Origin of the sequence: Pseudomonas sp. BLCC-B112 (genome assembly GCF_028550695.1) — a bacterium.
GTDB lineage: Bacteria > Pseudomonadota > Gammaproteobacteria > Pseudomonadales > Pseudomonadaceae > Aquipseudomonas > Aquipseudomonas danubii.
Map to the genome: position 1 here is coordinate 279,898 of NZ_JAQQGK010000003.1, position 57,671 is coordinate 337,568.

Annotated in this window: 37 protein-coding genes and 2 pseudogenes (2 of these 39 only partly in view); 20 read left to right on the forward strand and 19 right to left on the reverse strand. The window is 63.5% G+C overall.

What is annotated here, in order from left to right; translation table 11 throughout:
* From PQT43_RS10265 to PQT43_RS10275, 3 genes are all read right to left on the reverse strand, one after another.
* Positions 1-2,700, reverse strand: partial view of an ATP-binding protein gene (locus PQT43_RS10265; protein WP_272753810.1) — the 5' portion only. It extends 936 nt beyond the left edge of the window; only the first 2,700 of its 3,636 coding nucleotides appear in the window; its start codon is at positions 2,698-2,700; its stop codon lies beyond the left edge, outside the window.
* Positions 2,701-2,732: 32 nt separating this feature from the next.
* A complete protein-coding gene (locus PQT43_RS10270; RefSeq protein WP_102881619.1) occupies positions 2,733-3,374 on the reverse strand; it encodes a response regulator transcription factor in 642 nt (213 codons plus the stop codon).
* 302 nt (positions 3,375-3,676) lie between these two features.
* Positions 3,677-4,114, reverse strand: coding sequence for an Lrp/AsnC family transcriptional regulator (locus tag PQT43_RS10275; protein WP_102881618.1), 438 nt, complete (start codon positions 4,112-4,114; stop codon positions 3,677-3,679).
* 132 nt (positions 4,115-4,246) lie between these two features.
* On the opposite strand from PQT43_RS10275, the gene PQT43_RS10280 reads away from it, so the two are divergent.
* Positions 4,247-5,140 (forward strand): DMT family transporter, encoded by an 894-nt coding sequence (locus PQT43_RS10280; RefSeq protein WP_110653238.1) that lies wholly within the window; start codon positions 4,247-4,249, stop codon positions 5,138-5,140.
* A gap of 33 nt (positions 5,141-5,173) precedes the next feature.
* Here the strand turns inward: PQT43_RS10280 and fdhD are convergent, their stop codons facing one another.
* The 3 genes from fdhD to mobA form a co-directional block, all read right to left on the reverse strand.
* On the reverse strand, positions 5,174-6,010 hold the full coding sequence (gene fdhD / locus PQT43_RS10285) for a formate dehydrogenase accessory sulfurtransferase FdhD (RefSeq protein ID WP_253085879.1): 837 nt from the start codon (positions 6,008-6,010) through the stop codon (positions 5,174-5,176).
* A 54-nt stretch (positions 6,011-6,064) separates the two neighbouring features.
* Positions 6,065-6,958 (reverse strand): LysR family transcriptional regulator, encoded by an 894-nt coding sequence (locus PQT43_RS10290; RefSeq protein WP_272753811.1) that lies wholly within the window; start codon positions 6,956-6,958, stop codon positions 6,065-6,067.
* Positions 6,959-7,066: 108 nt separating this feature from the next.
* On the reverse strand, positions 7,067-7,684 hold the full coding sequence (gene mobA / locus PQT43_RS10295) for a molybdenum cofactor guanylyltransferase MobA (protein ID WP_272753940.1): 618 nt from the start codon (positions 7,682-7,684) through the stop codon (positions 7,067-7,069).
* A gap of 226 nt (positions 7,685-7,910) precedes the next feature.
* Between mobA and moaB the strand changes: the two genes are divergently transcribed.
* Positions 7,911-8,450 carry a molybdenum cofactor biosynthesis protein B gene (moaB, locus tag PQT43_RS10300; protein ID WP_102881605.1) on the forward strand — a complete coding sequence of 180 codons (540 nt, stop codon included), beginning with the start codon at positions 7,911-7,913 and terminating at the stop codon, positions 8,448-8,450.
* A gap of 110 nt (positions 8,451-8,560) precedes the next feature.
* On the opposite strand, the gene PQT43_RS10305 is transcribed toward moaB, so the two are convergent.
* Complete coding sequence (locus PQT43_RS10305; RefSeq protein ID WP_170003171.1) at positions 8,561-9,601, reverse strand: FUSC family protein; 1,041 nt, start codon at positions 9,599-9,601, stop codon at positions 8,561-8,563.
* 122 nt (positions 9,602-9,723) lie between these two features.
* Positions 9,724-11,349: an NADP-dependent glyceraldehyde-3-phosphate dehydrogenase gene (locus PQT43_RS10310; protein WP_102881603.1), complete on the reverse strand. Its 1,626-nt coding sequence runs from the start codon at positions 11,347-11,349 to the stop codon at positions 9,724-9,726.
* 404 nt (positions 11,350-11,753) lie between these two features.
* Here PQT43_RS10310 and PQT43_RS10315 point away from each other — a divergent pair, with 404 nt between their 5' ends.
* The 3 genes from PQT43_RS10315 (at position 11,754) to PQT43_RS10325 (ending at position 14,890) form a co-directional block, all read left to right on the forward strand.
* Complete coding sequence (locus PQT43_RS10315) at positions 11,754-12,176, forward strand: c-type cytochrome (RefSeq protein ID WP_267268492.1); 423 nt, start codon at positions 11,754-11,756, stop codon at positions 12,174-12,176.
* 94 nt (positions 12,177-12,270) lie between these two features.
* Positions 12,271-13,599, forward strand: coding sequence for a D-arabinono-1,4-lactone oxidase (locus PQT43_RS10320; RefSeq protein WP_170003175.1), 1,329 nt, complete (start codon positions 12,271-12,273; stop codon positions 13,597-13,599).
* A gap of 85 nt (positions 13,600-13,684) precedes the next feature.
* Positions 13,685-14,890 carry a DSD1 family PLP-dependent enzyme gene (locus PQT43_RS10325; protein ID WP_253085895.1) on the forward strand — a complete coding sequence of 402 codons (1,206 nt, stop codon included), beginning with the start codon at positions 13,685-13,687 and terminating at the stop codon, positions 14,888-14,890.
* Positions 14,891-15,128: 238 nt separating this feature from the next.
* On the opposite strand, the gene PQT43_RS10330 is transcribed toward PQT43_RS10325, so the two are convergent.
* Entirely contained in the window at positions 15,129-16,079 is a 951-nt protein-coding gene (locus PQT43_RS10330; protein WP_110596665.1) for a SphA family protein, read from the reverse strand.
* A 260-nt stretch (positions 16,080-16,339) separates the two neighbouring features.
* Between PQT43_RS10330 and PQT43_RS10335 the strand changes: the two genes are divergently transcribed.
* From PQT43_RS10335 to PQT43_RS10345, 3 genes are all read left to right on the forward strand, one after another.
* The gene (locus PQT43_RS10335) at positions 16,340-17,377 is read left to right on the forward strand and encodes an AraC family transcriptional regulator (RefSeq protein ID WP_272753814.1); all 1,038 of its coding nucleotides are present in this window, start codon (positions 16,340-16,342) and stop codon (positions 17,375-17,377) included.
* Positions 17,378-17,639: 262 nt separating this feature from the next.
* Positions 17,640-18,527, forward strand: a complete 888-nt coding sequence (locus PQT43_RS10340; RefSeq protein ID WP_272753815.1) for a Dyp-type peroxidase — start codon at positions 17,640-17,642, stop codon at positions 18,525-18,527.
* Complete coding sequence (locus tag PQT43_RS10345; RefSeq protein WP_410897073.1) at positions 18,524-19,513, forward strand: Gfo/Idh/MocA family protein; 990 nt, start codon at positions 18,524-18,526, stop codon at positions 19,511-19,513. The genes PQT43_RS10340 and PQT43_RS10345 overlap by 4 nt, the downstream gene beginning before the upstream one ends.
* Positions 19,514-19,574: 61 nt before the next feature.
* Here the strand turns inward: PQT43_RS10345 and PQT43_RS10350 are convergent.
* Positions 19,575-19,915: pseudogene (locus PQT43_RS10350) on the reverse strand (type II toxin-antitoxin system RelE/ParE family toxin).
* Positions 19,916-19,931: 16 nt separating this feature from the next.
* The gene (locus PQT43_RS10355; RefSeq protein WP_253085883.1) at positions 19,932-20,222 is read right to left on the reverse strand and encodes a type II toxin-antitoxin system ParD family antitoxin; all 291 of its coding nucleotides are present in this window, start codon (positions 20,220-20,222) and stop codon (positions 19,932-19,934) included.
* Positions 20,223-20,389: 167 nt separating this feature from the next.
* On the opposite strand from PQT43_RS10355, the gene lexA reads away from it, so the two are divergent.
* The 10 genes from lexA (at position 20,390) to PQT43_RS10405 (ending at position 33,632) form a co-directional block, all read left to right on the forward strand.
* On the forward strand, positions 20,390-21,007 hold the full coding sequence (gene lexA, locus PQT43_RS10360) for a transcriptional repressor LexA (RefSeq protein WP_102881589.1): 618 nt from the start codon (positions 20,390-20,392) through the stop codon (positions 21,005-21,007).
* Entirely contained in the window at positions 21,007-21,624 is a 618-nt protein-coding gene (gene imuA, locus PQT43_RS10365; protein ID WP_253085884.1) for a translesion DNA synthesis-associated protein ImuA, read from the forward strand. Before lexA ends, imuA begins: the two co-directional genes overlap by 1 nt.
* A gap of 7 nt (positions 21,625-21,631) precedes the next feature.
* Positions 21,632-23,047 carry a Y-family DNA polymerase gene (locus PQT43_RS10370; protein ID WP_272753816.1) on the forward strand — a complete coding sequence of 472 codons (1,416 nt, stop codon included), beginning with the start codon at positions 21,632-21,634 and terminating at the stop codon, positions 23,045-23,047.
* Positions 23,044-26,148 carry an error-prone DNA polymerase gene (locus PQT43_RS10375; RefSeq protein ID WP_272753817.1) on the forward strand — a complete coding sequence of 1,035 codons (3,105 nt, stop codon included), beginning with the start codon at positions 23,044-23,046 and terminating at the stop codon, positions 26,146-26,148. Before PQT43_RS10370 ends, PQT43_RS10375 begins: the two co-directional genes overlap by 4 nt.
* Before the next feature lie 665 nt (positions 26,149-26,813).
* A complete protein-coding gene (locus tag PQT43_RS10380) occupies positions 26,814-27,473 on the forward strand; it encodes a CsgG/HfaB family protein (protein WP_110596672.1) in 660 nt (219 codons plus the stop codon).
* A gap of 28 nt (positions 27,474-27,501) precedes the next feature.
* Positions 27,502-27,873, forward strand: coding sequence for a DUF4810 domain-containing protein (locus tag PQT43_RS10385; RefSeq protein ID WP_272753818.1), 372 nt, complete (start codon positions 27,502-27,504; stop codon positions 27,871-27,873).
* The gene (locus PQT43_RS10390; RefSeq protein WP_102864846.1) at positions 27,870-28,529 is read left to right on the forward strand and encodes a DUF799 domain-containing protein; all 660 of its coding nucleotides are present in this window, start codon (positions 27,870-27,872) and stop codon (positions 28,527-28,529) included. The genes PQT43_RS10385 and PQT43_RS10390 overlap by 4 nt, the downstream gene beginning before the upstream one ends.
* A 238-nt stretch (positions 28,530-28,767) precedes the next feature.
* Complete coding sequence (locus PQT43_RS10395; protein ID WP_267268487.1) at positions 28,768-30,486, forward strand: ATP-binding protein; 1,719 nt, start codon at positions 28,768-28,770, stop codon at positions 30,484-30,486.
* 110 nt (positions 30,487-30,596) lie between these two features.
* The gene (locus tag PQT43_RS10400) at positions 30,597-33,263 is read left to right on the forward strand and encodes an excinuclease ABC subunit UvrA (protein ID WP_267268486.1); all 2,667 of its coding nucleotides are present in this window, start codon (positions 30,597-30,599) and stop codon (positions 33,261-33,263) included.
* Positions 33,264-33,398: 135 nt separating this feature from the next.
* Entirely contained in the window at positions 33,399-33,632 is a 234-nt protein-coding gene (locus PQT43_RS10405) for a DUF465 domain-containing protein (RefSeq protein ID WP_102881581.1), read from the forward strand.
* A 547-nt stretch (positions 33,633-34,179) separates the two neighbouring features.
* Here PQT43_RS10405 and PQT43_RS10415 read toward each other — a convergent pair.
* A complete protein-coding gene (locus PQT43_RS10415; RefSeq protein ID WP_272753820.1) occupies positions 34,180-34,443 on the reverse strand; it encodes a PAAR domain-containing protein in 264 nt (87 codons plus the stop codon).
* Between the two features lie 216 nt (positions 34,444-34,659).
* On the opposite strand from PQT43_RS10415, the pseudogene PQT43_RS10420 reads away from it, so the two are divergent.
* A pseudogene (locus tag PQT43_RS10420) lies at positions 34,660-34,966 on the forward strand (transposase); the annotation flags it as partial.
* Between the two features lie 41 nt (positions 34,967-35,007).
* Here the strand turns inward: PQT43_RS10420 and PQT43_RS10425 are convergent.
* The 7 genes from PQT43_RS10425 to PQT43_RS10455 form a co-directional block, all read right to left on the reverse strand.
* Entirely contained in the window at positions 35,008-35,358 is a 351-nt protein-coding gene (locus tag PQT43_RS10425; protein WP_102881579.1) for a hypothetical protein, read from the reverse strand.
* Position 35,359: 1 nt separating this feature from the next.
* Positions 35,360-40,015, reverse strand: a complete 4,656-nt coding sequence (locus PQT43_RS10430; RefSeq protein ID WP_267268485.1) for an RHS repeat-associated core domain-containing protein — start codon at positions 40,013-40,015, stop codon at positions 35,360-35,362.
* 88 nt (positions 40,016-40,103) lie between these two features.
* Positions 40,104-40,547 carry an arginine:ornithine antiporter gene (locus PQT43_RS10435; protein WP_123394515.1) on the reverse strand — a complete coding sequence of 148 codons (444 nt, stop codon included), beginning with the start codon at positions 40,545-40,547 and terminating at the stop codon, positions 40,104-40,106.
* Positions 40,544-43,516, reverse strand: a complete 2,973-nt coding sequence (locus PQT43_RS10440; protein WP_267268484.1) for a type VI secretion system Vgr family protein — start codon at positions 43,514-43,516, stop codon at positions 40,544-40,546. Before PQT43_RS10440 ends, PQT43_RS10435 begins: the two co-directional genes overlap by 4 nt.
* A 15-nt stretch (positions 43,517-43,531) precedes the next feature.
* Positions 43,532-45,292: a type VI secretion system baseplate subunit TssF gene (gene tssF / locus PQT43_RS10445; RefSeq protein WP_272753821.1), complete on the reverse strand. Its 1,761-nt coding sequence runs from the start codon at positions 45,290-45,292 to the stop codon at positions 43,532-43,534.
* Between the two features lie 450 nt (positions 45,293-45,742).
* A complete protein-coding gene (locus tag PQT43_RS10450) occupies positions 45,743-46,846 on the reverse strand; it encodes an SMP-30/gluconolactonase/LRE family protein (RefSeq protein ID WP_272753822.1) in 1,104 nt (367 codons plus the stop codon).
* Between the two features lie 25 nt (positions 46,847-46,871).
* Positions 46,872-48,047, reverse strand: coding sequence for an SRPBCC family protein (locus tag PQT43_RS10455; protein WP_272753823.1), 1,176 nt, complete (start codon positions 48,045-48,047; stop codon positions 46,872-46,874).
* Between the two features lie 368 nt (positions 48,048-48,415).
* Here PQT43_RS10455 and PQT43_RS10460 point away from each other — a divergent pair, with 368 nt between their 5' ends.
* A protein-coding gene (locus PQT43_RS10460; protein ID WP_272753824.1) for a two-partner secretion domain-containing protein crosses the window boundary here: on the forward strand, positions 48,416-57,671 show its 5' portion. Its footprint extends 1,853 nt past the window's final position; 9,256 of the gene's 11,109 nt are visible here — the first part of the coding sequence; the start codon lies at positions 48,416-48,418; its stop codon lies off the right edge, out of view.

Consider the following 57,671-nt stretch of genomic DNA (forward strand, 5'->3'; position numbering starts at 1 on the left):
GCTCAGGCCCAGTCCCGAGCCGCCGTACAGGTGTGCCGTGCGCGCGGTGGCCTGGCGGTAGGGTTCGAAAATCCCCGCCTGATTGGCCAGGGGAATGCCGATGCCGGTATCGCGCACACTCAGGGTCAGCAGGCTGTTGCTGTCCTGTACATGGGTTTCGCGCAGGGTGACCTGGATGTGGCCGCGGTCGGTGAACTTCAAGGCATTGCTCAAGAGGTTGTGCAGAATCTGCTGCAGGCGTAGCGAGTCGACCCAGTACAGCCGGTTGGGGCTGGCCTGATAGTCGAAGTTCAGTTGCAGGCGTTTCTCCCGGGCCTGCACGGCAAACAGCCCGAGACCGTTGGCCAAGAGGGGTTCCAGGGCGGTGGGGTGGGGCGCTAGTTGCATCAGGCCACTCTCTATTTTGTCCAGATCCAGGATGTTGCCGATCAGGTCGATCATCGAGGTCGCCGATTGCTGGGCAACCCGCAGATTGTGCGAGGGCGCCTGGCTGGCGCTGGTCTCCAGTTCCAGCAGACCGACCAGGGCATTGAGCGGGGTGCGCAGTTCGTGGCTCATGGAGGCGAGGAACTCGCTTTTGGCGGCACTGGCTTTTTGCGCAACCTGCTTGGCCTCGCGCAATTTGAGTTCCAGGTTCTTGCGCTCGGAGATGTCCAGCCAGCCCCCCAGCAAGCCTTGCAGGACTCCGCGCGCGTTGTAGAACGGCACCAGCCATTGGTACAGGCAGAATTGCTGCTCGTTGATCCACAGGCTGGTGTCGAGAAAGCGGGGCCGGTGATTGGCCAGCAGCAGTTGATGCTCCTCTTGCAGCACCTCGGCGAACTCGCGCGGCATGTTCGGCTGCTCGGTGGGCAGGCAGCCCTCGACCTGTTCCTGGGAGGTGGCGAAGAACTCTTCATAGGCGCGGTTGCAGGTGCTCAACCGACCGTCCAGGTCGCAGACATACAGCGGTGTCGGCAGGCCATTGAGCAGGGAGAACTGAAACGCCAGCTTGTCCTGCAGGCGGGTCTGCGCGCAGATGGTTTCCCGCACCTGGATCTTCAGGCGCCAGTTCCAGATCAGCGACAGCACGAAGATGATCAGGATCACCACGCCCACATGCCAGGCCTGCTCGACGACCCAGCTCCAGAGCGCGGTGCTGGAGTGTTGTTCGGCGATCAGTTGGATGTCGCTTTGCGGATTCCTGGCCATGGAATCGAGCAGCTTGTCGAGCACGCTCAGCAACTCTCTGGAACCTGGGGCCACGGCAAAGCGATGGGGGGCGGGCAGGGCGTCGAAGGCCAGGCCGAACTGCAGCCCGGAACCGGACAACGCCTCGGTGCCCACCGGGGTATCCAGGGTGGCGTCGACCTGACGTTGCAGCACCAGATTCAGGGCCTGTCGATGATCGTCGGTGAGCACCAGGTGGATGTCCGGGTAGCGCTGTTTCAGGTGTTCGAGCAGCGGGTGGTTGCGCGGCAGCGCCAGGTGCCGCCCCAGCATGGCGTCCAGGGAACTGGGGGAGCTGTCGCCATGGCGCACCACAAAGGCCCAGTTGCGAGTGCCGTAGCTCTGGCTCAGGCCGATGCCCCGGGCATTGTCGGGTAGACCCAGGTCGCGGGTGGTCAGGTCGGCGTTGCCGGCGGCCAGTTGTTCCAGGTCATCGGTCCTGGAGCGACTGGGCAGGATGTTGAGTTGCAGGCGAAACGAGTCGGCCAGGGTGCGCAGGATATCGATGCTCAGTCCGGCCCATTGGCCCTCGGCATTGCGGTAGATGTAGGGCGGCGCTTCTTCCACCAACAGATTGATCTGCCGGTGCGCGGTGAGCCAGCTCAGTTCGCTGGGGGTCAGGGAAAACGACTCGGTCGGCGCGAAGGGAAAGGGCTCCTGGCTCGACTGGTTCTGGATCTGGCGCTTGTGCTCCTCGGGAATGGCGTTGAGCACGTAGTCGATCAGTGCCCGCAGGGTGGCATCCTCGCGTCGCACGGCGAAGGCGAAGCCGGCGTCGGGCAATTGCGCAGAAAACTTGCTGTGCAGCCGCAGATCCGGGCGGGCCTGCATGTACAGGGTGGTGCGGAAGCGGTCGCTGATAAAGGCGTCGGCCTGTTTGCCCGCCAGTTGCTCAAGGGCCAGGGCGGTGGTGTGCACGCCGCTGACGTCGGCCCGTGGATAGGTCTTTCTGACGGTCTTGAGGTCCAGGTAGTTGTCCAGTACCAGCACCCGCTTGTCTTCCAGGTCCGGTGGCAGGCTCTTGTCGTTGATGCGCCCGACAATGATCGGCTGGTTGTTCAGGTACGCACGGCTGAGGGACAGGCCTGGGGTCCGTGCTTCAAGCGCGGTGGCCCGTGGCAGCAGGTCGATACGGTGTTCGAGCAGGGCTCGGATCGCGTCCTGGGGCGAGGCCAGTTCGATGTACTCAAAGCGCAGGTCAAGCTGCTTGCCGATGAGCTTGAGGTACTCGTCGGAGATCACTTTGAGCACCTGGTTGCCGGCGCTTTCCAGAGGCCGCTCAGGGGGCACGATGGTTGCTACCCGCAGCACCTTGTGGGGCAGGGCGCTGCGCATGTCCAGCAGTCGGGTCAACGACGGATTGCCAGGCTCTTGCGACGTGGCGCAGTGCGCGGGCAGGCTGAAAAACAGGCTGACCAGCACCATGAAGCTGAACAGCAGGCAGACACGTATCAGCCTCCAGAACTGGGGGGGGCGGGAAATCAGGGGCATAGGGGGGAAGCTCCAGAATTTTTCAGGACAGCTCAGCTCAGGCCGTGTTCCTGGATGTACAGAAACAGGCTGGCCGAGGTGTCCAGGCCTAGCTTGCGCATGGCGCTGCTCTTTTGCGTGCTGATGGTCTGTTTGCTGCGGCACAAGTGTTGGGCGATGGCGCCGATGCTCATGCCGGTGCCGTACAGACGCAGCACCTCGATCTCTCTGGCCGACAACTGCTCGGGCTGCAGCAGCGGCTTGCCATGCAAGGCGGTGCTGGTGTCCAGCAGATGCTGGATCGACGGTGACACGAAAGGTGCCCGCGGGTGGGCGGCAATCGCCTTGGGCAGGTCGTTGAGCAAACCGCGCTTGCTCACCAAGCCTTGGATTCCGAGCTTGAGCAGGCTGCTGATCAGCGCCGGGTTGTCGAGCATGGTGATCACCACGATGGCCAACTCCGGGTAGCGTGAACGCAGTCGCCTGATCAGACGAATCCCATCCACCTGATCGCCGCCGGGCATCATCAGGTCGGTCAGCAGCAGGTCGCAGGGCTGGCGCTGCAGGTTTTCCAACAAGGCTTCCACGCTGTGGGCCTGGGCAACGATTTCCAGTTCGGCGCGGTTTTCCAGCAGGGTATGAATCCCAATCAGGGTCAAGGGATGGTCATCGGCTATCTGGACGCGGATCGGCATGGGTTCTTGTACTCGGCTTTTCGACAGGCATGAGCCCACAACAATGCGCAGCTTCCGCAAAGGAGCAGGCATTTTGCTAGTGGGGTCGTCAGAGGATTCGCAGGGTATCACTGAAATTGACGCCAAAAAGACGTCTGGGGGATTTTAAGAATCGTCTTATGTCTGATGGGAAGCTTTCTGAAAAGCGGCCTAGAAGTCGGGTAAGTTTTTGTAAGAAACGCCTCTAGAACGGCCTCTCCAGAGGGAAATTTCTTGCTTGTTCCAGGGGCTTTTTCTGGGGTGAAGACGCCCAATTCACAGTCTTAATCCAGGGGTGGCAAACGCCGCTTGATCGGCGATTTCTTGATGATCGCGGTGTTGGTTTCGGCGAAATGGTTGAGGCGGTCCAGCAGGCTGTCCAGTTGTTCCATGGAGCGCACTTGAAGGCGGGCGATAAAGCAGTCGTCACCGGTGACCTTGTCGCACTCGGTGAACTCGGCAATCGCCAGGATCTGCCGTTCCACTTCCTGCAGTTTGCCCGGCAAGGGGCGAATGCGGACGATGGCCTGCAACTGGTAGCCCAGAAGTTTTGGATCGATCTCCAGGGTATAAGCGCTGATCACGCCGCGTTCTTCCAATCTTTTCAAGCGTTCGGCAACGCTGGGGGCGGACAGCCCACTGATCTGTGCCAGGGCCTTGAGGGAGCGGCGGGAGTCCTGCATCAGGGCACTGATCAGTGCCTGGTCGATGGCATCAAGCATGGCGATCTCGTTAGGTGGGATGGCTGTTTTGCCTTGATAAAAAAGGCCTTGATTGAGTCTAGCCTAGGTTTTGAACTGGCGAGGGGCAGGTTGCGCTGGGCATAATTTGGCCACTGTTAGAGGAGATTGATGATGGATGCACTGACGCGCCGCGGCTCGCTGGAAATGACCGCCGCCATGCTGATTTCCGGAACCATCGGCTGGTTCGTCCTGGTGTCCGGGCAACCGGTGCTGGACGTGGTGTTCTGGCGTTGCCTGTTCGGCGCCGGGACTTTGCTACTTATTTGTGGCGCTTTCGGTTTTCTTCGTAAGAACATTCTGACCAAGCGTGCGCTGATCCTGGCGGTGCTCAGCGGCGTGGCCATTGTCGGTAACTGGGTGCTGTTGTTCGGCTCCTATTCCCGAGCCTCGATCGCCATCGGCACCGCGGTGTACAACGTCCAGCCTTTTATCCTGGTGGCCCTGGGGGCGCTGTTCCTGGGGGAAAAGATCACCCCGCAGAAGCTGTTCTGGCTGTGCCTGTCCTTTGCCGGAATGCTGGCCATCGTCAGCGCCCACGGCACCCAGGGCGAAACCGGCAACGACTACCTGCTGGGCATCGCCCTGGCCCTGGGCGCGGCCTTGCTGTACGCCTTTGCCGCGCTGCTGATCAAGCGCCTGAGCGGCACGCCGCCACACCTGATCGCGCTGATCCAGGTGTGCACCGGGGTGCTGTTGCTGGCGCCCTGGGCCAACCTCGGCGCACCGCCCCAGCAGGCCACGGCCTGGGCCAGCCTGCTGACCCTGGGCATCGTGCATACCGGGGTGATGTACGTGCTGTTGTATGGGGCGATCCAGAAGTTGCCGACGGCGTTGACCGGGGCCTTGTCCTTCATCTATCCGATTGCGGCGATCTTCGTCGACTGGCTGGCCTTCGGGCATCGCCTGGGCCTGCTGCAATGGGTGGGCGTCGGCGCGATTCTGCTGGCCGCCGCCGGCATGCAGCAGGGCTGGACCCTCAAGCGCCGTGGCAGTGTTTTGCAGTAACTGCGGCAGGTTTCCGCACCACCAACCGCTCGGTCAGCCGGCTGACACCGGGCTGTAGATCCGTGGCGCATTGCGATGGGGCACATGGATCAGGTTCAGGTGGTGCTTGTTGGCCCATTGCACCGTCAGCGCGGTAGGCGCGGAAAGGCTGACCAGGGTGCCGAGGCGGGCGCGCACGGCCTTGTGGATCAGCTCCAGGCTGCAGCGGCTGGTGACCACGGTGAAGCCCTGGCGGCCATCGATCCCGGCGTTCAGCAGGGCGCCGATCAGCTTGTCCAGGGCGTTGTGGCGGCCGATGTCTTCCTGGCACAGGCGCACTTCACCCTGTTCATCGACGTACAGCGCCGCGTGCAGGGCGCCGCTGCTGCGGGCCATGTGCTGGGCCTGTTCGATGCGCTCGCGCAGGCCCTGCAGATGCTCGGCGGGGGGCAGCGATGAAGGTTCGAGGCTCTGCAGTTGCGGCAGCGCCTGTTCCAGGGCTTCCACGCCGCATAACCCGCAGCCGCTGGTTCCGGCCATTTGCCGGCGATGGTCCTTGAGGGCCCAGAAGGCCCGGCTGGAAATCTGCACATCGGCCTGGCAGGCCTGGGGAAAGTGGCTCAGGCGGATGTCGTAGATTTCGCTGAGGTCGCTGACGATGTCGTTGGTGATGCTGAAGCCGCGAATGAAATCCTCCAGGTTGCCGGGAGACACCATCATCACCGCCTGGCTCAGGCCGTTGTAGGTGATGGCCAGGGCAATCTCTGCGGCCAGCGGCGCCTCGGCCACTCCGCCCTCGGGGCTGTATTCGCGATAGGTCACGCGCTGCGGCGCGGGGGCCGGTGCATTGGCCTCGGGCTGTTGCTCCGATTGTTCGATACGGCAAACCATGACGACACCTCAATACAGTCGATTCACTCCGGGGCACGCTGGCTCCGGGGGCGTTCATTCGCCCTTGATGGCAAAGAGTTTCCTGGCTTCGGCAAAGCACTTTTCGGCAATCGCCGAGCGTGGCTCGGTCTTGCGCATCACCAGCCCCAGGGGCGCCAGCACGCTGGCATCCGGCAGCTGGATGAAGGCCAGGTTGTCGATGGGCGAATCCAGGCCGCTGTCCAACGGCATGATCGAGCAGCAGAAGCCTTCGTGAATCGCCTGGAACAGCTGGTAGGTGGAATCGCTCTCCAGGATCGGCGTCGGGTTGAGGCCACGGCTGCGAAAGCTCAGGTCGATGGACTTGCGATAGTGCATGCCGGTGCTGAGCATGCCCAGGGGCAGCTCGGCGGCCTCTTCCCAGCTCATCTCAGTGCCTTCGAAATGAAAGTGCCGGGTGTCATAGAGCAGGCCGACCCGGGTCTCGCCGATCTCGAAGAAGTCCAGGTAGTTGGGGTTGACGTGGTCCAGGTAGCAGACCCCCAGGTCCAGCTGGTTGTTGCCGATGTCCTCGATGATCCGGTCGGAGCTAGCGGACGACAGGCTGAACTTGAGTTCGGGAAAGCTCGCCGACAGCTTCTGTACATAGCTGATGGGGTTGAAGCCGCTCAGCGGCACCAGGCCCAGGCGCAGGTTACCCACCAGTTGCCCACGGCAGGCGGCGGCTTCGGCGAACAGCCCGTCATGGGCCGCCAGCAGGGTCTTGGCCCAGGCCAGCACCCGTTCACCGGCCTCGGTGAAGCCTTCGAAGCGCTGGCCCCGGGTCACCAGGATCAGGTCCAGTTCGTCCTCCAGGTTGCGCAGGCGCATGGACAGGGTCGGCTGGGTGATGTGGCAGCGCGCGGCGGCCTGGCCGAAGTGCCGGGTCTGTTCCAGGGCGATGAGAAACTTGAGTTGCTTGATGTCCACAATGGCACCTGTGGTGAGGAAATCGGAGTCAGTAGTAACGCAGGTGTCCGGTCTGTGGAAAGACGTTCAGTCTTCCCGAGCCAGGCCCTCGGGGCACACCTTCGGCGTTCAGGCCAAGGGCCCGGAGTCTGTTTCAGACAGTAGTTCAGGGGTGTTGAAATTGCTCAGTCGCGGGTCGTCCGCGGCGCAGGGCAGGGCGCTCAGTCCGTGGGGTGCCAGGGCCCGCAGCAGGCTGCGTTCACCCAGGTGCCAGGCTTGGCGCAAGCTCGCTGCCAGCGCCGTGGGAATCAGGCTGAACATGGGTTGCCAGTAGCCGGCCTGCTGCACCATCAGCGGATGAGGGGCGTGCGCTGCGCGGGCATCCAGCAGGGCCTGGATCAGCGCGCTGTCGATCCGCGGCGCGTCGCAGGCCAGCACCAGCAGCCAGGGATGCCGGGCCACTGCCAGGCCTGCCAGCACGCCCGCCAGAGGGCCGGGAAAGTCCTGTTGCTCATCCGCCACCAAACGATCGGCATAGGGCCGGTACTGCTCGGCGTTGCGGTTGCAGGAAATGATCAGGTCATCGCTGAAGGGCCGCACCACCTTCTGCACATGGGCAATCAGCGGCTGGCCGTGCCAGGTCACCAGGCCCTTGTCCTGGCCGCCCATGCGCGAGCCGCGGCCACCGGCCAGCAGCAGGATCGAGCAGGGCAGGGAACAGGCGGGTGCAGGCTGGATCGGGGTCATGGCGGGACGCATATCAGGTCGGTGGCGCAAACGATGGCATTGTCCTTCGGGCACGTCCAATCGGAAGTGTTGAATGGCCGATTGATGGGCTTTATCAACCGCCACGCCAAACCGCGGTTGACGATAGAGCGCCTCGATAATCCGGTCAGCCAGAACGATTAGACAGCCGCGGTTTCGGGCCTTTAGCCTGCATCCATGGTTTTTATCTTGCCGGTCGGAGAATGACATGAGCGTGAAGTCGGATGCGTTGTTTGTACCCTTGAACATGGCCGTGCTGACGGTCAGCGATACCCGGGAATACGCCACGGACACCTCCGGGCAACTGCTGGTCAGTCGCCTGCTGGAAGCCGGCCACACCCTGAGCGAACGCAACCTGCTCAAGGACGATCTGTACAAGATCCGCGCCCAGGTGGCGGCCTGGATCGCCGACGAGCGCATCCAGGTGGTGTTGATCACCGGCGGCACCGGCTTCACCGGTCGCGACAGCACCCCCGAAGCCGTGAGTTGCCTGCTGGACAAGCATATCGACGGTTTTGGCGAGCTGTTCCGCGCCATCTCGATCCTCGATATCGGCACCTCCACGGTACAGAGCCGGGCCCTGGCCGGGCTGGCCAATGGCACCCTGGTGTGTTGCCTGCCGGGCTCCACCGGGGCCTGCCGCACCGCCTGGGAAGGCATCCTCGCCGAGCAGCTGGATGCCCGCCATCGGCCGTGCAATTTCGTGCCGCACCTCAAGCCGGTGCAGGCCTGCGAGTCCCGGGGATGAGCCAGGGCCACTTGATGCCGCTGGAAGAAGCACTGGCCAGCCTGCTGGCCATGGCCGATACCACTGCAGGTGGGCGACGCGGCGCGTTTCATTCCCTTTAGCGAGTTGTTTTAAATCTTCCAGTGCCGGGCGCTTTTGGCCAGTCGCTGGCGCATTTCGCCCAGGGTCGCGGCCAACTGCCGGGTGAGCAGCCGGTAACCGTCAAGGGGCGAATACACCGGCGTCTCCAGGGCCTTGTCGGCATGGCCTTCCAGGGGTTTGTCCAGGCGCTGGGTGCCCCCCGTTTGCAGGGCCCGGGCCATGCCGATCAACTGCACGCGGATCTGCCGGTGCTCGGCCTTGAGTGCCAGTTGCATCTGCGCCATGGCTTGCCGGTCGCTGGCATCGGGGCGGGTGTTGCCGAGGATCTCCAGGGTGCTGATGCACATCCGCAGATTGCGCTGGATGGCGTCCAGCTCGGTCATGGAAATCCGCACTTCCTTGGACACCGAAGGCATCAGCGAACGCAGTTGCAGCATGGCGGCGTTGACCCGGCCCAGGAGCTTGAGGTGTTCGTCGTCGGTCACCGACTGGCCCTGGATGATCCGTCCATACAACTGAGCGCAGTCGCGCAGGGCGCTGGCCAGGGTGTAGCGCCAGGAATACACCGCGTACAGCGGAATGGCGAAGGAAAACGCCAGGGCCAGGGCAATGCCGATGAGAATGTCCACCGCGCGCCACAGGCCGTCGCTGATCTGGTTGTCGCCATGGCCGGCGACGATGAACACGGTGATCGCTGCCAGCAGCGCGGTATACCCGCCCTTGCCGATGGCGTGGTAGGAAAAGTAGCCGCACACCGCCGACATGCCCAGGTAGGTCAGCCAGGGATGGCCGAAGTACGCCTGCTGCACCACCAGCACCAGGCCGACCCCGGCGCCCACCAGGGTGCCGATGGCCCGCTCGGCGGCCTTCTTGCCGATGTTGCCGTGGTGCTGCAGGCCGCCGATCACCACCAGCATGGTCACCGACGCCCACTCGCCGTGGGGCAGGTTGAGGCCGGTGGTCAGGAGAATGGTGGCGATCAGGCCGAGGGCGACCCGCACCGCATGGATCAGGCGGGCGTGACGGTAGCGCCGGTACGGGTCCAGCAGGGGACGCAGCAGGCGCTGCAGCAAGGGCGGCAGGTGGATGCCCCGCAGGTGTTTGAACGGGCCCAGACCGGTTTCTCCAATAGCTGATGAGTGGCTGAATCAGTAGCCGCGACTCGCCGCGTGGCGAGCCCCGGCCAGGCGCTTCAGAAAATGTAGTCGGTGGTCAGGAAGCTGGAGTCGCGATTGCGGATGATGTCGCTGATCAGCTGTTTGTTGCGCTCCTGGAACTTGGTCGCCACCAGGGTGCGGATCGAGAAGGTGCGCAACGCATCATGCACCGACAACGTGCCCTCGGCGGAGTTCTTGCGACCGTTGAAGGGGAAGGTGTCCGGGCCGCGCTGGCACTGGGCGTTGATGTTGATCCGCCCGACCTGGTTGGCGAAGGTGTCCACCAGCCGGCCGATCACTGCCGGGTCGCTGCCGAACAGGCTCAGTTGCTGGCCGAAGTCCGATTCCAGGACGTAGTCGATCACCGTGTCCAGGTCGCGGTAGGGCACGATGGGCACCACCGGGCCGAACTGTTCCTCGTGGTAGACGCGCATCTGCGGGTTCACCGGGTACAGCACCGCCGGGTAGAAGAACGACGCCCGGGACTCGCCGCCATGGGGGTTCACCACCTGGGCGCCGTGGGCCTGGGCATCGGCCACCAGGGTGTGCAGGTAATCGACCTTGGTGTTTTCCGGCAGTGGCGTCAGGGCCACGCCCGGCTCCCAGGGCATGCCCGGCTTGAGGCCTTGCAGCTTGGCGTTGAACTGCTGGATAAAGCGCTCCACCACGCTTTCATGGACGAACAGGATCTTCAGTGCGGTGCAGCGCTGGCCGTTGAACGACAGCGCGCCGGTAACGGCCTCGCTGACCGCGTTGTCCAGGTCGGCATCGGGCAGCACGATTCCCGGGTTCTTCGCGTCCAGGCCCAGGGCCGCGCGCAGGCGGTGCGGCTTGGGGTGGAGTTTCTTCAGGTCACTGGCGGCCTTGTTGGTGCCGATGAAGGCGAAGATGTCGATCTTGCCGCTGGCCATCAGCGCGCTGACGGTTTCGCGGCCGCTGCCGTAGATCACGTTGATCACCCCGGCCGGGAAGCTGTCGCGGAAGGCTTCGAGCAACGGCCGGATCAGCAGCACGCCGAGCTTGGCCGGCTTGAACACCACGGTGTTGCCCATGATCAGCGCCGGGATCAGGGTGGTGAAGGTTTCGTTCAGCGGGTAGTTGTAGGGGCCCATGCACAGGGCCACGCCCAGGGGCACGCGGCGGATCTGGCCGAGGGTGTCCTGTTCCAGTTCGAAGCGGCTGGAGCGCCGGTCCAGTTCCTTGAGCGCGCCGATGGTGTCGACGATGTAGTCGCAGGTGCGGTCGAACTCCTTTTCCGAGTCTTTGAGGTTCTTGCCGATTTCCCACATCAGCAACTTGACCACTGCTGTGCGCTGTTCGCGCATGCGCGCCAGGAAGGCTTCCACGTGCTGGATGCGCTCAGCCACGCGCATCGTTGGCCAGGCGCCCTGGCCGCGGTCGTAGGCGCGCACGGCGGCGTCCAGGGCGGTGAGGGCGGTATCAGCGTCCAGCAGCGGTGTGCTGCCGAGAATCACTTGCTGGTCGCCGTCGGCGCCGCTCAAGTAGATCGGGCTGCGGACCTGGGCCAGGGGGCCGTTCCAGGTGCGCAGTTCACCGTCTACCAGGTAGTCGCGCTGCTCCACCGGATCGGGCAGGCGATAGGCTTCGGGGATGTCGGCGGCAGCAGGAAACAGGTTGTTGAGGACATTGGCTGTGGTCATGACTCTACCCCGTGTTGGAAATGGCTCCGGCGCGGATGACAGTGGCGCCATCGCTCCAAGGTTTATACGCCTGAATGGCCTGCGGCTTTAGCGCTTTGTGCGCTCGACCCGCCAGCGGTCATGGTTTGAGGTTAAACGTTTCAGCTGCTACCCAGCAACTACCGCATAAGGGGCGGGCCAGAGCCTTGTGTCCTGGGGGCGGTGTTTATGCCTGCTACCTGTCATTGGCTGGCCGACTCTGCCCCTTGGCTGGCCGACCCTGCACCCTTGGCTGGCCGACCCTGCACCCTTGGCTGGCCGCCAATGCCCTCAACCCCAGGGGGCGGGTGTCTTAGTGTTGCTCAATAGGGGCCGCCTCTGTTGTCGGGGCGGGCCCTTTGCCCTGGCCGCACTGAGGACCACCGATGCCCACTGTCACCCCCGCCTGTTCGCGCCCGTTGCGGCGTCCCTCTTGCCTGCTGATTCGCCGCGCCCTGGGCCTGGTTCTGGGCCTGCTGCTGAGCGCTTGCGGCGAGGCTGAACCGCCTGCCGCCGTGCGCCTCGACGCTGCGCCACTCGACGCTGCGCGCCAGAGCCCGGCCGACCCGGCCCTGGCCCAGGTCTACGCCAGCAGCTGCCAGTTGTGCCACGCCAACCCGACCTCCGGTGCGCCCCTGGCCGGCGACGCCAAGGCCTGGGCCCCGCGCCTGGCCCAGGGCGCCGAGACCCTGCTCGATCACAGCATCAACGGCTACCAGGGCATGCCGCCCATGGGCCTGTGCATGCAGTGCAGCGAAGCGCAGTTCCTGGCCCTGATCAGCTTCATGTCCGGCCATTCATTCCAATAAAAAGACAAGGTCTTCGTTTATGCACATGCACCTCTCTCGACGCCGGCTGCTGCAAGGCGCCGGTGCCCTCGGCGCCCTCGGCGCCTTCGGCGCGCTGTGCAGCAACCCGCTGCTGGCCGAGCTGGCCCGGCCCCCGCGGCTGATCCCTTGGCGCAATTGGTCCGGCGCGCAAAGCTGCCTGCCTGCAGCGCGGCTGGCGCCCAAGGACCTGGATGAGTTGCGCCAGTTGATCCGCCAGGCCCCGGGCAAGATCCGTCCGGTGGGTTCCGGCCACTCCTTCAGCGCCCTGGTGCCCACCGACGGCACCTTGCTGTCCCTGGCCTATTTCAACGGCCTGCTGGCCCATGATCCGCAGACCCTGCAAGCCGAGTTCGCCGCCGGCACGCCGATGTCGCTGATGGGCCCGGCGCTCAAGGAGGTGGGGCAGGCGTTGTGGAACATGGCGGATATCGACTACCAGACCCTGGCCGGTGCCATTGCCACCTCGACCCACGGCACCGGGATCGGCTTTGGCTCCTATTCGTCCCAGGTCTGCGGGCTGCAACTGGTGACCGCCAGCGGCGAGGTGCTGGACTGCGATCCCCAGCGCAACGCCGAGGTGTTCCACGCCGCCCGGGTGTCCCTCGGGGCACTGGGGGTGGCGACCCGGGTGCGCCTGCAGAACCGCGCCGCCTATCGCCTGCGGGAAAAACAATGGATCGCCAGGACCGATGAACTGCTGGAAGACATGGCCAACAACCTTCGCGACAACCAGCACTGGGAAATGCTCGTGGTCACCCATTCCGACTACGCCCTGGCGGTGGCCCTGAATGAGACCGACGACCCGGCGACCCCACCCAGGGACCCGGCCGAGGAGGGCGGCAACGAGTTCGTCAGCCTGATCGAGAACCTCGACAAGTACGTCAGCGACTTCCCCGACACTCGCCGCCACCTGCTCAACAGCCTGCGCTGGCTGGCCCGGTTCGATGAGCGGGTGGGGGATTCCTATCAGGTCTACGCCAATGTGCGCAGCGTGCGTTTCAACGAGATGGAGTACTCGGTGCCGGCGCACCTGGGGCCGCAGTGCCTGCGGGAGATCCTGGCGCTGATCCGCGACAAGGACCTGCGCACCTGGTTTCCCATCGAGTACCGCTACGTCAAGGCCGACGACATTCCCCTGAGCATGTTCGAGGGGCGCGACAGCTGTTCGATCTCGGTGCATCAGCACTACAGCATGGATCACCACAACTTCTTCGCCGCGGTGGAGCCGATCTTCTGGAAGTACCAGGGGCGTCCGCACTGGGGCAAGCACCACAGCCTCAATGCCCGCACCCTGCAGGGGCTTTACCCGCAATGGTCGGCCTTCGCCAAGGTGCGCCAGGCGCTGGACCCGCAAGGCAAATTCATCAACGCCCACCTGGCCTCGGTGCTGGGTGTGGCGTGAACAGGAGATCAGACCCATGAACCGTCGTCATTTCATGGCCGGCACCCTGGGGGCCGGTGTGTTGTTGGCCGGTGTCGGTGCCTGGCTGCGGCCCGGCGACCGGGGCGCGCCCTACAGCCCGTATTTCGCCGAACTCAATCGCGAGCTCAAGGCCAACGGGCCGATGCAGCCGGTGATGCTGATCGACCTGGATCGCCTGGACCACAACATCGATGTGGTCATGCAATCGGTGCAGCGCGGCGGCAAGCACCTGCGCCTGGTGGAAAAATCCCTGCCGTCGCCGGGGCTCCTGGCCTATATCGCCCAGCGTGCCGGCACCCGGCGCCTGATGTCCTTCCACCAGCCGTTTCTCAACCACGACGCCGAGGTGTTTGCCGACGCCGATATCCTCCTGGGCAAACCCTTGCCGATCCGCGCCGCCGAGCGCTTCTACCAGCAGCTCAAGGGCCCGTTCGACCCGCGCCGGCAACTGCAATGGCTGCTCGATACCCCCGAACGCCTGCAGCAATACCTCGGGCTGGCCCAGGGCCTGGGCACGCGGATGCGCATCAACATCGAGCTGGATGTGGGGCTGCATCGCGGTGGCGTGGCGGACCACGCCGTGCTCGGGCGGATGCTGGCGCTGATCAGCGCCAACCCCCGGCACCTGGAGTTTGCCGGGTTCATGGGCTACGACCCCTTTGTCGACATGGGCGTACCGGGGATTCTCGGGTCGCCGCAAAGCCTGTTCGATAAGGTCATGCAGCGCTACAACGGCTTTGCCGATTTCACCCGCCAGCAGTACCCGGCGCTATGGCAGGCCGAGCTGACCCTGAACACCGCCGGCAGCCCCAGCTATCGCCGGCACGAGCAGGAACGCCTGAGCAGCGAGGTCTCGGTGGGCACTGCGCTGCTCAAGCCCAGTCACTACGACCTGCCCTCCCTGGAGCAGCATGTGCCGGCTGCCTTTATCGCCACCCCGGTGCTCAAGAGTACCGGGCCGGTGCGGATCCCGGCCCTGGACGACCGGTCGCGGCTGTTGTCCTGGTGGGACCGCAACCAGCGCCAGACCTTCTTCATCTATGGCGGCCACTGGCTGGCGGATTTCGAATCGCCGGCGGGCTTGCAGAGCAACCAGCTGTTCGGTCGCAGTTCCAACCAGGAGATGGTCAACGGCTCCCGCGCCGTGGGCCTGCAGGTGGACGACCAGGTCTTCCTGCGTCCGCAGCAGAGCGAAGCGGTGCTCCTGCAATTTGGCGACCTGCTGGCGCTGCGCGGCGGACGCATCGTCGACCGCTGGCCGGTGTACTGATCCCACGCCCTGTAGCCGCTGCCGAGCTTTGGCGAGGCTGCGCAAAGGCCCGAAGGGCCTTGCCTGGCGATCTGCCGCCGAACCTCGAGCGGCCTCAAGATCCCCTCGTCTCCTTCGGAGCCGTTCGCAGCCTGCGGCAGCGGCTACACGAAACGCGGCCCGGCAACCGCCTGTAGCCGCTGCCGAGCTTTGGCGATCTGCCGCCGAACCCGTAGCGGCTTCAATTCTGCCGCGGGTTTCACAGGGCAAAAGGAATGCTCAGCTTGGCCCAGAGCATGTCGCCCTCGGGGCGGTTTTCCACGTCGAATTCCTTGGCCCAGCGAATTTCCGCGCTGGCGTATTCAAGAAAGCGCAGGTGTAGCGCCGGGCCGATGGCGAACACTTGCCCGCGCACCCCGTCACTCACGTCCTCGCCCATGAAGGTCACGGTCTTGCCGTATTGCTTGTCGTCGCTGGTCTGCTTCAGGTAGTAGCCGTTGAGCCCCAGGCTCAGGTTGTCGGTCAGGCGGTAGCTGGCCGAGTAGTCGAAGTGGAAGATCTGCCCGGAACGGTAGTCGGTGGCGTGGTTTTCCCGGTTGAAGCTGTAGGTGGTCTTGAACGACAGCTCGGTGCGTTCGCTGGGCAGCCAGGTCATGGAGAACAGCGGCTTGTAGGTGGTGAAGTTGTTGCTGGTGTTGGCCAGTCGCTCGGCATCGTATTGGCCCGTGGGCAGGGTCACTTCCACGGCCGCGCCCAGGGTCAGGCTGGGCCCCAGGTCCCAGAGAATGATCGGCGCGAAGGTGGTGTCGCCCATGCTTTCGCGGCGGTCGCTCTGGCCGTACAGCGACACCTGTTGGCGCAGGTAGGGCTGCGCCACGTAGCCCCCCAGGCGGCCGCCGAAGACCCGCAGCGGGCTCAGGTAATCCAGGCGCGGGATGATCGCGTCGGAGGTGATCTTGACTTCCTGCACCTTGCCGCCAAAGGCGCTGATGTCGAGCTTCTTGGCCTGGTAGTGGTTGTAGTAGAGGTTGAAGGCGAACATGTGTTCCGGGAGCTGGTCGGGGCTCAGGGGCAGCACGTAGAAGCCGTCGGTGCCGGGGCCGATGTTGTCGACCCCGGATTCGCTGGCCAGGGCATTCAGGCTGGCGCAGGTGGCCAGGGCTACGCCCAGGTGCAGGGGCAGAGAGCGAGTGAGGCGGGTCGGGTGCATGGTTGGGCTCATTCTTATTGTTAGTGAGGAGCGCGGCGGCAGGCGCGCCGCAGGCCCCATAGAAATAAGCCTTGGGCCGGGCGTGGGGCAGGGTATTGGCGGACAGGGAGGGGAACTTTGTCGGACAGGCCGCAATGCTTTGTTACATTCCTCCGTAAAACCCCGTGGGACGGGATATGCTGCAGCGGTCGGTGATGCCTTGGCACCGGCGGTAGCAGACAATAAAAACAGCCGCTCAAGCGGCCCGGAAGCCGATACCCATGCACATCAAAGCCGTCGATCCCCACGACCAGCTGGCCCTGGTTTCACCCTTCCTGTTGCAGACCCTGGCGGACGTCGCCACTGACAAAGGGATCAGCTCCGAACGCCTGTGTCGCGGCCTGGGCTTCACCCTGGAAGACCTGCAGGACCCGACCCTGCGCATCTCCTACCGCCAGGCGGTGGCGATGATCGAGCGCGCCCTGGCGGCGCTGCCCCAGCAAGGCCTGGGGCTCTGGGTCGGCAGCCGCAATGTGCTGGGCACCCTGGGCTTGCTGGGGCATGCCCTGTCCCTGTGCCGGACCCTGGGGGACGCCTTCGAGCTGGGCATCCGTCATCAGCACACCTCTGGGACCATCGTCAGCGCCGATCTCGGGCGTCAGGGCCAGGAGTTCTTTGTCGAGTTGCAATGCCGCCTGCCCTACGGCGAGGTGCAGATCTTTGCTGCGGAAGAGTTCTTCGCCAGCCTGCTGATCTATGGCCGGGCCCTGCTGAGCAGGGATTTCCAGGCCCTGCGGGTGGAATTCATGCATGCCGCGCCGGCCTACGCCGAGCTTTACGGGCAGTTGCTGGGCCCCCACGTCCGCTTCGGCTGCCTGCACGCGCGCATGGTGATCGAGGCTCGCTGGCTGCAGATGCCCTTGCCCAATCATCACCCAGTGGCCCTGCGCCAGGCCCTCAAGCTGCTGGAGCTGGAAAGCGCCCAGGTGCACCAGAAGATGGACCTGATCCAGGCGGTGGAGCGCGCCCTGAGCCGGGACCTGCGGGCCGGCAGCCATATCGAGCAGGTGGCGGGGGACCTGAACATGAGCGGGCGCACCCTGCGCCGGCGCCTGACCGAACACGGCCTGACCTTCGAAGCCCTGCTGGAGCGGGTGCGCCAGGCGCGGACCCTGAACCTCTTGGGCAACCCGGAGCTGTCCATCGAACGCATCACCGAAGAGGTGGGTTACAGCGACGTGCGCAGTTTCCGCCGGGCCTTCAAGCGCTGGACCGGGCTGAGCCCCAGCGCCTTTCGCGAAGAAGCGGCGCTGCATTGAAGACCGCCCCTGTAGCCGCTGCCGAGCCCGCGAGGCTGCGCAAAGGCCCGCAGGGCCTTGCTTGGCGATCGCCCGTCGAACCTCCAGCGGCCTTGAGAGGTTGGCGGCCCTTCGAGCCGTTCGCAGCCTGCGGCAGCGGCTACACAGATCCCGGCCCGGCATTTTCACCACGACCTTGCATCGCCGCTGCGCGCCCGTCTGTATCGACGCTGACGCCGACAGCTCAGGGCGGTAAACTCGCGGCCTTTATTCAGGAGTTCCCATGAGTTACTACCAGCCCGGCATCCTCGCTGCACCCGTTCCGTCCCAGGCCCGTCACCTGTTCTTTGCCCTTGAGTCCATCGAGGCGTTGCCCCAGGCCCTTGACCAGTTGCTGGCACGGGTGGACGGCGCAACGGCGGTCGCAGGCTTTGGCGCCTCGCTGGTCAAGGCCATGGGCGGCCGGGTTCAAGGGCTCAAGCCGTTTCCGGCGCTGACCGGCGTCGGCGTCGACAACCCTTCGACCCAGCACGCGCTGTGGGTCTGGCTGCACGGTGACGAGCGCGGCGAGCTGCTGCACCGCAGCAACGAGCTGGAGGCCGCGCTGGCCCCGGCCTTTCGTCTGGTCGGCATGCAGGAAGCCTTCCGCCACAAGAGCGGTCACGACCTGACCGGTTATGAAGATGGCACCGAGAACCCTCATGAAGAGGCCGCCGTGGCCGCGGCGCTGGCCGAGGGTGAAGACGGCCTGCGCGGTGGCAGCTTTGCCGCGATCCAGCAGTGGCAGCACGACTTCAAGGGCTTTGCCGCGATGCACCAGCAAGAGCGCGACCACATCATCGGCCGGCGCCTGAGCGATAACGAAGAACTGGACGATGCCCCGGAATCGGCCCACGTCAAGCGCACCGCCCAGGAAAGCTTCACCCCGGAGGCCTTCATGGTGCGCCGTTCGATGCCCTGGATCGAAGGTGACAAGGGCGGCCTGATGTTCCTCGCCTTCGGTCACAGCCTGAACGCCTTCGAAGTCCAGCTGCGGCGCATGAGCGGCCTGGAAGACGGCATCGTCGACGGCCTGTACCGCATGAGCCGGCCGATCACCGGTGGCTACTACTGGTGCCCGCCGCTGCACAACGGTCAGCTCGATCTGCGCGCGTTGCAAGCGCCGAAATGAACACCGAGGCCGGGTCGCTGCCCACCGTACGCTGGGGCATGATCGGTTGCGGCAGTGTCACCGAGCGCAAGAGCGGCCCGGCCTTCTACAAGGTTCCGGGTTCGGCGCTGGTGGCGGTGATGGGCCGCCGCCCCGAGGCGGTGCGCGACTATGCGCAGCGCCACGGCATTGCCCGCTGGTACACCGATGCCCAGGCCCTGATCGACGACCCCGAGGTGGACGCGGTGTACATCGCCACGCCCCCCGACAGCCATTACGCCTACAGCCTGCAAGTGGCCGCCGCCGGCAAGCATTGCTGCGTGGAAAAGCCCATGGCCTTGCATGCCGGGCAGAGCCTGGCCATGCAGCAGGCCTTTGAGCAGGCCGGACTGCACTTGTTCGTGGCCTATTACCGGCGTTCCTTGCCGCGTTTCCGGCAGGTGCGGCAATGGCTGGCGGACGGGCGCATCGGTGAGGTCCGGCACCTGCACTGGAGCCTGAGCAAGGCCGCTTCCGAGGCCGACCGCAGCGGCGCGGCCAACTGGCGGACCGACCCACAGATTGCCGGTGGCGGTTATTTCGCCGACCTGGCCAGCCATGGCCTGGACCTGTTCCAGTACCTGCTGGGGGACATCGTCGAGGTGGCCGGCATCAGCTCTCGCCAGGCCGGGCTGTATGCCGCCGAGGATGCAGTCAGCGCCAGCTGGCGCTTCGCTTGCGGGGCCCTGGGCAGCGGCGCATGGAACTTCGTCGCCGACCGCCGGGTGGACCGGGTGGAGATCATCGGCAGCCAGGGGCGCATCAGCTTTTCCGTGTTCGACGAGCATCCGCTGCAACTTGAAGCCGAAGAGACCCTGAGCCTGGTCATCGACAACCCCGTGCACATCCAGTGGCATCACGTGCAAGGCATGAACGCCCATATCCGCGGCCAGGCCCGGCACCCGGCCCTGGCCAGCGAAGCCCTGAAGACCGATTGGGTGATGGATCGGATTCTGCAGCGCGGCTGAGCCCGGGGCGCCTGCCTTTCGGGCTTCTTCGCCGGCAAGCCGGCTCCTGCGCAGGCGCCGATCATTGGGCAGGCAGGTGCAACTGAACGTCCATGGCGTCATGCAGCAACCTGACCACTTCGATCAGGCTCTCATCGATCACTCGATAAAACAGGACATGTCGTGGTTTCTTGACCTGGGCTTGAGGGTGCCGGGAGTGTTGGCGGGGATAAACAGGTGGTAGCTGCGAAGGCCCGTTGCGATGTCGTCACGCTCATGGTTGCCAACGTGCTGTGGGTTGCTGGCGAGATCGTGCAGGGCTCGCAGGATCAAGGCCTGATAGCGGACCTGGGCCGCTTCGCCAAAGTGTCTTTGGGAAAACCGCAGTGCGTCGACGATGTCGGTTCGGGCTGCATTGGAGATCCGCTACTGGACCCTCTCAGTGTTGCTCTTGATCCGTGGCGACCGCTTCCCGTCCCAGCTCATCCAGGTATTGCTGCAGGTTTTCTTCCCGCACCTGGCTGAAGCGTCCTTGTTGCAGGTCCGCGATACCGATCGCAGTGGCTTGGCGCAATGCCTCGATTTTCGCCGCGTCCTCGGCAATCCGTTGTTCCAGCAGACGCAAACCTTCGCGCATGACCTCGCTGGCGTTCTGATAGCGACCGGATTTGACCAGGTTGTTGATGAGCTGCTCTTGGTGGGCGGTGAGGACAACGTTTCGCGTTGGCATGTCGTGCTCCTGGGCTGGGCGTGTGAGGAAGGACGTTGGCTGGCGGCCGGATTCAGCCGTGAAGGGTGCTTGACGACCGCTGGCTGCGGGCGTTCATCGACTTCTACGCTGGTTTCCTGGCAGGACTGATTGGCGGTTCTTGTCAGATAAATCCGAGAGGAGTACAAATGTACTCCATGACGACTTTATCCCCCCGCCGCAGTGCCATCCTGACCTTTATCCGCGAACGCATCGCCGATCACGGCCAGCCCCCGAGCCTCGCTGAAATCAGCGAGGCTTTTGGTTTCGCCTCGCGCAGCGTGGCGCGCAAGCATGTGCTGGCGCTGACCGAGGCCGGGTTTATCGAGGTCAACCCCCATCAGGCCCGGGGCATTCGCCTGCTCAATCAGCCGCGGCGCCCGGAGCTGCTGGAGATCCCGGTGCTGGGGCGGGTGGCCGCCGGTGCGCCGATTGGCGTCGATGCCGAAATACACGGTCAGTTGTGGCTGGACCCGGGGATGTTCTCCCGCACTCCGGATTACCTGCTGCGGGTCCAGGGCGATTCGATGATCGATGACGGCATCCTCGACGGCGATCTGGTGGCGGTGCGCCGCAGCAGTGAGGTGCGCAACGGCCAGACGGTGATCGCCCGCCTGGACGGCGAGGTCACCATCAAGCGTTTCGAGCGCAAGGGGCAGGGCATTCGCCTGTTGCCGCGCAACCCGGCCTATCAGCCGATCGAGGTTACCGACGACCACGAACTGTTTATCGAAGGTGTGTTCTGCGGTCTGGTGAGGCCAGGCTGATGGGCGCCGTGGTCGCACTGGATACCCTGTTCAATGGCGGACGGGTGTGGAAAGGCCGCCCGGCGTCTGCGCCGGTCAGCCTGCACCCGACGGGGCATGCTGCTTTGGATGCGGTGCTGCCCACGGGCGGCTGGCCGGAGGCGGCGCTGACGGAAATCCTCATCGCCGCCCAGGGCCTGGGCGAGCTGCAGTTGCTGTGGCCGAGCCTGGCGCGGCTGACCGTAGCGGGGGAGCGGGTGGTGCTGGTGGCGCCACCGTTCGTGCCCTATCCCCAGGCCTGGCAGAACGCCGGGGTGGATGTGCGCCAGCTGTCGATCATCCAGGCCGGGGAGCGCGATGCCCTGTGGGCCGCCGAGCAATGCCTGCGTTCCGGCAGTTGCGGCGCGGTGCTGTGCTGGCCGCAACAGGTCGACGACCGCGCCCTGCGGCGCTTGCAGGTGGCGGCGGAAAGCGGCCAGACCCTGGCCTTCGCCTACCGGCCCCTGGACGCCGCGCACAACCCGTCACCGGCGGCCTTGAGGATCAGCGTGCAGGGCCGCCCTGTGCAGTTGCAGGTGCTCAAGTGCCGGGGCGGACTGGCCCATCCGGCGCCTATTGCCTGGCCCGCCGGGCACTGAGGTTGGCATGCGTTGGGTGTGCATTCTGTTCCCGCAATTGGCGCTGGACGCGGTGTTGCGTCAGCGCGCCGAACCCGAGGCGCCCCTGGCGCTGCTCAGTGGCACCCCGCAGCGTCGAGTGATCCAGGCGGTGAACGGCGCCGCCCGCGAGCTGGGCCTGCGCCCCGGGCAATCGCTGACCGCTGCCCAGGCCCTGACCAAGGCTTTTGCCAGCGCCGAATACGACCCGCAGCAGATCGAGCACTGGCAGCAGTTTCTGGCCGCCTGGGCCTACGGTTTCAGCTCCCAGGTCAGCGTTGCCTACCCCCGTACCCTGGTGCTGGAGATCGAGTCCAGCCTGGGCCTGTTCGGCCCCTGGCCGCAGTTGGAGGCGCGCCTGCGCCGGGAGTTGCAGGCCCTGGGCTTTCGTCATCGCATCGTCGCCGCGCCCAACCCGGCGGCGGCCCGGGTCCTGGCCAATGCCTATGACGGCTTGGCGGTGGCCGACTGCGCGGCCCTGGTCCAGGCCTTGGGAGCCATGCCCATCGAGCGCCTGGGCCTGGCCCCGGAGCAGGCCACGGCCCTGTCGCGCATGGGGGTGCGCAGCTTCGAGCAACTGCGCGAGCTGCCCCGGTCCAGCCTGGCCCGGCGTTTTGACGGCCGCTTGCTCAAGCACCTGGACACCTTGCTCGGCGAGCGTCCGCTGGGGCTGGCGTTCTATCAGCCGCCGGATCGTTTCGACCTGCGCATCGAGCTGAATTTCGATGTGCTGTCCCATCAGGCGCTGCTGTTCCCCTTGCGCCGGCTGACCGCCGATCTGGCGGCCTTTCTCTGTGGCCGCGACAGCGGCGTGCAGCGTTTCGCCCTGCACCTGGAACATGCCGAAGGCGCCGACACCCTGATCCCGGTGGGGCTGCTCAGTGCCGAGCGCGATCCGGCGATGCTGTTTGAACTGGCCCGCGGGCGTCTGGAGCAGATCCAGGTGCCGGCGCCGGTGCGCAACCTGCGGCTGGTGGCCGAGGACTTGCCGCTGTTCGTGCCCCAGCACACTGAACTGTTCGATCCGCGTCCGCAGCAGAACCTGCCCTGGGAGCAGTTGCGCGAACGCCTGCGGGCCCGCCTGGGGGATGACGCGGTGCAGGGCCTGGGGCATCGCGCCGATCACCGGCCGGAGCGCAGTTGGCAGCCCCAGACTGATCCGCACCCCTGTCCGGCCAGCCCCGGATTGCGCCGTCCTGGCTGGCTGTTCACTGAACCCCAGGCCCTGAACGAAGGCAGCGTGCGGATTCTCATAGGCCCGGAGCGCATCGAGTCCGGCTGGTGGGACGGCGCCGACGTGCGCCGCGACTATTACCTGATCGAAACCTGCGCCGGCCAGCAGGGCTGGGCCTATCGTCAGGTCGGCGAGCCCGGGCCCTTGCTGCTGCAAGGCTGGTTCGCATGAGCGCCTACGCCGAGCTGCACTGCCTGTCCAACTTCAGTTTCCAGCGTGGTGCTTCCAGTGCCCAGGAACTGTTCCAGCGCGCCAAGGCCCTGGACTATCAGGCCCTGGCGATCACTGATGAATGCACCCTGGCGGGGATTGTCCGGGCCTGGCAGGCCTCACGCGATACTGGCCTCAAGCTGATCATCGGCAGCGAAATGCAGGTCGAGGACGGCCCGCGCCTGGTGCTGCTGGTGGAGGACCTGGCGGGTTACCAGGGCCTGTGCCGGTTGATCACCCGGGCCCGGCGCCGGGCCGAGAAGGGCCGCTATCGCCTGCTGCGCGAAGACTTTGCCGAACCGCTGCCGGGGCTGCTGGCCCTGTGGCTGGCGGACGATGGCCCGGCGCCGGACCACGGCCACTGGCTGCGCCAGATATTCCCCGAGCGCCTGTGGCTGGCGCTGGAACTGCATTGCGGCCAGGACGATGCCCAGCGCCTGCAACAGCGGCTGGCCCTGGCCGCGCAATGGGGGCTGCCGGCCGTGGCCTGTGGCGATGTGCACATGCATGTGCGCGGGCGCCGGGCGCTGCAGGACACCATGACCGCGATCCGCCATCACCTGCCGGTGGCCGAGGCCGGGCAGCGCCTGTTCGCCAATGGCGAGCGTCACCTGCGGCCCATCGAAGTGCTGCAAGGGCTGTATCCCCAAACCCTGCTCGACGAGTCGCTGACCATCGCCGGGCGTTGCGCTTTCGACCTCGGCCAACTGCGCTACCAATATCCCCGGGAGCTGGTGCCCGAGGGGCATGACGCCGGGTCCTGGCTGCGGGTGCTGACCCAGCGCGGCATTCTGCGCCGCTGGCCGGCCGGGGCTCGGGCCGAGGTGCTGAAGCAGATCGACAAGGAGCTCACGCTGATTTGCGACCTGGGCTACGAGAGTTATTTCCTCACCGTGCACGACATCGTCGATTTTGCCCGGCGCCAGCACATTCTCTGCCAGGGCCGGGGTTCGGCGGCCAACTCGGTGGTGTGTTTCGCCCTCGGTATCACCGAGATCGATCCGGACCGCTCGACCCTGTTGTTCGAGCGCTTCCTGTCCAGGGAACGCAACGAGCCGCCGGACATCGACGTCGATTTCGAGCACGAGCGCCGCGAAGAGGTGCTGCAGTACGTGTTCCAGCGTTACGGCCGGCATCGCGCGGCGCTGACCGCCGTGGTCAGCACCTACCACGGCGCCGGGGCGGTGCGCGATGTGGCCAAGGCCCTGGGCCTGCCGCCGGATCAGGTCAATGCCCTGGCCGACTGCTGCGGCCATTGGAGCGATACGCCGCCCAGTGTCGAGCGACTGCAGGAGGCTGGGTTCGATCCCGAGAGCCCGGTGCTACGCCGGGTCCTGAGCCTGACCGGGCAGTTGATCGGCTTTCCCCGGCACCTGTCCCAGCACCCCGGTGGCTTCGTGATTTCCGAGCAGCCCCTGGACCATCTGGTGCCAGTGGAAAACGCGACGATGGCCGAGCGCACGGTGATCCAGTGGGACAAGGACGACCTGGACATGGTCGGCCTACTCAAGGTGGACATTCTGGCCCTGGGCATGCTCAGCGCCATCCGCCGTTGCTTCGACCTCATCCATGGCTACCGCGGCCAGCGCTACAGCCTCACCAGCATTCCGGCCGAAGACCCGGCCACTTACCAGATGATCGGCCGCGCCGACACCATTGGCGTGTTCCAGATCGAGTCCCGGGCGCAGATGTCGATGCTGCCCCGGCTCAAGCCGCAGAACTTCTATGACCTGGTGATCGAGGTGGCCATCGTCCGCCCCGGGCCGATCCAGGGTGGCATGGTGCATCCCTACCTGCGTCGGCGTAACCGTGAAGAGCCGGAGACGTATCCGTCGCCGAAGTTGGAAGCGGTGCTCAAGCGAACTCTGGGCGTGCCGCTGTTTCAGGAGCAGGTGATGCAGATCGCCATTGTTGCTGCCGACTACACCCCGGGGGAGGCCGACCAGTTGCGCCGTTCCATGGCCGCCTGGAAGCGCCATGGCGGCCTGGAGCCGCACCGCGAACGGCTGCGCAAAGGCATGCGCAAGAACGGTTACAGCGACGAGTTCGCGGCGCAGATCTTCGAGCAGATCAAGGGCTTTGGCAGCTATGGCTTTCCCGAATCCCATGCCGCCAGTTTTGCCTTGCTGACCTACGCCAGTTGCTGGCTCAAGTGCCACGAACCGGCGGCCTTCGCCTGCGCCCTGATCAACAGCTGGCCGATGGGCTTCTACAGTCCGGACCAGATCCTCCAGGACGCTCGGCGTCATGGTCTGCAGATCCTGCCGGTGGATGTGAGCGCCAGTGACTGGGACTGCAGCCTGGAGCCGCTCCCTGCCCAACCCGGACGCGCTGAAAAGGGCCTGTCCGGGCAGCCTGCCGTGCGCCTGGGGCTGCGCATGATCAAGGGCTTTCGCCAGGAGGACGGCCAACGCATCGAGAGCGCACGCCGGCAGCGGGTCTTTGTCGATATTGCCGACCTGGCCGAGCGCGCCCGGCTGGATGTCCGCGCCCAGGAGCTGCTGGCGGATGCCGGCGCCTTGCGGGCGCTGGCCGGGGATCGCTACCGGGCGCGCTGGGAAGTGGCCGGGGTGGAGAAGCAACTGGGGTTGTTCGCCGAGCTGCCACGCCAGGAGGAGGCCCCGGTGAACCTGCCCCGGCCCAGCGTCGGCGAAGACTTGCAGGCCGATTACCACAGCCTCGGCACCACCCTGGGGCCCCATCCTTTGGCGCTGCTGCGCGCGCAGCTCAAGGCCCGGCGCTGCCGCAGTTCCCGGGAACTGCTGGAGGTGGAGCACGGGCGTTCGGTGAGCGTGGCCGGGCTGGTCACCGGACGCCAGCGCCCGGGCACTGCCAGCGGGGTGACCTTCGTCACCCTGGAAGATGAGTTCGGCAACGTCAATGTAGTGGTCTGGCGCGACCTGGCCGAACACCAGCGTCGGATACTGGTGGGTTCGCAGTTGCTTAAGGTCGACGGCACCCTGGAAACCGTGGGTGAAGTGCGCCACCTGATTGCCGGGCGCCTGACGGATCTGAGCCCGTTGCTGGATGGCATCAGCGTGCGCAGTCGGGACTTTCGCTGACTGCCGCCGAGTCTCTAGCGGTCTCAGGACTTTTGCGTCTCCTACGTCGGAATGCCGCCCAAGCCGTTCGCAGCCTGCGGCAGCGGCTACAAAAGCCTGGCTCTGCACTGGCCTGTAGCCGCTGCCGAGCTTTGGCGAGGCTGCGCAAAGGTCCGCAGGGCCTTGCTTGGCGATCTGCCGCCGGACCTCTAGCGGTCTCAAGACTTTGCGTCTCCTGCGGAGCCGTTCGCAGCCTGCGGCAGCGGCTACAAAAGCCTGGCTCGGCATTGGCCTGTAGCCGCTGCCGAGCTTTGGCGAGGCTGCGCAAAGGCCCGCAGGGCCTTGCTTGGCGATCTGCCGCCGAGCCTCTAGCGATCTCAGGACTTTGCGTCTCCTGCGGAGCCGTTCGCAGTCTGCGGCAGCGGCGACACAGATCCCGGCCCGAGGTTTTGCGAGCGATCACAGGTGGACGCTAATGATTTTTTATTCCTTTTCGGCCTGATGGCGCTTTGGCATAATCGCCGCCGATGATGCCCCCTGCATCAAGTTTCAGAACGTCCCGCCGATGCTTTTCGAGCCCGCACAGACTGGGGCCAGAGACTTACGGCAGGGCGAAAGTGCATCTACATGGTGCACCCAAATGGATACTCAAAAAGGAACCTAGAGTGAGAGTGATCTCGAAGTTGATGTTGTCCGCTGCAGCACTGGCGGTGCTGACGGGCATGAGCGGTTGCGCCACTGAAAGCTCCCGCGCCTTGCCGGTGGAAAAGGTCCAGAGCGCCAGCCAGGTGTGGACCGGGGCCCGGGTGCCGATGGCGGTGGGCAAGTTCGATAACCGTTCCAGCTACATGCGCGGGATTTTCTCCGACGGCGTCGACCGCCTCGGCGGTCAGGCCAAGACCATCCTCATCACCCACCTGCAGCAGACCAACCGTTTCAACGTGCTGGACCGCGACAACATGGGCGAGATCCAGCAGGAAGCGGCGATCAAGGGCCAGGCGCAGAAACTCAAGGGCGCGGATTTTGTGGTCACCGGCGACGTCACCGAGTTCGGCCGCAAGGAAACCGGCGACCACCAGCTGTTCGGTATTCTCGGCCGCGGCAAGACCCAGGTGGCCTACGCCAAGGTGGCGTTGAACATCGTCAATATCAGCACTTCCGAAGTGGTGTATTCCACCCAGGGTGCCGGCGAGTATGCCCTGTCCAACCGTGAAGTGATCGGTTTTGGCGGCACCGCTTCCTACGACTCGACCCTCAACGGCAAGGTGCTGGACCTGGCCATGCGCGAGGCGGTCAACCGCATGGTCGAAGCCATCGATACCGGGGCCTGGAAACCCGGCCGCTGATCAATATTGCTGACAGGGAGACGTAAGCATGTTCAAGACCATCACCGCGCGGCCACTGCTGGCTGGCGCCTTGCTGGGCAGCGTTTTGCTGGCCGGTTGCAGCGGGCCGAAGACGCTGTACCAGTGGGAAACCTATCAGGTCCAGACCTACGAATACTTCAAGGGCGAGGAAGCCCGCGAGGCCCAGGTCGAAGCGCTGGAGCGCGACCTGCAGAAGATCAAGTCCACCGGCAAGGCGGTGCCGCCGGGTTACCATGCCCACCTGGGCATGCTCTATGCGGGCCTGGGCAAGGATGACCAGATGGTGCAGCAGTTCAATACCGAGAAGGCGCTGTTCCCCGAGTCCGCCTCGTACATGGACTTTCTGTTGAAGAACGCCAAGCAGGGAGCCGCCCAATGAACTTCACCACCTTGCGCAACCTCCTGGGCCTGTTGAGCGTCAGCCTGCTGGTGGGCTGCGCCGCGCCCAAGACCGTGGACTATTCGGCCTACAAGCAGGCCCGGCCGAAGTCGATCCTGGTGCTGCCGCCGCTCAATGAGTCGCCGGACGTCAAGGCCACCTACAGCATGCTGTCCCAGGTGACCTTTCCCCTGGCCGAAGCCGGTTACTACGTGATGCCGATTGCCGTGGTGGATGAAACCTTCCGCCACAACGGCCTGACCAACCCAGCGGACATCCACGGCCTGTCGCCGGCCAAGCTCAACCAGATCTTCGGCGCCGACGCCGGGCTGTACATCACGGTCAAGGAATATGGCACCAGCTACATGCTGATCAGCAGCGAGACCGTGGTCACCGCCAGCGCCACCCTGGTGGACCTCAAAACCGGCACCACCCTGTGGACCGGCAGCGCTCGCGCCTCCAGCGAGGAAGGCAACAGCGGCAACAGCGGCGGCCTGGTGGGCATGCTGATCACTGCAGCGGTGAAGCAGATCATCAACACCTCCACCGACGCCGGGCACCCGATCGCCGGCATCACCAGCCAGCGCCTGCTGTCGGCCGGGCAACGCACCGGTCTGCTGTACGGTCCGCGCTCGCCGAAATACGGCACCGACTGAGGTCCTTGCGGGCGGGCAATCCGCCCATTGTCTGGGAGGCGCTTGCTGGCGTCCTCCTGGACTGGCCGGGATCGCCTATCCTGTCTCTTCAGTGCTGTTGAACCGGGCGTGTCCAGGTTTTCCGGTCCAGGGCTGAAAACCGTGAAACCATCCGCCCGGGCCGTGCTCAAAGGCTCTGGAGGCTGTGCGCAACCTCTTGAAAACCCATGCTGTATCACGTTTTTCGTAGAGTCCGTTCATGCCGTTCTTATCAGATCATCACGGGTGCCAGGGGTGGAAAGGCGAGATGGCCGAACGCATCCGTGCCTTCGACTGGTCCGTCACCAGCCTGGGTTCATTGCAGCACTGGAGCCATAGCCTGCGCAGCACAGTGCAACTGATGCTCGGCTCGCCGGTGCCGATGGTGATGCTCTGGGGGCCGCTGGGCTACATGATCTACAACGATGCCTACGCGGTGTTCGCTGGCGGGCGCCACCCTTATCTGCTGGGTTGCGCGGTGGAGCTGGGCTGGCCGGAAGTGGCCGAGTTCAATCGCGGCGTGATGAACACCTGCCTCAGTGGCGGCACCTTGTCCTACCGCAACAAGGAACTGGTGCTGCTGCGCAACGGCGAACCGGAAAACGTCTGGCTGGACCTCTACTACAGCCCGGTGGCCGGTGACGACCAGGCGCCGGCCGGGGTCATTGCCATCGTCGTGGAAACCACCGCCCATGTGATTTCCGAGCAGCGCCGGCAGGCCGCCGAAGATGACCTGCGGCAGATGACCCGCAACCTTGAGCAGCGGGTGCTGGAGGAGGTCAATGCACGGCTGAGCGCCGAGGAGCAGTTGCGTCAAGCACAGAAGCTTGAAGCCATTGGCGGCCTCACCGGTGGCGTGGCCCATGACTTCAATAACCTGCTGCAAGTGATTTCCGGCAACCTGCACCTGCTGGCCCGCCATGAGCCGGACAACGCCAATGTGCAGCGCCGTACCGGGGCCGCACTGGCGGCGGTGGAGCGCGGGGCCAAGCTGTCGGCCCAACTGTTGGCCTTTGCCCGGCGCCAGCCGTTGTCGCCGGCGATCTACAACCCTCGCCATCTGTACGAGGGGCTGGGTGAACTGCTGCAGCGCGCCCTGGGTGAAACCATTGCTATCAAGGTGCAACTGCCCGACCAACCCTGGTGCATCCATGTGGATCGCAATCAGTTGGAAAACGCCGTGCTCAACCTGGCAATCAATGCCCGGGACGCCATGGGCGGCGAGGGCACCATCAGCATCAGCGCGGAGAATCTGCTGCTGGACCGCAGCTTCTGTACCGGCAAGGACATCAACCCCGGCGAGTACCTGCGCCTGACCGTGGCCGACAGCGGCAGCGGCATGTCCCCTGAAGTGCTCAAGCAGGCTTTCGAGCCGTTTTTCACCACCAAGTCCGACGGCCATGGCACTGGCCTGGGCCTGAGCATGGTGTTCGGGTTCGTCAAGCAGAGCGGCGGCCATATCGACATCCTCAGCCTTCCCGGGCAAGGCACCCGGGTGCAGATGTATTTCGCCCGCAGTGTCGCTCAGGAGGCCCAGCGTGCATCGGCCTGCCCGGCGCGTGGGCGAACAGGGCAGGAACGCATCCTGGTGGTGGAGGATAACGCCGATGTGCGCAGTGCGGCGGTGGAAATGCTCAAGCACGAGGGCTACTGGGTGCGTACCGCGGCCAATGGCGATGCCGCCATGCAATTGCTGATGGCAGGGCTCAAGGTCGATCTGATCTTCACTGATGTGGTGATGCCCGGTCTGATCAAGAGCACCGATCTGGCCACCTGGGCCAGGACCCAGGCACCGCCGATTGCGGTGCTGTTCACCTCGGGGCACACCCGGGACATGATTTCGCGCAATCATCAGCTCAGCCCGGACACTCATCTGTTGAGCAAGCCTTACGGCCCCGAGGACCTGAGCGCCATGGTGCGCTCCTTGCTGGGGGCCTGAGTCCTTTCCGCGCCGCCGCTTCAGGACTTGCCCCGGCACCTGCAGGTTGTGTGATGATCGCCGCTCGCGCCGTTTGCGACACTTCCCGAATTTCGACTCCAGGCAGGTCCATGACTTCTTCGCGCAACGCCCCCCGTGATCCCCTGACGAGCACGCTGCCCACCCACAGTTCCGGCTTTGTCCGGGTGCGGGGCGCCCGCGAACACAACCTGAAGAATGTCGACGTGGACATTCCCCGGGATGCCCTGGTGGTGTTCAGTGGGGTGTCCGGCTCGGGCAAGTCGTCCCTGGCCTTCTCGACCTTGTATGCCGAGGCCCAGCGCCGCTACTTCGAATCGGTGGCGCCCTATGCCCGACGGCTGATCGATCAGGTGGGGGTGCCGGATGTGGACCGGATCGACGGCCTGCCGCCGGCGGTGGCCCTGCAACAGCAGCGCGGTACGCCGAGCACGCGTTCTTCGGTGGGCAGCGTGACCACCTTGTCCAGCCTGGTGCGCATGCTCTATTCCCGGGCCGGCAGTTACCCGCCGGGGCAGGCGATGCTGTATGCCGAGGACTTCTCGCCGAACACACCCCAGGGTGCCTGCCCCGAGTGTCACGGCCTGGGCCGGGTGTATGAGGTCAACGAAGCGACCATGGTCCCGGACCCTTCGCTGACCATCCGCCAGCGCGCCGTGGCTTCCTGGCCCTTGGCCTGGCAGGGGCAGAACCTGCGGGACATCCTGGTGACCCTGGGCTACGACGTGGACATTCCCTGGCGCGACCTGCCGAAAAAGCAGCGCGACTGGATTCTCTTCACCGAGGAAACCCCCACGGTGCCGGTGTACGCCGGGCTGACGCCGGAGCAGACCCGCGAAGCCCTAAAGCGTAAACAGGAGCCCAGCTACATGGGCACCTTCAGTGGTGCCCGGCGCTACGTGTTGCACACCTTCACCCACACCCAGAGTGCGCTGATGAAAAAGCGCGTGTCGCAATTCATGCGCGGCAGCCCGTGCCCGCTGTGCGCAGGCAAGCGCCTCAAGCGCGAGGCGCTGGCGGTGACCTTTGCCGGGCTGGATATTGGCGAACTGTCGCGCCTGCCGTTGCTGCAACTGGCCGAGGTGCTCCGGCCTGTGGCGGCGGCCGACTACCTGGAGCAGGCGGCGGCCGGTGATGAGGTGCTGAGCCAGGCGCAGACCCGGGCTGCGCGCCAGCAGCGCCATGCCCAGGGTGCCCCGGAGCACCGTGGCGCGCCGGATGTGCGGCATACCCCCAACCTGTCCCTGGAGAAGCGCCTGGCCGCGCAACGCATCGCCCAGGATCTGCTGGAACGGGTCAGCACCCTGACTGACCTGGGGCTGGGTTACCTGGCCCTTGAGCGCAGCACCCCGACCCTGTCGTCCGGCGAGTTGCAGCGCCTGCGCCTGGCCACGCAATTGGGGTCGCAGTTGTTCGGGGTGATCTATGTGCTGGATGAGCCTTCGGCGGGCCTGCACCCGGCGGACGCGCAGGCCCTGTTCGAGGCCTTGCAGCGACTCAAGGCCGCGGGCAACTCAGTGTTTGTGGTGGAGCACGATGTGCAGACCATGCGCCGCGCCGACTGGCTGGTGGACGTTGGCCCGGCGGCGGGGGAGCGCGGCGGCCAGGTGCTGTATAGCGGGCCGCCAGCCGGGTTGGCAGCCGTCGAAGCCTCCCAGACCCGGGCCTATCTGTTTGCCGAACAGGCCCCGGCCCGGCGTACTCCGCGCCAGCCCCGGGAGTGGCTGCGCCTGGAGGGCATCACCCGCAATAACCTCAAGGACCTGGACGCGGCGTTTCCCCTGGGCTGTTTCACCGCCGTGACCGGGGTTTCCGGTTCCGGTAAATCCAGCCTGGTGAGTCAGGCCCTGCTGGAACTGGTGGGGGCCCACCTGGGTAAGGTGGCCGGCGGCGAGGAGGCGCCGCAGCTGGACCTGGAAGACGATGAACCGCAGAGCAGCGGCGGCCGGGTCAGTGCCGGCCTGGAGCAGATCAAGCGCCTGGTGCAGGTGGACCAGAAACCCATCGGCCGTACCCCGCGCTCCAATCTGGCGACCTACACCGGGTTGTTCGATCAGGTGCGCAAGTTGTTTGCCGCCACCCCCGCCGCCCGGGAGCGCGGCTTTGACGCCGGACAGTTTTCCTTCAACGTGGCCAAGGGCCGTTGCTCGGCCTGCGAGGGCGAAGGCTTTGTCAGCGTCGAGTTGCTGTTCATGCCCAGCGTCTTCGCCCCGTGCCCCACTTGCCATGGGGCCCGTTACCACCCCGAGACTCTGGCCGTGACCTGGCAGGGCTTGAACATCGCCCAGGTACTGCAACTGAGTGTCGAGCAGGCCTTGCCGGTGTTCGCGCAACAGCCCGGCATCCGTCGCGCTTTGCAAGTGCTGCGCGACATCGGCCTGGACTACCTGCGCCTGGGCCAGCCGGCCACCGAGCTCTCCGGCGGCGAGGCTCAGCGCATCAAACTGGCCACCGAGCTGCAACGCAATGCCCGGGGCGCCACCCTGTACGTGCTGGACGAACCCACCACCGGCCTGCACCCACGGGATGTGGACCGTCTGCTGGAACAGTTGGACAAACTGGTGGAGGCGGGCCACAGCGTGGTGGTGGTCGAGCATGACATGCGCCTGGTGGCCCAGGCCGACTGGGTCATGGACATCGGCCCGGGCGCGGGCGACCAGGGCGGCACCCTGGTGGCCTGCGGCACGCCGGCGCATGTGGCCACGCAGCGCAACAGCCGTACCGCGGCGTTTCTGGCCCAGGCCCTGGCCGGAAATTGATCCAGAACAGGGGCCCGTGACGAACGGTTACCGCTGGTCTGATTGGCGGTCGACAGACCCGGGGCGCCAAGCCCATTCTGATCACTGGCAGGGGCGTAATGAAGCCCTTGTTGCCATCAACCACGGAGGTGTTCCATGCCGGTGATCCACGACCTTTACCAGGACCTGAGCTGCAGCAAAGAGGACATTCAACAGCGTCGGGCCAGTGACCCCCACCTGAATGCGCTGTTCGACAAGTACGCCAGCATCGACAACCAGGTGCTCAAGGCCGAAGCAGCCGCCGCCGCAGACGACGAACTGAAGAAACTCAAGGAAAAGCGCCTGCTGATCAAGGATGAGATCTCCGAGAAACTCACCGCCCGTTCCTGAGCCCCCCTGTGACAAGGGCCTGACAACGTCAGCAATCCTTCGCGCAATGACAGCGGCGCTAATCGATAGTGAGCCGCTGGCAGGGGCAAGGTAGCGAGTGGACTTGTACCTCTCAGGTTGCAGAGCTGATAGCCGGATCACAACAAAATATGCTGCAGCGCATCACCTACGGTGGCATCCAGTCTGGGAGGGATAGTGACTTCCACCACTTGCTGCAGTAGGTCGCGCTGGTGATGCTCTGGAACCAGCTCGACGAGGGTGTAACGTCCGTAACGGACCACGGGCACGGTACTCTGGATCGCTTCCTTGACTGTTTCGAATGGAACAATGTCGGCTGAAGATGATGGGAACTGAGGTGCCACGCATCCGGACAGCAAGCACAAGCGGAGTAATGGGATGAGTGAGCGAAAGGCGAAGGTGCACATGCGGCAAATACCCGGGATCGGTGATGTGCCACCATCGCTCTCTATGTGTTAGTCATCAGTAAACAATGGGTATTTCTGATGATCCGGATTATTGCCACGGGGCTGGAGGGGTCGTACGAGCACTAGCTGATTACGGAACCCTTGGGGCCACTCGCAATCAAGCTGGCGTCACAAGCGGTTTTCATGCCGTCCAGAGCTACAGGTGTACCGTCCACGCTGTAGGTACTACTGCCTTCTGCTATGGGGAATACGCCCTTGCATAATGGGCAGCTCACCATGTGACCAACGCCCGCTATGGGCTTCCCATTGAGGTTGGTTTGGGAGAAGGCTCCAAGTACCGTTCCACCGTGGGTGGTGGAATCGCCTAAACGAATGATGTCTTTCATACACACTCCGTCAGAAGGTTATTCAGAATCTCCACTGTGAAAGTCTATAGCGGTCTGAATATTATTTTGTTTGCCTGTTTAAATTGTTCAGATCAGTGTTTGCTTGGTGTTTGGAATGATGAATCATTCGCTCGGTAAACTAGCTGCAAGTACTAATTATCAAATTTTGATTGATTTAAAGTTTCGTGCGTGTCAACTATTCTTCCGAAAGCATAGCGTTATCTGACGGTGGTTACTGTTTGGCGACGTGCCTGTAATTGGGTGATTAATTTTTTTCGCCCGCTGTCCGAAAGTTGATCTACACCACCAACGCAATCGAGAGCATCAACGCTCAGTTGCGCGGGATCATCAAGCTCCGAGGGAGCTCCCCAACCGGTTATGCTGCGACGAAGTTAATCTCGTTTGGGTTGCACAACATTACCGCTAATTGGGATAGCGCTGCTCACGACAAGAAAAGCGCAATGAATCAATTGCGGTCTCTATGTAAAGTGGTCGTTTTATCAGACCGACCATGGTGAAATGAAGACCTGCCCTCCAGACTTAACATATGGTCCACATAATTCCTCACTTACTATTTGTCGAAGCCCCAATGGCTTCCATCAATAATTTAGGACATTTCTCAAGTACTTCCACCAATTCGAACTCTTGTATGATTTTATCCTTTTCAAAAAAAATAGAGCCTAGCGAATCAGAAATATCAACTTTGTAATGTACTCCGTCACTTGATGAGATTTCGAGAACAATTTCATCGCAGTCCTTTCTTTTGATGATCTCTTCGTTTAACAGGATGCTTAAGTAAAATCTAGAAAAAAAACCGAGAATTTTTACCTCTATGGAGGTTGATTTAACTTTGCTTGATTGGATATGTGAGCGGATTGTATAAAGTTTTTTAAAGGCTAATTCGTCTTTATTCATTTTATAGGCACTCGCATGAGTTTTTAACAATCTTTGTGTATGGAGACAAGGTCTCGGTTCCCCTAGTGTCCGCCCACTCTTTTAACTTTGACTTATCTGGGTCATTGCTAGGTCTAACGGAAGCGTGATTTCTTCCATCTTTTACAACTTCTAGCCCGCCATCATTCAAGGTTTTAACATCAAGAGTCTGAAACTTTCCTTGTGGCTTCTCCAGCGTTGTTGAAAGCCCTGTAGTTGTGTCTTTAATTGGTCTGGGTGTCAGGTTTGAGTCGGTTTGACTGCCCAAACGATAAACTTTTCCTTCAGTTAATTTTTGTAATCCTAGCGGATCCACCCACCCCGCAGGATTCGGCGCATACGCAAACAGGTTCAACCCACCCGCATACCCAATCGGATCCTTACTAACAAACCGCCCCACCTCCGGATCATAGTACCTATACCGGTTGTAATGCAGTCCCGTCTCATGATCGTGATACTGCCCCTGGAACCTGAGCGGGTTGGCAATCCCTTGCTGCAAAGCGTTGCTTGATCGCTCTTCTTTGATCCCACCCCAAGCCTTGTACTGCGCACTCCAGACCACATCACCCGTCTGATCCGTCAGCTCGTGCGGCGTTCCCAGGTGGTCGCACTGATACCAGGCCAGCGCATCGATCTCCTTGGGTTTTGGCGCATCGGCCCAAAGCGGGTCGTTTTCCTGTTGGTAAAACGCTCCGTATTCGGGCTCCGGGATCAGCGGAATAAATCGCTTGTGCACTGCCTGAGCCACTGGCACAAAACTGCCCGGTTCATAGAGGTAATGGGTGGTGCGTGCACCTTCTCCGGCCTTGTCCGGTGCCCGGCTTTCCCAGGCGAGGGTATCGCCATCCCAACCGTACAGCGTCACACCGCAATCGAACTGGCGATTGCGTTTCAGGCGCTCGAGCCGGTTCAGTTCGGAACCATCCTCCGGCCGGTCCTGGTAGTGAGCCTCGGTCTGTTTGTACAAACGTCGGCCCAGAGCGTCGTAGGCATAGTTCGCTTGTAGACGGTCGTCGCGGTAGCTCACCAGGCGGTCGAACAGGTCCCAGGTGAAGTGGCTGCGCTGGCCGTCACGCAGGCGTTGGGCGAGGTTGCCACGATCGTCGTACTGGTAATGGGTGCCGGCGTACTCGCGCAGCAGGTTGTCCAGCAAGCGGCTGCGTGGCAGGCCGCGTTGTGGAAGATCCGCTGTTTTGGGGTCGAGGAGGTTGCTGGCGGGGTCGAAGGCAAAGGTCTCTTGCCCAAGGCGCGATGTTGCGCTGAGCAGGCGACCCACTGGGTCGTATTGGTAGCTCAGCGAGCCGCGGCGGTTGTCGTCGATTTGCAGCAGTTGGCCGATAGCGTCGTATTGATAACCACGCTTGATCAATGTGCTCTTGCCGTCGCCGCTGCCCAGCCATTGTTCCTGGAGACGTCCGAGCGGGTCCCACTTTTGCGTCTGTAGCAGTTGGTTGCCCTGGTGTCGGGCGACTTCGCGGTGCAGGTCGTCGCGTTCGTAGGCCAGTAGTTCATGCGCGTCCAGACGCATGCCGAGCAGGTGCCCGCTGCCATAGGTCAACCAACTGACCTTGTGGCCATCAGGGCGGACGGTGGCGATGCGCTGGTTGAGGGCGTCGTACTGGTGTTGCCAGACCGCGACCTGAGGTTGTTTCAGGCAGTTGTAGTGTTGATGCTCGCGTGTCAGGTTGCCGGCGGCATCGTGGAAGAACTGCAACTTGCTGTCGTTGTTGCTGGCCAGCAGCAGGTTGCCATTGCCATCGTAGGCATAGCGTTCAAGCTGCTCCTTGGCTTTCGAAGAGTCGGCGCCGTCAATGCTTAGGCTCGCCCGGCGTTCGGTCAGTCGGCCCATGGGGTCAAACTCGAGGCTGATGACACGCTGGCCATCAATTGTCCGGGCGAGTCGGCCTGTTTCAGGGGCGTATTCATAGCGGGTGTTGTGCCCGTCGAAACCTGCTTCTTTAAGCAGGCGACCGACCGGGTCATAAACGAAAGTGGCGTATTGCTCGTTTTCGTTTTGCAGGCGCTGCAGTCGCCCGAGCCGGTCCCATTGATAGCGCAGGGTTTGTCCGGCGGCATCGATGCGTTCGGTCAGCAGTCCCGCTTCGCTGTAGGACCAGGAAGTGGCTTGACCCAGGGCGTCGATATGACCGAGTAGCCGGCCCTCGGCATCGCGCTCAAAGCGTTCCTCGGTCTTGTCGGGATGAACAATGACGGCCAACTGGCCGGCGTCATAGTGGTAGCTGGTTTTTTGCCCCAGGGCGTCGGTGAAACAGATCAGTTGACCTCGGGCATCGTATTCCCAGGCGCTGGCTTTGCCGGAGCAGTCGACATAGTCGGTAAGCTGCCCGCTGTCGTTGTACTTCAGCTTTTTTTCATTGCCATTGGCATCGGTAATGGCAGTGGGCAGGCCCATCTGGTTGTACTTGTATTCGGTTTTGTTGCCGAGGGGATCGACGGCCTCGGTGAGGTTGCCGCGCAAGTCGTAGTCACGGCTCCATTGACCCCCTTCGGCGTCGCTGATCTTGATCAGTTGGTCCTGGGCATCCCAGGCGTAGTGCACGGTGTTGCCATCTGCTTGCGTATGCTCAAGCAGGTTGACCCCTCGCTCGTCATAGGCATAGCGATCCTCGCTACCGTCGGTGTGAACGTGACGAACGACGTTCTTGGCATCGTCGCGGAAGAACCATTCCGAGAGGCCATCGGGGTGTAGAACACGATAGGGGTAGCCGAGGCTGTCGTAGTAGTGCCAGGTTTCGTGGCCATTGGCGTCTGTGACGTAGGTCAGACGGATATTGCGGTCCCACTCCAGGCGCGTTTCGAAACTGCCATCGTCGGCCCATTCATGGACGGCGCGAGCATCGGGGCCTTCGCCTTGCCAGCGCAAGTTCATCCCGCGGCCGCTACGGTCCGTGTAGCGGGTAATGAGGTGGTGCTGGTACTGGTAGGTCCAGGTCGCGGCGTTCTCGTCCTGGGCGAGAATCATGTCCCCGGCGACATCGTATTGATAAAGACTCAGGCGACGCTGGGGTTCTTTTTCACCCATCAGCCACAAGCCAGTAATGCGCCCGTCTTCATTCACCAGTGTGCCGAGGTGGGTATGCACCTGACCGGGCTCGTCCTGATAGGTCATCAAGTCGGACAGCACAGCCTTTTTGCCCATGCGGTGTTCATAGCCCAGCAGCATGCCGGCACCGCCACGCAGTTCGATTTGTACGAGCAAAAAACGCTCGCCATCGCGGCGATAGGTTTCCCGCCGATCGAAGCCGCGACATAGGGCAATTTGAACATCGCTGACGCGAATCAGCGTGAGGTTTTCCACTCGATCATCGTGGGCCTCACCCACCTTGGGCAGTGGGTAGTCGAAACTGCGCCCATCGGCCGCGTGGTAGCGCAAACCATCACCAATCAGGTCCAGGCGTGTGGTGAAGGGGGTGATCCAGCGTGCGCCCAGTTCATCGTCGTCGTACGCGCTCAGGCTGGAGCGGTAAGTCCGGGTCCAGTCGATGGGGAAGGGGCCGGGCAAGGTGAAATCGGTATGGGAAATGATCTCGCTGCCCATGGCAAAACTGATGCTGCCGCAGGTGCCGGTGCAGGTGCCGGCCTTTTGAGGGGATGGGTCCTGGGTGGCCGGCCCTTGCCGGGATTGCCCTTCCAGCTGGTTGCCACTGCGCTGATCCCGAGCCTCGTTGGTCCCTTTAGGCTTGATGTTGGTGCTGTGTCCATGGGCGCCGCGGCTACGCCAGGCAGTCACGGATGCGGAGAGAATCTTCAGCAGGTTGCCGATGCTATTGACTGTCTCGGGGTCACCCAGGCTGGCCACCTGCTCGCGCAATTCAGGAGCGAACTCCCGCAGCGCCCTGGTTTTGCTCAGTGCCAGTTGTCGTTGTTTTTCGTCGAGCAGGTTTTTCGCAGCGGTGTTTGCTGCAGCTTTGCCGACGGCCTTGTAAGCGCTCCAGACTGCGCCGAAGAAGTTGCTGATGCTGGCCTTGGGGTCATGCAACAACTGGTCGCCGGCATCACGCATTTGCTGCGCGGCAGCCTCGGCATCTCCTTTGGCATCAAGTTTTCCCTGAATCAGAGCGTCGAGTCCGCTGGCAATTTCGACAACGGTATTTTGCCCGAGCTCACCGGCATCACTGAGGATGCCGCTGATCTTGCCCTCGGCTTGCTGCACGAAGTCGTCGATTTCACCGACGATGGTCGCGTTGAGGTGAGCCAGGATCACGCCAATCAATGCATCGCCCACCAGGCTCTTGCCGGTGGCCTTGAGTTCCTGACGCACCAGAAACAGGCTGGGACGCAGGCTCATGCGAGCAGCCGCCATGGTCGGTGGTGCGGGGAGCACGCCGATCAGGTTGATCCCCAGGCTGACCCAGTCGAGCATCTCGCGCTTGCTGGCCCGGCTGAGGGTGACGATGTCACCCAATGCATCGACCAGCGCAATGATGTTGCCCACCACAGGCAGCGCACCGGCAACGCTGCGTATGCGCTCCAGGGTGACAGTGTCATTGCTCATGGCGCGTAGCCATGCGTCGAATTGGGCGGCGCCTTGGCCCACATCGGCGGCGTCAATGGTGTTCAATGGCGCGACGGCAATCTGGGGTTCGCGAGGGGCTTGTTCTTGATCGGTGCTGTCCATGCTGCTTACTCAAGGGATGAGAAGGGCTTGGCCGCATCCATCTGGCGATGGCGGCCTTGCTGAGTTTCAAAAAGGAGAGGGGGCAGGATTATGGCGGTGCTGTCTGACGCTGTTGCACACCTTTGCTCCAGAGCAAAGTGCCGACCTTGAGCGCTTCGCAGAGGATCAGAAGGCTGATGCCGAACACCGGATTGCTCGTAGCCGCTAGCGGCACAATCCAGGGGATGAAGGGCAATGACGGCATGACGAAAATCAGTCGAAATGGCACTTGGACATAGGCCAGTGCACGAGCAAAACGACTGCCACTGAGAAACAGCCAGGCCGAGACGATTATCGAAACCATCGTCAGAAGTCCAAGGCTGAACAGTGGCAGGGCCAGCGGGCCGGGATCGCTCAACTGAACTTGTTGAAATGCCAGAACATCGTCGTAGATCGGGATTCGGCCCTTGGCTAGGTTGGCCCAGACATGGTGAGCTACGTAAAGCAGGTCCATGCATCCCCAGAAGACGAAAGTTGCTGTTCGCTTGCTCACGGTTTCTCCTTGGGCTCGAACACTTGGTCGGCGGTCACCGGTTGCCAGTGCCACGAGCGGCCTTCGACGCGCAATGGATCGTCACCTTCAAGGTAACGTTGCTTGATCTTCCGGGTTTCGCCATAGGTATGAGTGGCCGAGTTGTCGGTGGCCCACTTGTTTGCATCCCCAGGAAGTGGTTGCCACTCCTGGATTTTGTCCCGTGTGGTGTTCATGTAGTCCTTGCCATCGGAGCCGAATAAACGACCTTCATCACCCATTGAGGTGAGTCGGTTGATCAGCATGACGCCGAGGTTCTGGGTGCCATGATAGTCATTGTCGATGGTGACCCATTGTCCCGGCCCTTCTTTGGGGGCTGCTTGCAGGGCCTGTGCTATCAGTGTCTTGGTCTGTTCCGAAGCCGCGTTCGGCGGTGTGTGTGGCCAGTCCTGGGTGCCGATGAAGCTCCCTTCGGACCATGTGTCTGCGGGGTCCATGCCGAATGTGACGCGTGCAGGCCCTGGCGCGGCGCCCGCTACCAGCGCGTGCCCACTGGCGTCCAGGTTGCCTTTGAAAATTTTTCCCAATGCATCTTCGACCTGAAAGCTACCGCCCTGAACCGCTCTTCTGTTGGCCGTGTAGTTGTTGAACAGCTCAAGCTCGCCCTTGCCGGGTTTGGGTGGTGCAGGGAAACGCGCAGCCCGACTTTTGGGGCCGCTGTAGCTGAAGTCGGCGGCATGGGCTTTGTACTGGCCAGTGGTCTGGTGGGTGATGCCTCCTGCGTTGTAAACGGTGGCGCTGCCGCCGCCGTTGATGACCAACTCGGTCTTGGCGGTGATGGTGATGCGGTCGGCGGTTTGAGTGATATCGAGCTTGGCCAGCAGGTTGATGCTGTCCTTGAGTGCGCGAATGTCGATGTTTCCTGCCGCGGCTACCAGTCGCCAGCCCATGTTCTGCACAAACAACCGCATGCCCCGACTGGCGCTGGCCAGCAGCCGGTTGCCGATGGACAGGCTGGTGTGTTCGGTGCTGCTCAGTGCCAGGTGCTTGCCACTGGCAATGTGCGTGGAACCTGGGGTGGATGAAGCGATTCCCGCCGGGCTGGCGAGCACCAGGTGAGGGTCCTCGAACTCAGGGTAGTCGTTGGCTTCAGCTCGTCCTGGAGCATCCCTGAGGATGCCTTTGTTTTGCGCTTTGAGGGCTTTGGCGACGGTGTCCTGATCCCCTGATTCCTGGGCTTGTACCTCTCGGGCCATGATGCCGAAACCGTCCTGCTGGTTCTCTGCCACGTCCAGACGCAGGGCGGTTTCCTTGAGGTCCTTGTGGTGCTGCGAAGCATGATGCCGAGGCTCGGTGGTCAGCAGCAGGCCGGCTGCGGCACGTACCGCGCCGTGTCTGTCAGTGCGCAGCTCAAAGCCTTCGCCCCGGGGTTTGCCGCCACTGGGGCGCGGATGGGTCAGGTAGCCCAGGTTCAAGGCGCTGGCCGCGTGATCGCTCATCAGCGCCGCGCTGATCTCGCCGGTGGTGTCGTCGATCCGCAGTTCGTTGGCCCGAGCCCCTTTGTGCTCATGGCTCTTGATGGTGGTCAGGGTTTTGAAGTGGGGCAGTTTGTAGGGCGTGGGGTGAGTCGCCGGGTAGGCGCGTCCGGTAATGATGGGTTGGTCCGGGTCGCCATTGAGGTGGCTGACGATGACCTCATGGCCAATCCGGGGGATCGCCATATGCCCCCAGTTTTGTCCCGCCCAGTTCTGGGATACGCGAACCCAGCAGGAACTGTGGTCGTCGTGCTTGCCTTCGCGGTCCCACGGATATTGAATTTTGACCCTGCTGAATTCATCACAGAAAATTTCCTCTCCGGCCGGGCCTACCACGGTGGCAATCAGCGGGCCATCGATTCTGGGCTTGGGAGGGGAGGCGGGCCGCCACTCGATATGGTCAGGGATGAGTTCCGCTACATAGCTGTAGTGAGTGCTCTGCTGGGCGTCGGCGCTTTCTTCCTGCTGGCTGGTGTACTGCTTGCCGCTATGGACCATGCTCACGGTGCGCCAGCCACGGTTCATGTCTGCGCGTGGGTGTCCGCTCAGGTCAAAGGCCAGGCCCGGCAGCAAACGAGGGTCGTCGCCTTCGACCCTTGCGGTTCTGGCATCACGACGCAGAGCCAAAAGCCGGGTGTTGGTAAACGGCTTGCCGCTTTGGTCGGTTTTGTAACGCCCGGGATAGTCGTAGCGTTCATACTCGTCCTGGTGCTCCAGCTCGCTGGCCTCACGCTCTTGGTGCTGCTCGTAGCGGGGCTGCTTGAAGGTGTAATCACGCTGCACCTGGCGCGAGGTGCGGACTTTTTCCTGGTATTCGAAGCGCCGTAGCGCGGGCTCCTGCTGGGCGCCTCCTGGCTGGTGGTTGTACAACACAGCACCGCCGGTGATGGCTCCATGTACGTAAAGGCGATCGCCATGGATCAGCCGGTGGCCTTGGGGCGAGTGACTGAAGGCATAGAAAAAACCCTCTTCTGCGGCCAACCGATCAAGAAACGTCAGGTCGGTTTCATCAGCCTGGACACAGTACTCGCGGGGCACGTGGTGTGATTGGGTGATGACTTTGTCGTAGTCGGTAATGCCGTGGGTCTTGAGTATGAACAGTATGATTTCCGGCACTGACTTCTGCTGGAAAACCCGCCAATCCGAGCACAGGGCCGTTCGTGCCAACTGGGGTTCGACGGCTGCACGGTAGCGGGTGCGTCGAAAGCCCGTGGTGCCCTGGCTGAATTCGCTCACCAGTCCGTGAACGTAGCGCACCGGTTGTGTCCCCTGCCAGATGGTCAGCAGCGCTGTCTGATCCAGAACCTTGGCAAAGTCGATGGCCGGATTGCTGCTGGCCAGCTCAAGGTCCAGGCGATACAGGTCGCAAAGCCCTTCTTCCAACCTGAACTCGACGACATCAAGCTCCATGCCGTTGATATCGAAGGTAAAGCGCAGATCGATTTGATGTGACACGAGATTCCTCCCTGGCTAAAGCGTCGGCTGTTTGCCGGTGCGCATTGGCCATTCGTAAGCTTCCTTGCTACGGCTATTGATGACTTTCAATAGGTGAAAGGAGTGTTTGCTGGCGTACATGGCGAAGAAGTGGCTGAGCACCGTGGCGAACAGAAAAAGGTCGCCGTCCCCGGCAAAGCCTGTCGGGTCCATGTGCAACACAGTCTTGTAGCCCCGCACAGGGTTTCCGCGAATCAACCGGTCGATGGTCTGGGTGTTGACGGGGCCAATGCTGTGCAGCCGTCCTTTGAGCTGACGGGCGTGTTCAATGTTGTGCCCAGAGCAAAGGTCGTAGGCTTCGAGGACTTCGCGCATCGGAGCACTGTCGGCCAGTGACTGCTGATTGAGGGCGAAATTGGAGATCAGTTGCCACTGCTGCTGACCATCGAGCACTGGCCTGTAGGTGGGGGTGGGCGCAGTGATGTTGCTGAAGTTTGCGATCACCGGCGTTTCGCTGGTGGGCAAACAGATGTCGCCAATACCCAGTGCCGCTGGCAGGTTGTTGTTGGTGCAAGTCAGTGTCAGCGAGGCAATTTCAGTCTCGGCGTGGTAAGGACGACCGTCGCCATGAACGAAAGCCACGTAGTGCAGTGCCTGCTGGGAGACCAGATCGGACTCGATACGTTCCTGGTAGTAAAGATCGACCTTGTCACGCTTTTCATCGCGGGAAATATCGTGAAAAGCCTGGAACAGGTAGACCGGCATATCGTCCTCGGCGTCGTGTTCGCGCTGCATCCCCTGGGCTTGATCAATACTGAAAATTTCGCATGCATCCTCCGGCAGATCCGCTGGTTGGACGAGTTGCTCCCGATCCAATTCGCCTAATGCCAAGGGGATAGCATCGTGCTGGAATAAATTGATGGCGGGTACGCAGTACAGGGCCAAGTCATCAATGTTCAGATGCAGATCAGTCGGCATCGGTCGATTGAAACGAAACTCAAAGCGAACTTGCTCGGTCTGTTCGGCAGGCCATAGGTTTTTCAGGTTGATCAACCGAAAACAGAGGAAGCGTTCGGGAAAGGTGAAGTAGTCCTGGAGGATGCGATAGCCGTCGAGGCTTGCGTCTGGTGCGGGCAACAGGGCGTCGTCAGGAGCAAAGCCGGGAAACTCGACATGCTGTGCTGTGACGCTGGTGGCCCTGCCGTTGAATTCCACGCGAATCTCGCTCAGATACCTGGCCAGCCACAAATACACCTGCAGTGCCGTGGCCTTGTCCCCCGTGAACTGGAACTCCAGTTGATCGCAGTTGAAATCGCCCAGGCTCAGCTTGCCGTTTGGTCCCAGGTCAATATGCAAGAGTGAGTGATCGTGTGAGTGAGTCTCCCTGACCTGATCAATGCGCAGTGGATACAGAATCAAGTCCTTGCAGGTACGAAATTCGCACTGAACGTCACGGATCGGTCGGGACATCAGGCGTGTCCCTTTGGGAATGATGTGTCGTTGGTCGAGCGCCCCCTCGACCGGGTTAAAGCGCACCAGGGTTGTGCTGGGGAAAGGGCGCAGATAGTGAGGCCATATCCGCTGTAGCAGCGGGTGGGTCAGCTCCGGGAGAGGGGCATCAAGGGTCAGGTGCAGGCGTGCAGCGAGAAAGGAGAAACCTTCAATCAGGCGCTCGACATCTGTGTCGACGCCCCTGGTGCTGAGGAAGGGAGCAAGCGCTGGATTCCTGGCGACCAACGTCCGGCCGAATCGACGCAGGCTGTCCATTTCCTTGAGGAATGAATCCTTTAGCGGCACTGACTGCCCCTCCCTGGGACCTATACCTGGATACGTCTATCGATCTGAATGAGTTGTGGACCCAGAATCAAAAAGCTGCGTAATTGAAGACAGGCTGTACTTAACCCACGGTTGGTCGATATAGGAGAAATCCGAAACTTACTTAGGTGGGTTCTGGTTTGATTTCTATGCGGGAGGGTGAAACTGCACTCGTCTAAAAGTCACCATGTAAGGCCTCTGGCCCTGTGATAGGGAACAGGTTTCACCTCCTACAAAAAAGCGCACTTATTCAGGTCTCCACTGGCAACGCGTTTCGTGCAATTTCATGGATTTGGATAGTGAGCAGCGGCTGTTCGCTGTAGCAAGGAGGCTTGTTGTGGCAAGGGAGCTTGCTCCCGCTGGACGGCATAGCCGCCCTGACGTCCGCCGCGCTGTCCCCATTGCACGCTACAGCGCACCGCTCTCAACCCCTCAAGGCGCCAGCGCCTCCTTCAATGGCAGCCGCGCCATATGGCTGGCACTCAAGGAGCCCAGGTACAAGTCATCTCCATATTCGCGCACCGTGGTGATCGGTGAGTAGTTGCCGCTGCTGCCATCCTGCAGGTTGGCAATCACCCGGCCCTGGGTATCCAGTCCCAGGACAAAGCCGCGCTTTTCCACCGGCTTGGGCAGCACGGTCATGGCCCGTACCAGCATCTTGCGCACCAGGGGATAGGCCGCGGTGCCATCGAGCAGGGCATTGCGCGGCGCATACAGGGCCACCCAGAAGCGCTCCCGGCCATTGAAACTGAGGTTGTCCGGCAGCCCCGGCAGGTTGTCGATGAACAGGTCATGGCTGCCGGCCTTGTCGCCCTTGAGCCAGTAACGACTGATGCGGTAGGCCCCGGTTTCATTGACCAGGACAAACGCCTCGTCCGGTCCCAGGGCAATGCCGTTGGCAAATTCCAGGCCTTCCAGCAACACCTCGGTGGTGCCGTTCTGGAAGTCGTAGCGCAACAGGCGGCCGTCGCCGCCATGCTCGATCACCGCCTCGCCGTCGTGGCCATAACCCCAGCGGCTGCTGGCGTCGCTGAAGTAGGCATAGCGCCCGGCGGCGTCCACCGCCACGTCGTCGGTGAAACCGAACTTCAGGCCATTGGCGGCGGTGCTCAGTGTCTGCAACTGGCCTTGCGGGTCCAGGGCCAGCAGGCCCTTGATGGCATCCGCGATGATCAGGCGTCCATCCGGATGCCGGGCCAGGCCCAGGGGCCGGCCGCCGGTGTTGACCAGCACCTTGAGGGCACTGCCGTCGAGGCTGGTTTGGATCACCCGACCGTCATGCAGGCCGGTGATCAGTTGGTCTTTCTCCAGAAGCAGGGCCTCGGGCCCGTCGATGTCCCGGGCGCCCACGGGCTGCACCGCCTTGAGCTTGTGGTTCTCGGCATAGGTGCCCTGGCTCAGTGAGGGGGCTGGGGCCGGGGTCCAGGCCACCGGCTGGACCCGGGTCGGTGCCAGTAGCAGGAACGCCAGGATCGCGACCACCAGCAGCAGGAGGATGCGGGCGGGGGAGAAGCGTCGGGGGGCAATCTGATTCATGCAAGGATTCCTGTCAGGGTCGGCTTCAGGATGGGCTGCTGGCCGGGGCGGTGGTTGTCAGCGGGATGGCCTGTTGGGCCGTCTCGCACAATGCCAGCAATGACGCGGCGGATTCTCGCTCTATCCGCCGTTTGAATAACAGCTGATTGCCCAGGCGCATCAGCAGGTTGTCGAAGCGGTATTCCAGGGTCCGCACAAAGCGCGTGCGTTCGCCCGCCAGCGCTTGGCACTCATAGGTCACTTGCAGCTCCAGGCCATGATCGCCCCGGGCGGTGGCACGCCAGCGGTGCCCCGGCAGGTACTCCCGGACCTGCCAGCTCAGGTGGCCGCTGCGTCCGCCGGCATGGATGTCTTCCTCGAAACCCTGCCCGGCGAACAGGGGGCCATCGTCACCCAACACTTTGAGAGAGGATGGATGCCATTGTGGCCAGCAGCATGGGCTGGCGGCGTAGGCCAGGGTGGCGGCGGCGCTGCGGGGGATCTCGATCTGATGCTGCATGCGGGTCATGGGCGTGGACTCGTCAGGAAAGGGAGCGGGGGCCGGTACTTCTTCCGGTTGCCAGTGCAAGGTGCCGAACAGCCAGTCCATCAGCGGCAGGACGATGTTGAAGTTGCGCTCCTGCATCAGTTCTCGGCGGTGATGCAGTTCGTGCAGGCGGCGCATCTGCCGCACCCAGGGCAGGCGCGCCAGGGGATGGCTGGCGGGCAAGTGCTCGCAGGCATGGAAAACTTCATAGGCCAGGTAGCCGATCAAGGTGCAACTGGCGAACAGCGCCGCGACGTTGCCGTTCCACAGGCGCAGCAGCGCCCACAGGGGCAGGGCGAACAGCAGGCTGTGGACCACGATCAGCCAGGCCGGAAACAGGATCACCCGCCAGTCTTTGCGGCCTTCATAGGTCATCAGTCCCGGGGTGAAAAAACTGTGGTGGTCGCCGGTATGCCGGGCATAGAACAGCCGGGCGAAAGGCTGCTTGTGATGCCCTAGCCAGCGATGCACCACGTAGATGCACAGGTTGAAGAACAGCAGCGACACCGGCACCGCCAGCCATTCCAGGGGCTGCACCCGCTCCAGGGTGCTGCACAGCACCGCAATGCACAGCGCGCCGTAGGCGAGGACGAAGCCGCCATGCAGCCAGGGGTTGTAGCGCGGACTGACCGCGGCTCGATACTGCTCGCGAAAGTGTTGGGTGGTGGTTCGCACAGCGCTGTTTCCCGTTGTTGTTCTTGTGGGCAGCAGCGTAGCCGTCGACCCTTTATCCAGCCAATGGGCAGTGGGATTGAGCGGTATTCATCAAGCCGAACCGGCGGTGAAAAGCGGCGCGGGAAAGGAGGGCGAGGCGGTAGCGGGGTGAATGAAAGATTGACGCCAGAATAGTGGCTATTTAGTATTTTGCCATCAAATTGATATCACTTTTGCTGATGTTCTGTTTCTTTTGACCCGCTTTTCTCTGCTGCGGATCGATGGATTACCAGTTCGATCTTGCCTCGCGAAATCAATTATCGCTCGCCGTGGGCCTTCGGGATGAAGGCCTTTGGGGTTTTTTGCTCCTGCATTGTTGAGAGACTGACATGGACGTTCGCCAACTCGCCTTTATGGCCCGCCAGCCTTCGGCTGCCCTGCAATCGCGTGACTCTTTCTGCGGCTTTTCCAAGCGCAGCCTGGCATTCATTCTCGCCAACATGATGTTCTGGCAGCCGCTGGTGGTGATGGCCGACGGCATCGTGGTCAACGGCAGCGGTACCACACTGGGTCAGGCCGGCAATGGCGTGCCCATCGTCAACATTGCCGCGCCCAATGGCAGCGGTCTGTCCCATAACACGTTCAGCGATTACAACGTCGGCCAGCAGGGCGTGATCCTCAACAACGCCACCAACCGTACCCAGGCCACCCAACTGGGGGGGATCATCCTCGGCAACGCCAATTTGGGGGGCCGCGCGGCCAATGTGATCCTCAACGAGGTCAACGGCGGCAGCCCCAGCCAGCTCAAGGGCTACACCGAAGTGGCCGGGCAATCGGCCCATGTCATCGTTGCCAACCCTTACGGGGTGAGCTGCAACGGCTGCGGCTTCATCAACACCCCGAAAGCCACCCTGACCACCGGCAAACCGGTGATCGAGAACGGCCAGATCCAGCGTTACCAGGTGGACCAGGGCAGCGTCGCCATTGAAGGCGCGGGGCTCAACGCGAGCAATATCGACCAGTTCGAAATCATCACCCGCAGCGCGAAAATCAACGCCGAGATCCAGGCCCAGCACCTGGCGGTGATCGCCGGGGCCAACGACGTTGACGCCAAGACCTTGAACGCCACGGCGCGGACCGCCAACCCGGCGGGTGCACCGCAACTGGCCATCGACTCATCAGCCCTGGGCGGCATGTACGCCGGGGCCATCAAGCTGGTGGGAACCGAGGCCGGGGTCGGGGTCAAGCTCGACGGCAAACTGATCGCCAGCGGCGGCGATATTCAGCTGGATGCCGACGGCCAGTTGCGCATGGCCGACGCCACCGCCGAAAAGGGCGCAGTGGCGATCAAGGCCGGCAGCCTCGATGCCCAGGGCGCGGTCTACGCCGGCAGCGAGCTCAAGGTGCAGACCCGGGGCGACCTGAGCAGCCAGAAAACCCTCGCCGCCCGGGACCGCATCAGCCTCGACAGCGGTGGCCAGTTGACCAACCAGGGCATCATCGAGGCCGGGGTCAATGCCGACAACAGCCGCAACCCCGACGCGGACATCACCCTTACCGCCCAGAATCTGGACAACCGCGGCAAGAGCATCGTCGCCAGCCGCGATCTGACGATCACTACCGCCCAGACCCTGGACAATCGGGGCGGGACCTTGAGCGGGCAACGTCAGGTGACGCTCGGTGCCGGCACCCTGGACAACCAGAATCAGGGCCGGGTGCTCAGTAGCGATGCGTTGGTGCTGCAAGCCGGGCAACTGCTGAACCACAACGCCTTGATCACCAGTGATGGCGAGCTCAAGGCCCATGTCGGCCACCTGGGCAATGACCAGGGTGAGCTGAGCAGCCTGACCCAACTCACCCTGCAAGTGACCTCGCTGGACAACGTCGCCGGGCTGGTGATGGCGGGCGACACCCTGGACATCAGCGCCAGCGGGAAGATCAGCAACCAGGGCGGGGCCCTGGGGGCGGAGCACCAGCTGAAGGTACGTGCCGCGGCCCTGGACAACAGCAAGGCCGGCAATCTGCGCAGCGAGGGGCGCCTCAGTGCCGAGGTCGCCGGGCGTCTCGACAATCAGGACAAGGGACTGATCCAGGCCACCGGAGTCGTTGAGGTACAGGCCGGGCATCTGGATAACCGCAAGGGCAGGATTTCCGCCGGCGACACCTTGCAGGTCAGTGGCGAGACGGCGGACAACCGCGGCGGGGTGATGCGGGCGGACCAGGCCCTGAACCTGCTGAGCCGCGAGCTGGACAACCGGGACAAGGGCCGCCTGGAAAGCCAGACCGCGGTGACGGTAGAAGGTCGCCGGCTGGACAACAGCGGCGGCCTGCTCAGCGCCACCTCCGGCCTGGCGCTCAATACCCGGGAAGTGCTCAACAACGGCGGCCGTATCGCCAGCAAGAGCGACCTGCAGGCCCAGGTCGACAGCCTGCGCCAGCAGGGCGGCGAACTGGTGGCCGAAGGTGACCTGCACCTTACAGGCCAGCACCTGGACAACCGCGACAAAGGCCTGGTGGCGTCCCTCAAGTCCCTGACCCTGGACGTCGCTGAGGTGGACAACCGTGGCGGTGCGCTGTCGGGCCGGGGCGAGCTGCAGATCAACGGCCAGGGGCTGAACAACAGCGACGGCGGCAAGGTCCTGGCCGATGATCGCCTGCTGCTCAAGGTGGCCCGGGTGATCAACCAGAACCAGGGGCTGCTGTTCAGCAAGCAGGGGCTGAATCTCAGCGGCAGTAGCCTGGACAACAACGGCGGCCAGCTGGTGAGTCAGCAGCCCTTGCTGCTGACCCTGAGCGCAGCCCTGGACAACCAGCGTGGCCTGATCAGCGGCGAAGACCTGCTGACCCTCAAGGTGGGCAGCCTGGACAACCGGGGCGGCCGCCTGACCGGCGCCCAGGCCCTGAGCATCGACAGCAGCGGGGCGCTGCTCAACCAGGCTGGCGCCATCGTCGCCGAGCAAGGCCTGGCCCTGGACAGCACCAGCCTGAACAACAGCGCCAAGGGTGTGATCAGCGCCAAGGCCGACGCGCGCCTGAGCACCGGGGACTTCGACAACAGCCAGGGCGGCAGCTTCACCAGCGCCGGGCAGTTGCGCCTGATCACCGCACAACTGACGAACCACCAGGGTCGGATCGGCAGCGATCAGGTACTGAGCGCCAGTGTCAGCGGTCTGGATCAGCAGGGCGGCGAGCTGTTCAGCAATGCTGACCTGACCCTGGACCTCAATCACGGACAGTTGAACAACCAGGGCGGCAATCTTCACACCCCCGGGCAACTGCTGTTGCGCAACCTCGATCAGGTGGACAACCGCGGTGGCGAGATCTCCGGGGCCAAGGCCTTCAACCTGAACGCGCGGCAACTGGACAACAGTGGCGGCAAGGTCCTGAGCAACCAGGCGCTGACCCTGCGCATTGAACAGGCCCTGGTCAACGTCAAGGGCCTGATGGCGGCAGCGGCGCTGGACAGCCGCAGCACCCGCCTGGACAACCGTGAGGGTGAGCTGCACAGCCGTGGCGACCTGCAGTTGCAGGTCACCGAGGCGGCCGACAACCAGGGCGGAGTGATCCTGGCCGACACCCAACTGACTCTCAAGGCCGGCACCCTGGATAACCGCCAGGACGGCCTGCTGGGGGCGACCCGGCAGCTTGACCTGAACATCGGGCAACTGGACAACCGTGGCGGTGAGCTGTCCAGCCAGCAGATCGGCCTGGTCGGCGAGCGCCTGGACAACAGTGCTGCCGGGCGGGTACTGGCCAGCGGCGACCTGACGCTGACCGTGGCCCAGGTCATCAACCAGAGCCTGGGGCTGATTAGCGCGGACCAGGGCCTGAGCCTCAACGGCACGAGCCTGGACAACCAGGGCGGGGATCTGGTGGGGCTGCAGCGCCTGGACCTGGCGCTTGCCGGCGACCTCGACAACCATCAAGGCCGCATCAGCAGCGAAGGCGGCCTGGACATCCAGGTGCGCAACCTCGGCAATCGCCAGGGCAGTCTGTCCAGCGCGGGCGCCCTGCAGATCAGCGCCCGGGAGGCCCTGGACAACCGCGGCGGCAAGCTGCTGAGCGACGCTGCGCTGACCCTGTCCAGCGCGCGCCTGGACAACCAGCAACAGGGCGTTATCAGCAGCAAGGCCAAGCTGGCACTGGAGACGGGCGAACTGGACAACAGCCAGGGCGGCAACCTCAACAGCGGTGATGCACTGAACCTGACCGCGACCCAGGTCAACAACGACCAGGGCAGCATCGGCAGCGCCAAGGCCTTGCAGGCCTCGGTCAGTGGCCTGCAGCAGCAAGGCGGCAAGCTGTTCAGCAAGACCGCCCTGAGCCTGGACCTCAATCACGGCACGCTGAACAACCAGGGCGGCTTCATCAACGCCCCCGGTCCACTGGTGCTGAGCAACCTGGGCACGGTGAACAACCGCCAGGGTGAAATCTCCAGCGAGCAGGCCTTCGAACTGGCGGCGCAAAGCCTGGACAACAGCGCCGGGCAACTGCTCAGCCATCAGGCGCTGACCCTGCGTATCGACGGCGCGCTGACCGCGCTCAAGGGCAAGATTGCCGCTGCCGCCCTGCAGATCGATGCTGGCAGCCTGGACAACAGCGGCTCGCTACTCAGCGACCACGACCTGGGCCTGAGGGTCGCCGGTCCGCTGCACAACCAAGGGCTGATCCAGTCCGCCGGGCATTTGCAACTCAGCGCCAAGGGCCTGGGCAATCAGGGCGGCAAGCTGTTGGGTGGCACGGGATTGAGTATCGACCTGGGACCGCAGACCTCGGACCTGGACAACCGCCAGGGCCTGATCAACACCCAGGGCGTGCTGAGCATCGCCCACCTGCGGGACCTGCAGAACCGCGAAGGTGAAATCTCCAGCGCCCAGGGCTTCAACCTGGCCGGGCGCAATCTGGACAACAGCGCCGGCACGCTGATCAGCCAGCAGCAGCTAGGGGTCGAGGCTGCGCAGCTGACCAACCAGCAGGGGCTGGTCTCTGGCTGGCAGGGGCTCAACCTCAGCGGTGGCAGCCTGGACAACCGCCAGCAAGGCACCCTGTCGAGCCTGCTGGGGGAGCTGAATATCGACCTCAGTGGCGCCTTGCTCAACAGTGCGCAAGGCGGGCTGGCCAGCCAGGGTCGGCTGACCCTCAAGGCCGCCAGCCTGGACAACAGCGACAAGGGCATCGTCACCAGCAAGGGCGAGCAGCAACTGATCCTCGGCAGTGGCGGTTTGAACAACGCCCGGGGCGGGCTGATTGAAAGCAGCGCCAGCCTCGACATCGCCGCCGGCGACCTGGACAACCAGGGCGGCCGCCTCAGCGCCGTGGGCGCCCTGAACTTCACCGGCAATAGCCTGAACAACCAGGGTGGCAACCTGCGCAGCGAAGGCGCGGTGACCCTCGACCTGCTGGGCGCCCTGGTCAATGCCCAGGGCCAGTTGGCCGCCAGTGGTCCGCTGCTGCTCAAGCGTTCGAGCCGCATCGACAACCAGGGCGGGCAACTGATCAGCCAGAACCTGATGACCCTGTTCAGCGCCAGCCTGGACAACAGCAACCGCGGCACCCTGGCCGCCAACGGTGCGCTGCAAGTCACCACCACTGGCCAATTGAGCAACCAGGGTGATGGCCTGATCTATAGCCGCGATGCCGGCTTGAGTCTCAATGCCGGCAGCCTGAACAATGCCCAGGGAGCGATCCAGAGCGCCAAGGCCCAGACCCTGGCCATGACCGGGGACATCGACAGCCAGGGTGGCAAGCTGATCGCCGAAGACGGCGACCTGCGTATCCAGGGCGCCAACCTGGACAGCCGCGGCGGGGTGCTGTCGAGCCTCAAGGGGCTGTTTGAGGCACGTGTCAGGGGGCAACTGAATAACCATGGCGGCCAGGTCGAGGCTCGGAGCCTGGACCTGCAGGCCCTGGCCGGGATCGATAACGGTGGCGGGCGCATGGCGGCCAAGGGCGGCGACCTGCTGCTCGATACCGGTGGCGCGGGGGTGGATAACAGCAACGGCGGGCTGTACGCCAGCGGGCGAGTCAAGGCCAGCGGCCACTCGTTGAACAACGGTGTGGGGCAGATCAACGGCCAGCACATCGACCTGGACTTCAAGGGGCCAGTGAACAACCGTGGCGGCCTGATTGAAAGCCGCGAGAGCCTGGCCCTGCGGGGCGCCAGCCTCGACAACCAGGGCGGCAAGCTGCGGGCCCTGGCGACCGGGGGCAAGACCGAACTGCAGATCGGTGGCCAGTTCGACAACCGCAACGGCCTGCTGGAAACCGCCAACACCGACCTGACCCTGGCGGCGTCGGGTTTCCTCAATCAGGGCGGCAGCCTGCTGCACCTGGGAGAAGGCAACTTCGATATCGCCACCGGCAATGTGATCAATGCCGGCGGCAGCCTGATCACCCGTGGCGGCCTGACCCTCACTGCCGACAGCTGGACCAACAGCAGCGTGATCCAGGCCGGACGCCTGAACCTCAACGTCAACCAATTCGCCCAGACCGCCAGCGGCCAACTGCTGGCCAGCCAGCACTTGCAGGCCCGAGGCGGCAACTGGAGCAACGACGGGTTGCTGGCCAGCGATGGCAGCCTGGTCCTGCAGATCGGCGGCACCTATTCCGGCAATGGCCGGGTGTCCAGCCTGGGCGACATGACCTTCGCTGCTGCCCAGGTGAACCTGGGCAGTACCGGCAGCATCGCCGGCGGCGCTGATACCCGGGTCAACATCGGCGGGCAACTGAACAACGCCGGGCGCCTGACTTCCAACGCCACACTCACGGTAAATGCCGGCGGCGTGCTCAACACCGGCACCCTAGGCGGCGCCGAGGGCCTGAGCCTGACCACCCCGACCCTGGTCAACGACCATGGATTTGTCTTCAGCGGCCAGAACGCCAGCCTCAACGTCAACACCCTGACCAACAGCTATGGCGAGTTCTACAGCCTGGGCGGCCTGACCGTGGCCGGCATGGCAGCCGGCACCTCGGCCCAAAGCCTGAAGAACATCTCCGGCAACATCCAGAGCGGTGGCGATATCAATATTGCTGCCCTGGATCTGGTCAACGATCGTGAAAAATACGAGGCCAGCCAGCAGATCACCGATGGCCGCATGACCATCCGCTGCGCCCAGCACTGTGGCGGCGGCGCCAGTTGGGTCCGGGGGCCGGTGTTTATCTACCGGACGGTGGAAGGCGTGGTGAGCAGCGACTCGCCGCAGTCGACCCTGAATGCGGGAGGCAACCTGACGGTCAACAGCAGCAGTTTCCTCAACCGCTACAGCACCGTCTCGGCAGGTAATGACCTGACCATCACCAGCGGCGCTATCACCAACCAGGCCTCCTTGGTGGCGTCCGGTTCTTCCGGCTATGAAGTCGGTGCTGGGGTCAAGATCAAGCGCGGGCTGTTCTTCCAGCTGGCCCGTGACGTGCAGGCCTATGATCGGGCGCACCCCCAGGGCAGTGCCTTCAACCAGCAGGATTTCGCGGCCCTGGTGGCCAAGTTCAACCCGGGGATCTTCTATGGCATCGACCGGCCGGTAGAGACCTCGACCCTGAGTTCATCCTCCGCGCCGGCCATCATCCAGGCCGGCGGCAAGGCCCGGCTCACGGCGGCCAACGACATCAGCAACATCAGCGTGATCAAGAGCGCCATTGCCGTGGGCGATCGCGCCCGGGACACCGGCGTGGGGGCGGCGAGCAAGCCGCTGATGGTGGTGCTCAACTCCCAGCTGCCGCCGGACCTGGCGCAGCAGCAGGTCAATCCCCTGAGCCTGCCGAACTTCAGCCTGCCTTCGGGGCAGAACGGGCTGTTTCGCTTGAGTGGCCAGGGGGGCACCGCGCAGCCTGCGGGCCCGGCGCAAAGCTGGAACATGGGCGGTGCCAGCCTGGAACTGACCTCGCGTCAGGCCGGGCCGGAGCCGATCCGCCCTCGGGACCTGAGCAGTCAACCGCTGCCGCAGGTGGCCCTGGGCGCCCGTGAGCTGAATCTGCAGGATCACCAGGCCACCGGCGTCGATGGCCGCACCGCAGCGGTCCAGGTCAGCGCGACGGCGGCGGACTCGCCGCTGGGCGTGCTGCCCGTGGGCGGCACCGGCAACCAGAGCGTCAGCCGGGTCCAGGGCCTGCCGGACAGCAGCGTGCGCAGCAATCCCCACAAATACCTGATCGAAACCAACCCGCTGCTCACCGACCTCAAGCAGTTCATGAGCTCCGATTATCTGCTGTCGAACCTCGGGTATGACCCGGACCAGAGTGCCAAGCGCCTGGGTGACGGCTTCTATGAGCAGCGGCTGATCCAGCAGGCAGTGACGGCGCGCACCGGCCAGCGGTTCCTCGATGGCCAGAACAGCGACGAGGGCATGTTCAAGTACCTGATGAACAACGCCATCGCCAGCAAGGACTCGCTCAACCTCGCGGTGGGCGTGACCCTGACCTCCCAGCAAGTGGCGGCCCTGACCCACGACATCGTCTGGCTCGAAGAGCAGGAGGTGAACGGCGAGAAGGTGCTGGTGCCGGTGCTGTACCTGGCCAACGCCAACAACCGCCTGGCGGCCAACGGCGCGCTGGTCCAGGGCCGGGACGTGACCCTGATTGCCGGCAAGGACCTAGTCAACTCCGGGACTTTGCGTGCCAGTGAGAACCTGAGTGCCACGGCGGGCAGCGACCTGCTCAACAGTGGCCTGATCGAGGCCGGCAATCGCTTGAACCTGCTGGCCGGAGACAACCTGGTCAACCAGGCCGGCGGCATCATTGCCGGGCGTGACGTGACCGTCCGCGCCCTGGCGGGTGATGTGATCAACGAGCGCAGCATCACTACCTTCCAGAGCAACCCTGGGAGCACCACCCAGCGCCTGGACTACGCCAACAACGCGGCGCGGATCGAGGCGCGCAACGACCTGAACGTGGGCGCTGGGCGCGACATCAACAACGTCGGCGGCGTGTTGAGCAGCGGTGGCGACACCACCCTGATCGCCGCTCGTGACGTCAATCTGGTATCGGCCCAGGAGCATGACAAGCTCACCCGCGACCGCTATCTGAACGAAAGCATCACCCAGCACGGCTCCAGCGTCAGCGTTGGGCGGGATCTGGCGGTTAGCGCCGGACGCGACCTGACGGCGGTCGCCAGCCAGATCGAGGCCAAGCGCAACATCGCCATGGATGCCGCGGGGGACATGACCCTGGCCTCGGCGGCGGATGAGCAGCACAGCTACTCCAAGACCAAGAAGGTCACCCGCCAGGAAGACCATGTCAGCCAGGTCGGCACCTCGCTGACCGCCGGCGCCGATGTGGTCCTCAGTGCGGGCAAGGACCTGAGCCTGATCTCCAGCCGTATCAGCGCCGGCAACGAAGCCTACCTGGTGGCCGGTGACAACCTGGAGTTGCTGGCGGCCCAGGACAGCGACTACTCGCTGTACGACATGAAGAAGAAGGGCAGTTGGGGCCGCAAGAAGACCCGCCGTGACGAGGTGACCCAGGTCACCAACATCGGCAGCGAGATCACGACTGGCGGCGACCTGACCCTCAAGAGTGGCGGCGACCAGAAGTACCAGGTGGCCAAGCTGGAAAGCGCCAAGGACCTGACCCTGGACAGTGGCGGCGCGATCACCTTCGAGGGGGTCAAGGACCTGCACGACGAAAGCCACACCAAGAGCAACAACAATG

Bases quoted from the DNA above. Each gene is read 5' to 3' on its own strand.
- PQT43_RS10400 (WP_267268486.1), top strand. From the start codon at position 30,597: ATGACTTCTTCGCGCAACGCCCCCCGTGATCCCCTGACGAGCACGCTG.
- PQT43_RS10415 (WP_272753820.1), bottom strand. From the start codon at position 34,443: ATGAAAGACATCATTCGTTTAGGCGATTCCACCACCCACGGTGGAACG.
- moaB (WP_102881605.1), top strand. From the start codon at position 7,911: ATGAGCGTGAAGTCGGATGCGTTGTTTGTACCCTTGAACATGGCCGTG.
- PQT43_RS10395 (WP_267268487.1), top strand. From the start codon at position 28,768: ATGCCGTTCTTATCAGATCATCACGGGTGCCAGGGGTGGAAAGGCGAG.
- PQT43_RS10330 (WP_110596665.1), bottom strand. From the start codon at position 16,079: ATGCACCCGACCCGCCTCACTCGCTCTCTGCCCCTGCACCTGGGCGTA.
- PQT43_RS10275 (WP_102881618.1), bottom strand. From the start codon at position 4,114: ATGCTTGATGCCATCGACCAGGCACTGATCAGTGCCCTGATGCAGGAC.
- PQT43_RS10340 (WP_272753815.1), top strand. From the start codon at position 17,640: ATGAGTTACTACCAGCCCGGCATCCTCGCTGCACCCGTTCCGTCCCAG.
- PQT43_RS10315 (WP_267268492.1), top strand. From the start codon at position 11,754: ATGCCCACTGTCACCCCCGCCTGTTCGCGCCCGTTGCGGCGTCCCTCT.
- PQT43_RS10280 (WP_110653238.1), top strand. From the start codon at position 4,247: ATGGATGCACTGACGCGCCGCGGCTCGCTGGAAATGACCGCCGCCATG.
- PQT43_RS10385 (WP_272753818.1), top strand. From the start codon at position 27,502: ATGTTCAAGACCATCACCGCGCGGCCACTGCTGGCTGGCGCCTTGCTG.
- PQT43_RS10370 (WP_272753816.1), top strand. From the start codon at position 21,632: ATGCGTTGGGTGTGCATTCTGTTCCCGCAATTGGCGCTGGACGCGGTG.
- PQT43_RS10450 (WP_272753822.1), bottom strand. From the start codon at position 46,846: ATGAATCAGATTGCCCCCCGACGCTTCTCCCCCGCCCGCATCCTCCTG.
- imuA (WP_253085884.1), top strand. From the start codon at position 21,007: ATGGGCGCCGTGGTCGCACTGGATACCCTGTTCAATGGCGGACGGGTG.
- PQT43_RS10405 (WP_102881581.1), top strand. From the start codon at position 33,399: ATGCCGGTGATCCACGACCTTTACCAGGACCTGAGCTGCAGCAAAGAG.
- PQT43_RS10375 (WP_272753817.1), top strand. From the start codon at position 23,044: ATGAGCGCCTACGCCGAGCTGCACTGCCTGTCCAACTTCAGTTTCCAG.
- PQT43_RS10355 (WP_253085883.1), bottom strand. From the start codon at position 20,222: ATGCCAACGCGAAACGTTGTCCTCACCGCCCACCAAGAGCAGCTCATC.
- PQT43_RS10425 (WP_102881579.1), bottom strand. From the start codon at position 35,358: ATGAATAAAGACGAATTAGCCTTTAAAAAACTTTATACAATCCGCTCA.
- PQT43_RS10390 (WP_102864846.1), top strand. From the start codon at position 27,870: ATGAACTTCACCACCTTGCGCAACCTCCTGGGCCTGTTGAGCGTCAGC.
- PQT43_RS10270 (WP_102881619.1), bottom strand. From the start codon at position 3,374: ATGCCGATCCGCGTCCAGATAGCCGATGACCATCCCTTGACCCTGATT.
- mobA (WP_272753940.1), bottom strand. From the start codon at position 7,684: ATGACCCCGATCCAGCCTGCACCCGCCTGTTCCCTGCCCTGCTCGATC.
- lexA (WP_102881589.1), top strand. From the start codon at position 20,390: ATGTACTCCATGACGACTTTATCCCCCCGCCGCAGTGCCATCCTGACC.
- fdhD (WP_253085879.1), bottom strand. From the start codon at position 6,010: ATGGTTTGCCGTATCGAACAATCGGAGCAACAGCCCGAGGCCAATGCA.
- PQT43_RS10310 (WP_102881603.1), bottom strand. From the start codon at position 11,349: ATGACCACAGCCAATGTCCTCAACAACCTGTTTCCTGCTGCCGCCGAC.
- PQT43_RS10380 (WP_110596672.1), top strand. From the start codon at position 26,814: ATGTTGTCCGCTGCAGCACTGGCGGTGCTGACGGGCATGAGCGGTTGC.
- PQT43_RS10345 (WP_410897073.1), top strand. From the start codon at position 18,524: ATGAACACCGAGGCCGGGTCGCTGCCCACCGTACGCTGGGGCATGATC.
- PQT43_RS10335 (WP_272753814.1), top strand. From the start codon at position 16,340: ATGCACATCAAAGCCGTCGATCCCCACGACCAGCTGGCCCTGGTTTCA.
- PQT43_RS10430 (WP_267268485.1), bottom strand. From the start codon at position 40,015: ATGGACAGCACCGATCAAGAACAAGCCCCTCGCGAACCCCAGATTGCC.